Annotated in this window: 41 protein-coding genes, 2 tRNA genes and 1 pseudogene; 9 read left to right on the forward strand and 35 right to left on the reverse strand. The window is 72.5% G+C overall.

Going from position 1 to position 45,606, the window contains the following annotated elements; genetic code table 11:
• Positions 1–117: 117 nt before the first annotated feature.
• From ruvX to ABZW10_RS34825, 4 genes are read right to left on the reverse strand one after another with little or no spacing between them, the layout of a single operon-like run.
• Positions 118–597 (reverse strand): Holliday junction resolvase RuvX, encoded by a 480-nt coding sequence (ruvX, locus tag ABZW10_RS34810; protein WP_344325577.1) that lies wholly within the window; start codon positions 595–597, stop codon positions 118–120.
• A 16-nt stretch (positions 598–613) separates the two neighbouring features.
• The gene (alaS, locus tag ABZW10_RS34815; protein ID WP_355374391.1) at positions 614–3,283 is read right to left on the reverse strand and encodes an alanine--tRNA ligase; all 2,670 of its coding nucleotides are present in this window, start codon (positions 3,281–3,283) and stop codon (positions 614–616) included.
• Positions 3,283–3,726: a DUF6167 family protein gene (locus ABZW10_RS34820; protein ID WP_355374394.1), complete on the reverse strand. Its 444-nt coding sequence runs from the start codon at positions 3,724–3,726 to the stop codon at positions 3,283–3,285. Before ABZW10_RS34820 ends, alaS begins: the two co-directional genes overlap by 1 nt.
• A gap of 4 nt (positions 3,727–3,730) precedes the next feature.
• A complete protein-coding gene (locus ABZW10_RS34825) occupies positions 3,731–4,207 on the reverse strand; it encodes a DUF948 domain-containing protein (protein WP_355374397.1) in 477 nt (158 codons plus the stop codon).
• Positions 4,208–4,507: 300 nt separating this feature from the next.
• On the opposite strand from ABZW10_RS34825, the gene ABZW10_RS34830 reads away from it, so the two are divergent.
• Together ABZW10_RS34830 and ABZW10_RS34835 are read left to right on the forward strand one after the other, a co-directional pair.
• Complete coding sequence (locus tag ABZW10_RS34830; RefSeq protein ID WP_355374400.1) at positions 4,508–5,569, forward strand: hypothetical protein; 1,062 nt, start codon at positions 4,508–4,510, stop codon at positions 5,567–5,569.
• A gap of 78 nt (positions 5,570–5,647) precedes the next feature.
• A complete protein-coding gene (locus tag ABZW10_RS34835; RefSeq protein WP_355374482.1) occupies positions 5,648–5,941 on the forward strand; it encodes a tetratricopeptide repeat protein in 294 nt (97 codons plus the stop codon).
• 127 nt (positions 5,942–6,068) lie between these two features.
• Here the strand turns inward: ABZW10_RS34835 and rpsD are convergent, their stop codons facing one another.
• The 3 genes from rpsD to ppk2 form a co-directional block, all read right to left on the reverse strand.
• The gene (gene rpsD, locus ABZW10_RS34840; protein ID WP_350570297.1) at positions 6,069–6,683 is read right to left on the reverse strand and encodes a 30S ribosomal protein S4; all 615 of its coding nucleotides are present in this window, start codon (positions 6,681–6,683) and stop codon (positions 6,069–6,071) included.
• Positions 6,684–6,996: 313 nt separating this feature from the next.
• A complete protein-coding gene (locus ABZW10_RS34845; RefSeq protein ID WP_355374404.1) occupies positions 6,997–8,451 on the reverse strand; it encodes a replication-associated recombination protein A in 1,455 nt (484 codons plus the stop codon).
• Positions 8,452–8,526: 75 nt separating this feature from the next.
• Entirely contained in the window at positions 8,527–9,312 is a 786-nt protein-coding gene (gene ppk2 / locus ABZW10_RS34850; RefSeq protein WP_355374484.1) for a polyphosphate kinase 2, read from the reverse strand.
• 271 nt (positions 9,313–9,583) lie between these two features.
• On the opposite strand from ppk2, the gene ABZW10_RS34855 reads away from it, so the two are divergent.
• Complete coding sequence (locus tag ABZW10_RS34855) at positions 9,584–10,519, forward strand: LysR family transcriptional regulator (RefSeq protein WP_355374407.1); 936 nt, start codon at positions 9,584–9,586, stop codon at positions 10,517–10,519.
• A gap of 22 nt (positions 10,520–10,541) precedes the next feature.
• Here ABZW10_RS34855 and ABZW10_RS34860 read toward each other — a convergent pair whose 3' ends face one another.
• From ABZW10_RS34860 to ABZW10_RS34875, 4 genes are all read right to left on the reverse strand, one after another.
• On the reverse strand, positions 10,542–11,048 hold the full coding sequence (locus tag ABZW10_RS34860) for an N-acetyltransferase (protein WP_355374410.1): 507 nt from the start codon (positions 11,046–11,048) through the stop codon (positions 10,542–10,544).
• Between the two features lie 101 nt (positions 11,049–11,149).
• The gene (aspS, locus tag ABZW10_RS34865; protein ID WP_355374413.1) at positions 11,150–12,940 is read right to left on the reverse strand and encodes an aspartate--tRNA ligase; all 1,791 of its coding nucleotides are present in this window, start codon (positions 12,938–12,940) and stop codon (positions 11,150–11,152) included.
• Positions 12,937–14,199, reverse strand: coding sequence for a histidine--tRNA ligase (gene hisS, locus ABZW10_RS34870; RefSeq protein ID WP_355374416.1), 1,263 nt, complete (start codon positions 14,197–14,199; stop codon positions 12,937–12,939). The genes aspS and hisS overlap by 4 nt, the downstream gene beginning before the upstream one ends.
• Before the next feature lie 11 nt (positions 14,200–14,210).
• Complete coding sequence (locus tag ABZW10_RS34875; protein WP_355374419.1) at positions 14,211–14,918, reverse strand: MBL fold metallo-hydrolase; 708 nt, start codon at positions 14,916–14,918, stop codon at positions 14,211–14,213.
• A 281-nt stretch (positions 14,919–15,199) separates the two neighbouring features.
• Between ABZW10_RS34875 and ABZW10_RS34880 the strand changes: the two genes are divergently transcribed.
• Positions 15,200–16,033: a peptidylprolyl isomerase gene (locus ABZW10_RS34880; protein WP_355374422.1), complete on the forward strand. Its 834-nt coding sequence runs from the start codon at positions 15,200–15,202 to the stop codon at positions 16,031–16,033.
• A gap of 265 nt (positions 16,034–16,298) precedes the next feature.
• Positions 16,299–17,528, forward strand: coding sequence for a DUF349 domain-containing protein (locus ABZW10_RS34885; protein WP_355374425.1), 1,230 nt, complete (start codon positions 16,299–16,301; stop codon positions 17,526–17,528).
• A gap of 91 nt (positions 17,529–17,619) precedes the next feature.
• Here the strand turns inward: ABZW10_RS34885 and ABZW10_RS34890 are convergent.
• The 16 genes and pseudogenes from ABZW10_RS34890 to pgsA form a co-directional block, all read right to left on the reverse strand.
• Positions 17,620–19,932: pseudogene (locus ABZW10_RS34890) on the reverse strand (bifunctional (p)ppGpp synthetase/guanosine-3',5'-bis(diphosphate) 3'-pyrophosphohydrolase); the annotation flags it as partial.
• Between the two features lie 330 nt (positions 19,933–20,262).
• A complete protein-coding gene (locus ABZW10_RS34895) occupies positions 20,263–20,814 on the reverse strand; it encodes an adenine phosphoribosyltransferase (protein ID WP_355374428.1) in 552 nt (183 codons plus the stop codon).
• A 25-nt stretch (positions 20,815–20,839) separates the two neighbouring features.
• Entirely contained in the window at positions 20,840–21,949 is a 1,110-nt protein-coding gene (gene secF / locus ABZW10_RS34900; RefSeq protein ID WP_355374430.1) for a protein translocase subunit SecF, read from the reverse strand.
• A 4-nt stretch (positions 21,950–21,953) separates the two neighbouring features.
• Positions 21,954–23,669, reverse strand: coding sequence for a protein translocase subunit SecD (secD, locus tag ABZW10_RS34905; RefSeq protein WP_355374487.1), 1,716 nt, complete (start codon positions 23,667–23,669; stop codon positions 21,954–21,956).
• Positions 23,670–23,904: 235 nt separating this feature from the next.
• Positions 23,905–24,330 carry a preprotein translocase subunit YajC gene (gene yajC / locus ABZW10_RS34910; RefSeq protein ID WP_355374432.1) on the reverse strand — a complete coding sequence of 142 codons (426 nt, stop codon included), beginning with the start codon at positions 24,328–24,330 and terminating at the stop codon, positions 23,905–23,907.
• A gap of 273 nt (positions 24,331–24,603) precedes the next feature.
• Entirely contained in the window at positions 24,604–25,698 is a 1,095-nt protein-coding gene (ruvB, locus tag ABZW10_RS34915; protein ID WP_355374435.1) for a Holliday junction branch migration DNA helicase RuvB, read from the reverse strand.
• Positions 25,699–25,786: 88 nt separating this feature from the next.
• Complete coding sequence (gene ruvA, locus ABZW10_RS34920; RefSeq protein WP_355374438.1) at positions 25,787–26,398, reverse strand: Holliday junction branch migration protein RuvA; 612 nt, start codon at positions 26,396–26,398, stop codon at positions 25,787–25,789.
• Complete coding sequence (gene ruvC, locus ABZW10_RS34925) at positions 26,395–26,946, reverse strand: crossover junction endodeoxyribonuclease RuvC (RefSeq protein WP_355374441.1); 552 nt, start codon at positions 26,944–26,946, stop codon at positions 26,395–26,397. Before ruvC ends, ruvA begins: the two co-directional genes overlap by 4 nt.
• A 118-nt stretch (positions 26,947–27,064) precedes the next feature.
• A complete protein-coding gene (locus ABZW10_RS34930) occupies positions 27,065–27,823 on the reverse strand; it encodes a YebC/PmpR family DNA-binding transcriptional regulator (protein WP_355374443.1) in 759 nt (252 codons plus the stop codon).
• A 92-nt stretch (positions 27,824–27,915) separates the two neighbouring features.
• The gene (gene pdxT / locus ABZW10_RS34935; RefSeq protein ID WP_355374446.1) at positions 27,916–28,533 is read right to left on the reverse strand and encodes a pyridoxal 5'-phosphate synthase glutaminase subunit PdxT; all 618 of its coding nucleotides are present in this window, start codon (positions 28,531–28,533) and stop codon (positions 27,916–27,918) included.
• A gap of 89 nt (positions 28,534–28,622) precedes the next feature.
• Positions 28,623–29,534, reverse strand: a complete 912-nt coding sequence (pdxS, locus tag ABZW10_RS34940) for a pyridoxal 5'-phosphate synthase lyase subunit PdxS (RefSeq protein ID WP_350545123.1) — start codon at positions 29,532–29,534, stop codon at positions 28,623–28,625.
• A 178-nt stretch (positions 29,535–29,712) separates the two neighbouring features.
• Positions 29,713–30,213, reverse strand: coding sequence for a hypothetical protein (locus tag ABZW10_RS34945; RefSeq protein WP_355374490.1), 501 nt, complete (start codon positions 30,211–30,213; stop codon positions 29,713–29,715).
• A gap of 74 nt (positions 30,214–30,287) precedes the next feature.
• Positions 30,288–30,656, reverse strand: a complete 369-nt coding sequence (locus ABZW10_RS34950) for an isomerase (RefSeq protein WP_355374449.1) — start codon at positions 30,654–30,656, stop codon at positions 30,288–30,290.
• Between the two features lie 69 nt (positions 30,657–30,725).
• Positions 30,726–31,907 carry a glycosyltransferase family 4 protein gene (locus tag ABZW10_RS34955; RefSeq protein ID WP_355374451.1) on the reverse strand — a complete coding sequence of 394 codons (1,182 nt, stop codon included), beginning with the start codon at positions 31,905–31,907 and terminating at the stop codon, positions 30,726–30,728.
• A 67-nt stretch (positions 31,908–31,974) separates the two neighbouring features.
• Complete coding sequence (locus ABZW10_RS34960) at positions 31,975–32,982, reverse strand: phosphatidylinositol mannoside acyltransferase (protein ID WP_355374454.1); 1,008 nt, start codon at positions 32,980–32,982, stop codon at positions 31,975–31,977.
• Between the two features lie 46 nt (positions 32,983–33,028).
• Positions 33,029–33,676: a phosphatidylinositol phosphate synthase gene (gene pgsA, locus ABZW10_RS34965; RefSeq protein ID WP_355374457.1), complete on the reverse strand. Its 648-nt coding sequence runs from the start codon at positions 33,674–33,676 to the stop codon at positions 33,029–33,031.
• Positions 33,677–33,890: 214 nt separating this feature from the next.
• Between pgsA and ABZW10_RS34970 the strand changes: the two genes are divergently transcribed.
• Complete coding sequence (locus tag ABZW10_RS34970) at positions 33,891–35,948, forward strand: elongation factor G-like protein EF-G2 (RefSeq protein ID WP_355374460.1); 2,058 nt, start codon at positions 33,891–33,893, stop codon at positions 35,946–35,948.
• Positions 35,949–35,966: 18 nt separating this feature from the next.
• Here the strand turns inward: ABZW10_RS34970 and ABZW10_RS34975 are convergent, their stop codons facing one another.
• On the reverse strand, positions 35,967–36,392 hold the full coding sequence (locus ABZW10_RS34975; protein WP_355374462.1) for a DUF393 domain-containing protein: 426 nt from the start codon (positions 36,390–36,392) through the stop codon (positions 35,967–35,969).
• Between the two features lie 195 nt (positions 36,393–36,587).
• On the opposite strand from ABZW10_RS34975, the gene ABZW10_RS34980 reads away from it, so the two are divergent.
• Positions 36,588–38,234 (forward strand): hypothetical protein, encoded by a 1,647-nt coding sequence (locus tag ABZW10_RS34980; protein WP_355374465.1) that lies wholly within the window; start codon positions 36,588–36,590, stop codon positions 38,232–38,234.
• A gap of 76 nt (positions 38,235–38,310) precedes the next feature.
• Here the strand turns inward: ABZW10_RS34980 and ABZW10_RS34985 are convergent, their stop codons facing one another.
• The 4 genes from ABZW10_RS34985 to ABZW10_RS35000 all read right to left on the reverse strand — a co-directional run bounded on the left by ABZW10_RS34985 (position 38,311) and on the right by ABZW10_RS35000 (position 42,814).
• Positions 38,311–38,871 (reverse strand): HIT domain-containing protein, encoded by a 561-nt coding sequence (locus tag ABZW10_RS34985; RefSeq protein ID WP_355374467.1) that lies wholly within the window; start codon positions 38,869–38,871, stop codon positions 38,311–38,313.
• Positions 38,872–38,952: 81 nt separating this feature from the next.
• Positions 38,953–40,932 carry a threonine--tRNA ligase gene (thrS, locus tag ABZW10_RS34990; RefSeq protein WP_355374469.1) on the reverse strand — a complete coding sequence of 660 codons (1,980 nt, stop codon included), beginning with the start codon at positions 40,930–40,932 and terminating at the stop codon, positions 38,953–38,955.
• Positions 40,933–41,031: 99 nt separating this feature from the next.
• Positions 41,032–42,228: a hypothetical protein gene (locus ABZW10_RS34995; RefSeq protein WP_355374471.1), complete on the reverse strand. Its 1,197-nt coding sequence runs from the start codon at positions 42,226–42,228 to the stop codon at positions 41,032–41,034.
• 31 nt (positions 42,229–42,259) lie between these two features.
• Positions 42,260–42,814 carry a DUF4365 domain-containing protein gene (locus tag ABZW10_RS35000; RefSeq protein WP_355374474.1) on the reverse strand — a complete coding sequence of 185 codons (555 nt, stop codon included), beginning with the start codon at positions 42,812–42,814 and terminating at the stop codon, positions 42,260–42,262.
• A gap of 154 nt (positions 42,815–42,968) precedes the next feature.
• Here ABZW10_RS35000 and ABZW10_RS35005 point away from each other — a divergent pair, with 154 nt between their 5' ends.
• On the forward strand, positions 42,969–43,736 hold the full coding sequence (locus tag ABZW10_RS35005; RefSeq protein ID WP_355374476.1) for an exonuclease domain-containing protein: 768 nt from the start codon (positions 42,969–42,971) through the stop codon (positions 43,734–43,736).
• A 65-nt stretch (positions 43,737–43,801) separates the two neighbouring features.
• On the opposite strand, the gene ABZW10_RS35010 is transcribed toward ABZW10_RS35005, so the two are convergent.
• From ABZW10_RS35010 to ABZW10_RS35020, 3 genes are all read right to left on the reverse strand, one after another.
• A tRNA-Val gene (locus ABZW10_RS35010) sits at positions 43,802–43,873 on the reverse strand.
• A gap of 205 nt (positions 43,874–44,078) precedes the next feature.
• Positions 44,079–44,150, reverse strand: a tRNA-Val gene (locus ABZW10_RS35015).
• Between the two features lie 101 nt (positions 44,151–44,251).
• Positions 44,252–44,773 carry a TIGR02611 family protein gene (locus ABZW10_RS35020; RefSeq protein WP_355374479.1) on the reverse strand — a complete coding sequence of 174 codons (522 nt, stop codon included), beginning with the start codon at positions 44,771–44,773 and terminating at the stop codon, positions 44,252–44,254.
• Between the two features lie 194 nt (positions 44,774–44,967).
• Here ABZW10_RS35020 and ABZW10_RS35025 point away from each other — a divergent pair, with 194 nt between their 5' ends.
• Entirely contained in the window at positions 44,968–45,381 is a 414-nt protein-coding gene (locus tag ABZW10_RS35025) for an SsgA family sporulation/cell division regulator (protein ID WP_030056266.1), read from the forward strand.
• The last annotated feature ends 225 nt before the right edge of the window (positions 45,382–45,606 follow it).

Consider the following 45,606-nt stretch of genomic DNA (forward strand, 5'->3'; position numbering starts at 1 on the left):
GCCCCGCCCGCGCCCCCCCGGCGCGCCGCGGGCCCCGCTCAACGCCCCAACCGGATGTGGGCCCGGTGCGGACGCGCGTCCGCACGGACCCCTCTTCGGGACGTTAGAACAGGCCGGTCAGCCCGCCGCCTCGACGCTCTCACCGGGCGGGCGTCCGCTCACCCGTTCGGACTCAAGGGCGGTCTGCAGGATCACCACCGCGGCGGCCTGGTCGACCACCGAGCGGCCCTTCTTGGCCTTGACCCCCGAGGCGCGCAACCCGTGGGTCGCGGTGACCGTCGACATCCGCTCGTCGACCAGCCGGACCGGCACCGGCCAGAGCCGGTTGGCCAGCCGGGCCGCGTAGCCGCGCACCTTCTCGGCCGCCGGGCCCTCCTTGCCGCTGAGCGAGCGCGGCAGCCCGACGATCACCTCGATCGCGCCGTACTCCTCGACGATCGCGGCGATCCTGGCCTGCGACTTCACCCCGGCCGGGACGGTTTCCACCGGGGTGGCGAGCACCCCGTCGGGGTCGCAGGACGCGACCCCGATCCGGGCGTCCCCGACGTCGACGGCGATCCGCCGCCCGCGCCGGAAGGGCTTCTCCTCGAACTCCATCAGAACGCGGACCCCATCAGGAGGCACGCTCCGCGACCAGGCCGCGCACCGCGGCGACGGCCTCGTCGATCGCGGCCGGGTTGGTGCCGCCGCCCTGGGCGACGTCGTCCTTGCCGCCACCGCCGCCGCCGAGGGTCTTGGCGGCGGTGCGGACCAGCTCGCCGGCCTTGATGCCGCGGCCGCGGGCGTCCTCGTTGGTGGCGATCACGGTCAGCGGGCGGTCGTTGGCGACGGTGAAGGCGGCGACCACGGCCGGGCGCGCGCCGAGCCGGCCGCGCACGTCCAGGACCAGCTTGCGCAGCTCGTCCGCGCCGGTGCCGTCGGCGACCCGGGCGGCCACCACGGCGATGCCGTGCACGTCCTCGGCCGAGTCGGCCAGGCCCGCGGCGGCCGCGAGCACCTTCTCGGCGCGGAAGCGCTCGATCTCCTTCTCGGCGTCCTTGAGCTTGGCGAGCATGCCGGAGATCTTCTCCGGCAGCTCCTCCGGGCGGCCCTTGACCAGCTCGGTCAGCTGGGCGACCACGGTGTGCTCACGGGCCAGGAAGCGGTAGGCGTCGGCGCCGACCAGCGCCTCCACCCGGCGCACGCCGGAGCCGATCGAGGACTCGCCGAGCAGCTTCACCAGACCCAGCTGGGCGGTGTTGCCGACGTGCGTACCGCCGCACAGCTCCTTGGAGAAGTCGCCGATGGTGACGACGCGGACCTCGTCGCCGTACTTCTCGCCGAACATCGCGATGGCACCGGCCTTGCGGGCCTGGTCCATCGTCATGACCTCGGCGGTGACCTCCAGCTCGCGGGTCAGCACGTCGTTGATCTTCTGCTCGACGTCGGTCAGCACGCTGCCGGGCACGGCGGCGGGCGAGCCGAAGTCGAAGCGGAAGCGGCCCGGGGCGTTCTCCGAACCGGCCTGGGCGGCCGTCGGGCCGAGCGCGTCGCGCAGCGCCTGGTGGGTCAGGTGGGTGGCCGAGTGGGCACGGGCGATGGCCCGGCGGCGGTCCACGTCGATGGTGGCGTACGCCGCGGAGCCGAGCACGACCTCGCCGAACAGCACGCCGCCGGAGTGCACGATCACGCCCGGGACGGGCTGCTGCACGTCGCGGATCTCGACGACCGCGCCGGAGTCCAGCCGGATCCGGCCGTGGTCGGCGAGCTGGCCGCCGCCCTCGGCGTAGAACGGGGTGCGGTCGAGGATGAGCTCGACCTCGTCGCCCTCGGTGGCGGCCGGCGCCGGGACGCCGTTCACCAGCAGGCCGACCACGGTGGCCTCGCCCTCGGTGAGGGTGTAGCCGGTGAAGACGCTGGCGCCGGACTTGTCGGCGACCTCGCGGTACGCGGCGACGTCGGCGTGGCCCATCTTCTTGGCCTTGGCGTCCGCCTTGGCGCGGTCCCGCTGCTCCTGCATCAGGCGGCGGAAGCCGGCCTCGTCGACCTGCAGGCCCTGCTCCTCGGCCATCTCCAGGGTCAGGTCGATCGGGAAGCCGTAGGTGTCGTGCAGCTTGAACGCCTGGTCGCCGGAGAGCACCACGCCGCCGGCCTGCTTGGTCTCGGTGACCGCGGCGTCCAGCAGGTTGGTACCGGCCTTCAGGGTCTGCAGGAAGGCCGTCTCCTCGGCGGTGACGACCGTCTCGATGCGCTTGCGGTCGGTCTCCAGCTCCGGGTACTGCGGGGCCATCGCCTTGATCGCGATGTCCGTCAGCTCCTTGGCCACCGGCTCGGTGGCGCCCAGCAGGCGCATGTTGCGGATGGCGCGGCGCAGGATGCGGCGCAGCACGTAGCCGCGGCCCTCGTTGCCGGGGGTGACGCCGTCGCCGATCAGCATCAGCGCGGTGCGGATGTGGTCGGTGACCACGCGCAGCGAGACGTCCGCCTTGTGGTCCGCGCCGTAGGCGTGGCCGGTCAGCTCGGCGGCCCGGTCCAGGATCATCCGGCTGGTGTCGATCTCGAAGAGGTTGTCGACGCCCTGCAGGATGGCGGCCAGGCGCTCCAGGCCGAGGCCGGTGTCGATGTTCTTGCTCGGCAGGTCGCCGAGGATCTCGAAGCCGTCCTTGCCGTCGCCGTGGCCGCGCTCGTACTGCATGAAGACCAGGTTCCAGATCTCCAGGTAGCGCTCGCCGTTGACGGCCGGACCGCCCTCCTCGCCGTACGCGGGGCCGCGGTCGTAGTTGATCTCCGAGCACGGGCCGCACGGGCCGGGGACGCCCATCGACCAGAAGTTGTCCTTCATGCCCAGGCGCTGGATGCGCTCCGAGGGCACGCCGATGACCTCACGCCAGATCAGCTCGGCCTCGTCGTCGTCCTGGTAGACGGTGATCCAGAGCTTCTCCTTCTCCAGGCCGTAGCCACCCTCCGCGACGGGAGTGGTGAGCAGCTCCCAGGCGAACTTGATGGCTCCTTCCTTGAAGTAGTCACCGAAGGAGAAGTTGCCGCACATCTGGAAGAAGGAGCCGTGCCGGGTGGTCTTCCCGACCTCCTCGATGTCCAGGGTGCGCACGCACTTCTGCACGCTGGTGGCGCGCGAGAACTGCGGCTTGACCTCGCCCAGGAAGTAGGGCTTGAACGGGACCATGCCGGCGTTGACCAGCAGCAGGGTGGGGTCGTCGGCGACCAGGGACGCCGACGGAACGACGGTGTGGCCGCGCTCCTCGAAGAAGCGCAGCCAGCGGCGGCGGATCTCTGCCGACTCCATTAGTGGTCCTTCCGGTTGGTACCGCCCCGCGGCGCAATCGCGCGCCGGGGCGTTTTCTCGATGGCTTGGGGGGTGGTGCGGGGACCGTCCGAGGACGATGCGCGGGCACTGCTGGACGGAGGCAGGGCGGCGGCCGGGCTCCCGGGCGCCGCCGAGATAGCTCGGTACCGTGGCTCGCCGCGCACGCCGGCGCGGCGGCGCGGCTCGACGACGGCGGTGCCGTCCAGTCCGAGGTCCTCGCGCAGCTGCTCCTCGCGCTCGGTCATGCCGGTCCGCACGTCCTGGGCGAACTGCTTGGCCCGGTCGCCCAGCTGCAGCGCGCCGCGGGCGGCGGTGCCGGAGAGGCTGTCCGGGGTGAGCCGGTGCACGGCCTCGTTGGCCTTGTTCATGGCCCAGACGGTGGCGCCGGCGCCGACCGCCATCCAGAAGATGCGTCGCACCATGCCGTCAGCCCCTCACCGCGCGCCGGACCCGGGAGAGCAGACCGCTCCTGGGGGCGGTCGCGGCGCGCACCTCGGCCCGGATCAGCCGGGCCAGCTCCTCGCGCTCGGCCGGCTGGGTCGGCAGCGTGGCCGTGCCCTGCTGCTTGGCGACCGCCTTGCGCACGCCGTAGCTGAACGCCGCGACCTTGACCAGCGGACCGCCCAGGGTGGCCGCGACGGTGGAGGAGAGCGCGTTGGCGTTGGCCGCCGCGTCCTGCACGTTGGCGGTGATCTCGTCCACCCGCTCCAGCTGCTCGTTGGCGCTGCGCACCGCGGTGCCGGCGTCGGTCAGCAGCGGCACCGCCTGCTCGGTGACGGCGGAGACCAGGACGGCCGCCTCCTTGAGCACCCGCGACAGCCGGACCAGCACGACCGCGAGCAGGGTGACCAGGACCGCCCAGAACACGGCGACGAGCAGGCCGGCCAGCTCTCCCACGGACACCGTTGCGCGCTCCCTCGCTGTGCGTACCTCAGGGCACCCATGCCCTAGGGAACCCTATCGCGACCACGCGGAGTTTCCGGACCGGGTTTCCCTCGCGGGGCGCGCGGCGATCCGACCGGATGTGCGATCCGCGCGCGTAACCTACCCGTCGGTCACCTCGTTCTGCCGGTCGGGCCGCGGCCGCGCGGCCCGGACGGACGGACGCCCTGGCCGCCTCGGCCCGGGCCTCGACGCGGGGAGCAGGGTGTGGACGGGGAACCGACACCGCGACCGGAGGGGCCGTCGCCGGGGCAGGAACGTTTGCTCCGGGCCCGCCTGTCGGTCTTCGCGGGCGGCTTCGACGCCGACGCGGCCGAGTACGTCTGCGCCGGCGCGGGCATCGACCCGGACGAGCTGCCCGGGCTGCTCGGCGGACTCGTCGCCCGATCCGTCCTGCTGCGCGAGCGGAGCCCGCACGGCGCACGGTTCCGGCTGCCGGACGCCGACCGCGCGGACGGTCGGCGACGGCTGCGCGCCGCCGGCGAGGAGCGCCGGCTGCGGCGCCGCCACCGGGACTGGTACCTGGGCGTGGCCACCTGGGGCGAGGTCGAGTGGTTCGGCCCCCGGCAGGCGGAGACCGCCGAGCGCACCGCCCTGGTGCACGCCGACCTGCGGACCGCCCTGGAGTTCTGCCTGACCGAGCCCGGCGAGCAGCGCACCGCCCTGCTGCTGGCCGGCACCCTCTGGTTCTACTGGGCCGGCTGCGGCCACCCCGGCGAGGGGCGGCGCTGGCTGGAACGGGCGCTGGCGCTCGACCCGGAGCCCACCGAGGCCCGCGCCAAGGCCCTCTGGGCGGCCGGCTGGACGGCCACCCTGCAGGGCGACCTGACGGCCGCCGGGCCCGTCCTGGAGGAGTGCCGCCGCCAGGCGCTGGCCACCGGCGACGACCGCGCGCTGGCCCGCGCCGTGCACCGGCAGGGCGATGCCGCGCTGGCCGGCGACCGGCCGGCCCGCGCCGCCGAGCTGTTCGAGGAGGCGCTGCGGCACTACCGCGCCGTCGGCGAGCTGGACAGCAACGTGCTGAGGGCGATGGTCGGGCTCGGCACCGCCCAGCTGCGCCGGGGCGACCGGGAGGGCGGCGAGCTCCGGCTCGGCCGGGCCCGCGAGCTGTGCGAGCAGTACGGCGAGCAGTGGGCGTACGCGTACGGGCTCCACGCGCTGGCGTACGCGCGCTGGCTGGACGGTGCGGTCCGCCCGGCCCGGACGCTGGCCCGGGAGAGCGTCCGGCTGCACCGCCGCTTCAACGACCGGGCGGGCATCGTCCCGGCGCTCGACCTGCTGGCGCGGCTGGAGGGCGGGCCGCTCCCGCCCGGGAATAGTTGAAACTTGTCCGGTGCTGGAGCGGGCGGAACCACCGTACGGAAGGAGCACCCCGTGGCCAACATCGCCGACGAGTACCGCATGGCGAACTTCTACTTCGACTCCAAGGCGTACACCGACGCCGCCCGGATGCTCGAAGGAGTGCTCGCCGAGGAGCCGGCCAACCTGTCGGTCCGGCTGCTGCTGGCCCGCAGCTACTTCCACTCCGCCCAGCTGCGCAAGGCGGAGGCCGAGCTGCTCCGGGTCCTGGAGGCCGACCCGGCCGAGGACTACGCCCGGCTGATGCTGGGCCGCACCCTGGAGCGCCAGGGCCGCGCCGAGGAGGCCCGCCCGCACCTGCGGCTGGCCTCCGCGATGACCGGCGAGTCGTACTGACCCACCCGGACACCACCCGGGGCACCACCCGGGACCGTCCGGACACCACCCGGACAAGGGGCGAGCCCCCGCCGCCACAAGGGCGACGGGGGCTCGCTGGGGTACCGCAGGTGATACCGCTCGCGGGTCAGCGCGAGTAGTACTCGACGACGAGCTGCTCGTCGCAGATCACCGGGACCTCCTTGCGCTGCGGCGCACGGTCCAGACGGAAGGCCAGGGCCTTCAGGTTGACCTCGAGGTACTTCGGGGTCTGGCCCTCACCCGCGTTGCCACCCTCACGGGCGACCTGGAACGGGACCTTCTCCTTGCTGCGCTCGCGGACGGTGACCACGAAGCCCGGCTTCATCTGGTACGACGGCTTGTTGACCTTGCCGCCGTTGACCTCGATGTGGCCGTGGACGACCATCTGACGGGCCTGGTAGATGGTGCGGGCGATGCCCGAACGCAGCACCAGGGCGTCGAGGCGGGTCTCCAGCTCGGCGACGAGCGCCTCACCGGTCTTGCCCTCGGCCTTCTTCGCGCGGTCGAACGCACGCGCCATCTGCTTCTCGCTCAGGTCGTACTGAGCGCGCAGCCGCTGCTTCTCGACCAGACGGACCTTGTAGTCCGAGTTCTGCTTGCGGCCACGGCCGTGCTGGCCGGGCGGGTACGGGCGGGCCTCGAAGTACTTGACGGACTTCGGGGTCAGCGGCACGCCGAGCGCACGCGCGATCTTGACCTTGGGGCGCTTCTGGTTCGCCATGAACCAAACCTTCCTTGCTTACGAATACGGCTTCACCAGGTGTTGACGGAGGTCGCCTGTCGCGACCCGGAGAAAACCCCACCGCCCGGGGGCAGTGCGATCAGCCGCTCTCCGGAGCCGGGCACGAGATGTGCTTGTCACACGGGTCGAACCGGAAGCCGGTTCGCCCGCGACACCGAAACGGTGCGCGACGCTCCTGGTGCGGACCTCCCGGAGGAGGCCGACGGCCGGTGTCCCGCTGGTGCGGCCGGTCGGCTGGGTCTCCCCCGCCGCCGTCCCGGGACATGGCACTCCGCCCGAGTATACCGGCAGATCACCCGTCCTTTGACCCGGGCTCCTCCTGGCCCTTCGCCTCCCCCGCGGACACCGCCTTCGGCTCCTTCGGCTCCGCCTTGGAAGCACCCTTCGACGCCGCCCTGGGCTCCCCGCGCAGCCGCGCCCTGGTCCACTCCACCACGTCCGCGTAGCGCGCCTCCCCGCCGTGCCGGGTCGGCTGGTAGTACGCCTTGCCGTGCACCGCGTCCGGCGCGTACTGCTGGGCCGCGATGCCCTCCGGCAGGTCGTGCGGGTAGCGGTACCCCTTGCCGTGCCCCAGCTTGCCCGCGCCGCCGTAGTGCGCGTCCCGCAGGTGCGGCGGCACCGGCCCGGCCAGCCCCTGCCGGACGTCCGCGAGCGCCGCGTCGATCGCCAGGTAGGCGGCGTTCGACTTGGGCGCCAGGGCGAGCGCGATGGCCGCCTGGGAGAGGATGATCCGCGCCTCCGGGAAACCGATCAGCGCCACCGCCTGGGCCGCCGACACCGCGGTCTGCAGCGCCGTCGGATCGGCCAGGCCGACGTCCTCACTGGCCGAGATCATCAGCCGCCGGGCGATGAACCGCGGGTCCTCCCCCGCCTCGATCATCCGGGCCAGGTAGTGCAGCGTGGCGTCCACGTCGCTGCCCCGGATCGACTTGATCAGCGCGCTGGCCACGTCGTAGTGCTGGTCGCCGTCCCGGTCGTAACGAACGGCCGCGTGGTTGACGGCGGTCTCGGTGGTGGCCAGCGTGATGCTCGCCTCGCCCTTCTCCAGCGCCGCGCCGGCCGCCGCCTCCAGCGTGGTGAGCGCCTTGCGGGCGTCCCCGCCGGCCAGCCGCACCAGGTGGTCCTCGGCCTCCTGGCTCAGCTCCACCGCGCCCTCCAGGCCGCGCTCGTCGGCGACCGCGCGGCGCAGCAGCGCCCGCACGTCGTCGTCGGTCAGCGACTCCAGGGTCAGCAGCAGCGAGCGGGAGAGCAGCGGGGAGATCACCGAGAAGTACGGGTTCTCGGTGGTCGCGGCGATCAGGGTGACCCAGCGGTTCTCCACGGCGGGCAGCAGGGAGTCCTGCTGGGCCTTGGAGAAGCGGTGGATCTCGTCGAGGAACAGCACCGTCTCCCGGCCGGTCATGCCGACCGCGCGGCGGGCGCCGTCGATGACCGCGCGGACCTCCTTGACCCCGGCGGTGATCGCGGACAGCTCGACGAAGCGCCCCTCCACCGCCTGGCTGATGACGTGCGCCAGCGTGGTCTTGCCGGTGCCGGGCGGGCCCCACAGGATCACCGAGCTGGTCGCCGCCGGACCGCGCGAGCCCGCGACCAGCCGGCGCAGCGGGGAGCCGTCCTTGAGCAGCTGCCGCTGGCCGGCCACCTCGTCGAGGGTGCGCGGGCGCATCCGTACGGCGAGCGGCGCGCGGCCGGGCTCCTTGCTCTGGCGTTCCTCGGCGGCGGCGGTGAAGAGGTCCGGTTCGTCCACACCGGAAGCCTATGCGAGCCCGCCGACAGCACGGCCCGGCCGGCGCCCGGCCCGACGCCCCCGCTGCTCGCCGCGCTACTCCCCGAGGCCCGCCGCGTGGTCCGGGACGTAGCGCTGGAGGTCGCGCGGGGGCCGCTGGTAGCCGCGCGAGGCCGGGCGCTGCGGCAGCTCGATCCGCGGCGGCTTCACCTCGCGGTAGGGCAGGGTGGAGAGCAGGTGGGCGATCATGTTGATCCGGGCCCGCCGCTTGTCGTCGCTCTCCACCACGTTCCACGGCGAGTCCGGGGTGTCGGTGTGCAGGAACATCTCGTCCTTGGCCCGCGAGTAGTCCTCCCAGCGGGTGATCGACTCGACGTCCATCGGCGAGAGCTTCCACCGCTTCATCGGGTCGTCGAGACGGTCCCGGAAGCGCCGCTGCTGCTCGGTGTCGCTGACCGAGAACCAGTACTTGCGCAGCAGCAGGCCGGACTCGGTGAGCATCCGCTCGAAGGTCGGGCACTGCTGCAGGAACTGCCAGTACTCCTCCTCGGTGCAGAAGCCCATCACCTTCTCCACCCCGGCCCGGTTGTACCAGCTGCGGTCGAACAGCACGATCTCGCCGGCGGCCGGCAGGTGCTCGACGTAGCGCTGGAAGTACCACTGGGTGCGCTGGCGCTCGGTGGGCGCGGGCAGCGCGGCGACCCGGGCGATGCGCGGGTTCAGAAACTCCGTCACCCGCTTGATCGCGCCGCCCTTGCCGGCCGCGTCGCGCCCCTCGAACACCACCACCAGCCGGGCGCCCTCGGCGCGCACCCACTCCTGGAGCTTCACCAGCTCGTGCTGGAGCCGCAGCAGTTCCTGCTCGTAGGGCTTCCTCGCCAGGCGCTCGCCAGGGCCGGTCCGTCCGTCCGGGGCGCTCTGTTCGCGCTGGGCCTTCGCTGCCACCCGGGTGCCTCCGTTCGGTGGGGTGCTGATGACCCTTCACCGTACGTCCTGGAACGTCTTCCCGCAGGTCGGGGGGACCGGCCGGGCAGCGGCCGCCCCCTGAACCGCCGCTGCCCGGCTCCCCCGCGGGCCGGTCCGAGGACCGAGCGACCAACCATGACCCAGACCTGCCGGACGGGTCCAATTTCCGGTTCCATAACCTGGGGGCATGGATGTCGACACCCGCCTGCTGCGCAGTTTCGCCGCGGTCTGCGAGGAGGGTCAGCTGACCGCGGCGGCGGCCCGGCTATTCGTCTCCCAGCCGACGCTGACCAAACAGATCCGCCAGCTGGAGAGCCTGCTCGGGGTGGAGCTGTTCGAACGGTCGCGGCGCGGCATGGCCCCGACGCGGGCCGGCTGGGCGCTGGCCGCGCACGCCGGGTCGCTGCTGACGGGCTGGGAGGAGGCGCTGCGCGCCACCCGGTCGGCCGCGGCGGACCAGGGCTCGACGCTGCGGGTGGGATTCGAGGGCGGCATCATCAACCTGATGTCCCGGCGCACGGTGACGGACTTCGCCCGCAGGATGCCGGGCTGGCAGGTGGAGCTGCGGCAGAACAACTGGTTCGACCCGACCTCGGGCCTGGCCTCCGGCGAGATCGACCTGACGCTCTGGCACGCCCCGCCGTCGCTCTCCGAACGGTACGGGGTGGCCGTGCTGGGCGAGGAGGCGCGCTGCGCGGCGCTGCCGGCCGGGCACCGGCTGGCCACCCGTGCGGTGATCGACTTCGAGGAGCTGCTCGACGAGCCCTTCGTGGCGATCCCGCACGAGGCCGGGCACTGGCGCGACTACTGGCTGGCGGTCCGGGAGCGGGGCGGGCGACCTGTGCGGATCGGCGCGGTGGCGCACAACACCGACGAGTGGCTGGCCGCGGTGGTGTGCGGTCAGGGCGTCGGTTTCGCCCCGGAGACGATGAGTCGGCTGGCAGCGCGTGAGGATGTCGCGTACCGGCCGGTGCGGGGGTTGAGCCCGAGCCAGGTCGGGCTGTACTGGCCGAAGGACCGGAAGCCGACGCCCGCCATGACCGCGTTCGTGCGCAGTTGCCGCGCCACGATAGGTCTCGGAGGTAAGCCGGCTCGCTCGGCCTGGACGGCCCCGTCGGGCTAGGGGCCGGCCGTCGGGCTGGGGGCTAGACGGCCTCGAAGGGCTCGGGGTAGTGGCACAGGCCCCGCGGGGAGCCGTCGTACGCGGGCAGCGCGAGCGCCTGGAAGTACTCCCCGGGCACCTCGAACGGACCGCTCACCTCGTGCCGTTGGGCCGGGATGAAGCCGAATCGGCCGTAGTAGTCGGGATCGCCGAGCACGACGACGAGCTTCTCGCCGGCCTCCTCGGCGGCCGTCAGCGCGGCCCTGACCACCAGCTCGCCGACGCCTTTGCGCTGCCACTCGGGAGCCACGGCGACCGGCGCGAGCGCCAGCCCCCGGCCCTCGCCGACCCGCAGCCGGGTGAGCAGCGCGTGGCCGACCACCAGCCCGGAGTCGTCGACCGCGACCACCGACAGGTCGGGCAGCCAGGCCGGGTCGCGGCGCAGTGCGTCGACCAGGTCTGCCTCGTCGGGGCCGGGGAAGGCGGCCATGTGAACACGTCTGGTGGCGGGCGCGTCCTCGGGACACTCGATCCTGGTACTGACCTTCACAGGGGAACCCTCTCTTTGTCGCACACCGTTGTGGACCGGCCCCGGACAGCGGAAAACCGTCCGGGGCCGTGAAAGGTTAGCCGATGTCGGCCGACGGGGTGTCAGGCCTTGGGCTGGCCCTCCGACTTGCCGTCCTCGCGGGCCTTCGGCTGGGCGTCGACGCCGGCCTCGCGCCGCTGCGCCGGGGTGATCGGGGTGGGGGCACCGGTCAGCGGGTCGCCGCCGGTGGACGTCTTCGGGAACGCGATGACGTCCCGGATGGTGTCGTACCCACCGAGCAGGGTGACGATCCGGTCCAGGCCGAAGGCGACGCCACCGTGCGGCGGCGGGCCGTAGTTGAAGGCGTCCAGCAGGAAGCCGAACTGCGAGGCCGCCTCCTCCTCGGAGAGGCCGATCGCGTCGAACGCCCGCTTCTGCACGTCCCGCTGGTGGATACGGATCGAACCGCCGCCCAGCTCCGAGCCGTTGAGCACCAGGTCGTAGGCGTTGGACAGGGCGTTGCCCGGGTCGGTGTCGAAGGTGGCCAGCGACTCCGCGGTGGGGGCGGTGAAGGGGTGGTGCACGGCGTGCCAGCCCTGGAAGGCGCCCTTGTCGTCCTCGATCGGCTCGAACATCGGGAAGTCGACGACCCAGAGGAAGGCCCACTGGGACTCGTCGATCAGCTCGCAGCGGCGGCCGATCTCCAGACGGGCGGCGCCGAGCAGCTCCTGGGAGGGGCGCTCCTTGCCGGCCGCGAAGAAGATCGCGTCGCCGTTCTTGGCGCCGGCGGCGGCGGCCAGGCCGGCCAGGTGCTCCTCGGAGAGGTTCTTGGCGACCGGGCCGCGCAGCTCGCCGGTCTCGGCGTCGATCAGCACGTAGGCGAGGCCGCGGGCGCCGCGCGCCTTGGCCCAGTCCTGCCAGGCGTCGAGCTGCTTGCGCGGCTGCGAGGCACCGCCGGGCATGACCACGGCGCCGACGTACGGGGCCTGGAAGACCCGGAAGTCGGTGCCCTGGAAGTACCCGGTGAGGTCGGTGAGCTCCTGGCCGAAGCGGACGTCCGGCTTGTCCGAGCCGTAGCGGCCCATGGCGTCGGCGTAGGTCATCCGCGGCAGCGGGTTCGGGATCTCGTAGCCGTGGACCTCGCGCCAGACGGCGCCGATGATCTTCTCGCCGAGGGCCAGGATGTCCTCCTGGTCGACGAAGGAGGCCTCGATGTCCAGCTGGGTGAACTCCGGCTGGCGGTCGGCGCGGAAGTCCTCGTCGCGGAAGCAGCGGGCGATCTGGTAGTAGCGCTCCATGCCGGCCACCATCAGCAGCTGCTTGAACAGCTGGGGCGACTGCGGCAGGGCGTACCAGTGGCCGGGCTGCAGGCGGACCGGGACGAGGAAGTCGCGGGCGCCCTCGGGGGTGGAGCGGGTGAGGTACGGCGTCTCGATGTCGAGGTAGTCGTTCTCCTCCATCACCCGGCGGATGATGTTGTTGACCTTGGAGCGCAGGCGCAGGCCCTTGGCCGGGCCCTCGCGGCGCAGGTCGAGGTAGCGGTAGCGGAGGCGCACCTCCTCGTTGACCGTGCCGGGCTCGTACTCGGCGACCGGGAACGGCAGCGGCGCGGCCTCGGAGAGGACCTCGATCCCGCTGACGACGACCTCGACGGCGCCGGTCGGGATGTCCGGGTTCTCGTTGCCCTCGGGCCGCACCCGGACGTCGCCGACCACCTTGACGCAGTACTCGGCCCGCAGGCCGTGCACCGAGTCGAGGTCGCGGACCACGATCTGCACGGTGCCGGAGGCGTCGCGCAGGTCGATGAAGGCCACGCCGCCGTGGTCGCGGCGGCGGGCGACCCAGCCGGCCAGGGTGACGGTGGTGCCTGCGTGCTCCGGGCGGAGCGTGCCCGCGTCGTGCGTGCGGATCACAGCTGCTTCTCCTTCAGGGTGGTGACGAGTGCGTCGAGGGCGACGGGGTTCTGCTCGCCGGTGGTGAGGTCCTTGAGCTGGACGACGCCCTCGGCGAGGTCGCGCTCCCCCGCGACGAGGGCGAAGCGGGCGCCGGAACGGTCGGCGGACTTCATGGCGTTCTTGATGCTCTTGACGCCGAAGGCGAGGTCGGTGGCGACGCCGGCCCGGCGCAGCTCGATCACCTTGGCGAACAGGACGTTCTTGGCCTCCTCGCCGAGCGCGACGGCGTACACGGAGGTGGCGGCCGGCAGGTCGAGGGTGACGCCCTCGGCCTCCAGGGCCAGGAAGGTGCGGTCCACGCCGAGCGCCCAGCCGACCGAGGGCAGCGCCGGGCCGCCGATCATCTCGGACAGGCCGTCGTAGCGGCCGCCTCCGCCGATCGCGGACTGGGCGCCGAGGCCGTTGTGCACGAACTCGAAGGTGGTCCGGGTGTAGTAGTCCAGGCCGCGGACCAGCTTGGGGTCGTCGACGAAGGCGACGCCGTTCGCGGTCAGCAGCTCGCGGACCTTCTCGTCGTAGGCCTTGCAGTCCTCGCAGAGGTAGTCGCGCAGCATCGGGGCGCCGCCGAGCTGGGCCTGCACGTCCGCGCGCTTGTCATCCAGCACCCGCAGCGGGTTGATCTCGGCGCGGCGGCGGGTGTCCTCGTCGAGGTCCAGGCCGGCCAGGAACTCGACCAGGGCGGCGCGGTAGACCGGGCGGCACTGCTTGTCGCCGAGGCTGTTGAGCAGCAGGCGGTAGTCGCTCAGGCCGAGCGTGCGGAAGGCGTCGTCGGCCAGGATGATCAGCTCGGCGTCCAGCGCCGGGTCCTCGGCGCCGATCGCCTCCGCGCCGACCTGCGAGAACTGGCGGTAGCGGCCCTTCTGCGCCCGCTCGTAGCGGTAGTAGGAGCCGGAGTACCAGAGCTTGACCGGCAGGTTGCCCTGCTTGTGCAGGTTGGCCTGGAGCGCGGCGCGCAGCACGGAGGCGGTGCCCTCGGGGCGCAGCGCGAGCTCGTCGCCGCCCTTGGTGGTGAGGGTGTACATCTCCTTGCTGACGATGTCCGTCGACTCGCCGACGCCGCGGGAGAACAGCTTGACGTCCTCGAAGACCGGGGTCTCGATGTACCCGTAACCGGCCCGGCGGGCCGGGGCGGCGATCGCCTCGCGGACCGCCAGGAAGGTCGCCGAGCTGGGCGGCAGCAGGTCGTAGGTGCCCTTGGGGGCGGTGAAGGTGCTCAACTTCTCTTCCGTCACATTCCTCGTCGCGGGAAAGCCGGGGCGCCGGCCGCCCCCGCTGCCTGCCGGAGGTAGGGGTTGGTGGCGCGCTCGCGGCCGATGGTGGTCTGTCCGCCGTGGCCGGAGAGGACCACGGTGGCGTCGTCGAGGGGCAGGCACACCCGGGCCAGCGAGCGCAGGATCGCCTCGCCGTCCCCGCCCGGGAGGTCGGTTCGCCCTATGGAGCCGGCGAAGAGCAGGTCGCCCGAGAAGAGCACCGGGGGAAGGTCCTCGGCGCCGGGCGTCCGGAACGTCACCGACCCCTTGGTATGGCCGGGGGCGTGGTCGACGGTGAGGGACAGGCCGGCCAGTTCCAGCACGCTGCCGTCGGTGAGCTCGCGCACGTCGTCGGGCTCGCCGACGGTCAGCTCGCCCATCAGCTGGGTGCCCAGGGAGCGGCCGAGCGCCTTCTCCGGGTCGCTCATCATGTAGCGGTCCTCGGGGTGGATCCAGGCCGGCACGCCCTTGGCGCCGCAGACCGGGACCACGGAGGCGACGTGGTCGATGTGGCCGTGGGTGAGCAGCACCGCGACCGGCTTGAGCCGGTGCTCGCGGACCAGTTCGTCGACGCCGGCGGCGGCCTGGTGGCCCGGATCGACGATGACGCACTCCTCGCCCGGCCCCGGCGCGACCAGGTAGCAGTTGGTGCCCCAGGCTCCAGCGGGGAATCCGGCGATGAACACGCGCGTCCTTCGGTGTCGGTCTTCGGGGTCTTCGGCGTTCCTCGCCGTGGCGGCTACGGCTGCGGCTACGAACTGTGATGTAGGGGCAGCCTACCGGCGGTGCGGGCCCGGTTGCGAACCAGATCGGCGTGACAGGTTCACTTCGAGCTGAACGGTTCACCCCGTTCTTACGGTCGCGGTCCCTACACTTGGCCGCCGATGAGTGCGATGATCCGCATCGGCGTCGCACACAGACGAAGCCCCCACATCCGCGATCAGCACATCCGTAGGAGACAGAGCCGGTGGTCAGCAGCGAACAGCGGCGGCGGCAGCTCGCCCGGGACAAGTACGAGCGCCAGCAGGAGCGCCGGCTCGCCGCGGCGGCCGCGCGCAAGCGGCGCAACACGATCCTCGGCGCGTCACTCGCCGTGGTCGTGCTGGCGGGTGGTGGCACCCTCTTCGCGACCGGCGCGTTCGACTCGGACGACAAGAAGAAGGACGGCGCCACCGCGCAGGCCGCGCCGACCCCGACCGAGCCCAGCGTGCCGACCCGCAAGCCGGTCGAGGGCTGCGGGGAGCCGGCGCCGGGCACCCCGAACGGCAAGCAGTGGCAGGCCGAGCCGGCCATGACCGTCGACACCAAGGCCACGTACAACGTGACCCTGGACACCAACTGCGGCAAGGTGACGCTGGCGCTGGACGCCGCCAAGGCGCCGCACACGGTGAACTCCTTCGCCTTCCTGGCCGGCGAGCAGTACTTCGACCACACCAAGTGCCACCGGCTCACCACCGGCGGCATCTTCGTGCTGCAGTGCGGCGACCCAACCGCCAGTGCCACCGTTCCGGGCGGCGCCGGAGGCCCCGGCTACAAGTTCGCCGACGAGAACCTCACCGGCGCCAAGTACCCGGCCGGCACCGTGGCGATGGCCAACGCCGGCCCGGGCACCAACGGCAGCCAGTTCTTCCTGGTCTACAAGGACACCGAGCTGTCGCCGAACTACACCCCGTTCGGCACGATCACCGGCGGTCTGGACGTGCTCCAGAAGATCGCCGCCGCGGGCACCCTGGAGGGTGGCGGGGACGGCCACCCGATGGCCGACGTCACCCTCAACTCGGTGACCGCCGCCAAGGGTTGACCCGCTCCGGGGCAGTCCGGGGGCGCCGTCGCGGCACCCCCGGGCCGCCCCGGACCGAAATCGCCCGGCCCGGATGCGGACAGCACCGGGCCTGGTCGCCTATGTTGGCGTTGTATAGGGTGCCCAGACCCGCCGGCCGTCACCCTCGGCAGCAGAAGAACACGGCGGACGGGGACGGCGGACTCATCGGTCCGCCGCACATCAACTGTGGACGACGGACGCGTACCGCCCCGGCGCGGGCGCGACGTCATGTGGAGGACGCGCTATGAGCAGCGACCCGTGGGGCCGTGTCGACGAGCAGGGCACGGTCTACGTCAGGACCGCGGACGGCGAACGCGTCGTCGGCTCCTGGCAGGCCGGCTCGCCCGAGGAGGCGCTCGCCTACTTCGAGCGCAAGTACCAGGGCATCGAGGTGGAGATCGGCCTGCTGGAGAAGCGGGTGCGCACCACCGACCTGGCCGCCAAGGACGCCCAGGCCGCCCTGGAGCACCTGCGCGAGCAGGTCACCGAGGCGCACGCGGTGGGCGACCTGGCGGCACTGGCCCAGCGGCTGGACACGCTCGCCGGCGAGATCGAGAGCCGTCGCGAGCAGCGCAAGGTCGCCCGGGCCAAGGCCCAGGACGAGACCCGCACCGCCAAGGAGGCGCTGGTCGCGGAGGCCGAGCAGCTCGCCGAGTCCACCCAGTGGCGGGAGGCCGGCGACCGGCTGCGCGCCCTGGTGGACACCTGGAAGGGCCTGCCCCGGCTGGACCGCAAGAGCGACGACGAGCTGTGGCACCGCTTCTCGCACGCCCGCTCGGTCTTCTCCAAGCACCGCAAGTCGCACTTCGCGGCGCTGGACGCCGAGCGCGAGCAGGCCCGGCTCACCAAGGAGCAGCTGGTCGCCGAGGCCGAGGCGCTCTCCTCGTCGACCGAGTGGGGCGACACCGCGGCCGGCTACCGCGACCTGATGGCGCGCTGGAAGGCCGCCGGCCGCGCCCAGCGCGACGTCGAGGACGAGCTGTGGGCGCGGTTCCGCGGCGCCCAGGACGTCTTCTTCCAGGCGCGCAGCGCGGTGTTCAGCGAGCGTGACGCCGAGCAGGTCGCCAACCAGAAGCTCAAGGAGGCGCTGGCGGCCGAGGCCGAGACGATCCTGCCGATCACCGACCTCAAGGCGGCCAAGGCGGCGCTGCGCGAGGTCAACGAGCGCTGGGAGGCGATCGGCCACGTGCCGCGCGACGTCCGCCCGAAGCTGGACGGCCGGCTGAACGCGGTCGAGCGCGCCATCCGCGAGGCCGAGGACGCCGAGTGGAAGCGCTCCAACCCGGAGGCCAAGGCCCGCGCGGCCGGCATGGCCGGCCTGTTCCAGGCCAAGGCGGACAAGCTGCGCACCGACCTGGACAAGGCCCGCGCGGCCGGCAACGCCGCCAAGGCGGCCAAGCTGGAGTCGGAGCTGGCCGGCGTCCAGGAGCTGCTGGAGCAGGTGCACCGAGGCCAGGAGGAGTTCAGCGGCTGATCCGGCCGCGGACACCACGCGAAGGGCCCCCGGGGAGCGCTCCCCGGGGGCCCTTCGCGTCGCACGGCCGTGTGCGGCTCGTGCGGCTCGGCTACTTGCGGGCCGAGGTGACGCGGTAGACGTCGTAGACGCCCTCGACGCCGCGGACCGCCTTGAGGACGTGGCCCAGGTGCTTGGGGTCGCCCATCTCGAAGGTGAAGCGGCTCATCGCCACCCGGTCGCGGGAGGTCTGCACCGCCGCCGACAGGATGTTGACGTGCTGGTCGGACAGCACCCGGGTGACGTCCGAGAGCAGCCGGGAGCGGTCCAGCGCCTCGACCTGGATGGCCACCAGGAAGACCGACGACTGGGTGGCCGCCCAGTCGACCTCGATCATCCGCTCGGGCTGCTGGCTGAGCGCGTCGACGTTGACGCAGTCGGCGCGGTGCACCGAGACGCCGTTGCCGCGGGTGACGAAGCCGACGATGGCATCGCCCGGCACCGGGGTGCAGCAGCGCGACAGCTTGACCCAGACGTCCTCGACGCCCTTGACGATCACACCCGGGTCGCCCTTGGCCCGGCGGCGCACCGCGCGCCGGTTGTCGTGGGTCGGGGTGGCCGTCTCGGCGAGGTCCTCGGTGGCGCCCTCCTCGCCGCCGAGCGCCTGCACCAGCTTCTGGACGATGCTCTGCGCGGTGACGTGGCCCTCGCCGATCGCCGCGTACAGCGAGGAGATGTCCGGGTAGCGCATCTCGTGGGCGAGGGTGACCAGCGAGTCGCCGGTGAGGATCCGCTGGATCGGCAGGCCCTGCTTGCGCATCGCGCGGGCGATGGCCTCCTTGCCCTGCTCGATCGCCTCCTCGCGGCGCTCCTTGGAGAACCAGGCGCGGATCTTGTTGCGGGCGCGCGGGGACTTGACGAAGCCCAGCCAGTCCCGGGACGGCCCGGCGTTCTCCGCCTTGGAGGTGAACACCTCGACGGTGTCGCCGTTCTCCAGGGTCGACTCCAGCGGCACCAGCCGCCCGTTCACCCGGGCCCCGATGGTGCGGTAGCCGACCTCGGTGTGCACCGCGAACGCGAAGTCCACCGGGGTGGCCCCGGCCGGCAGGGCTATGACGTCGCCCTTGGGGGTGAAGACGAAGACCTCGTTGCTGGCCAGGTCGAAGCGGAGCGACTCCAGGAACTCGCTGGGGTCGGCGGTCTCCTTCTGCCAGTCCAGCAGCTGCCGCAGCCAGGCCATCTCGTTGACGGCGCCGGCCTTGTCGTCCTTGCGGGTCTGGGTCGGGGTGTCGGTGCGCACCTTGGACGCGCCGGCCACCGCGCGCTGCTTGTACTTCCAGTGCGCGGCGATGCCGTACTCGGCGCGGCGGTGCATGTCGAAGGTGCGGATCTGCAGCTCGACGGGCTTGCCCCCGGGACCGATCACCGTGGTGTGCAGCGACTGGTACATGTTGAACTTGGGCATCGCGATGTAGTCCTTGAACCGCCCCGGCACCGGGTTCCACCGCGCGTGGATGGTGCCCAGCGCCGCGTAGCAGTCGCGGACGGTGTCGACCAGGACCCGGATGCCCACCAGGTCGTAGATCTCGGCGAAGTCCCGGCCCCGGACGATCATCTTCTGGTAGACCGAGTAGTAGTGCTTCGGCCGGCCGGTGACGGAGGCGGTGATCCGGGCGCCCCGCAGGTCCCCCTGGACCTGGTCGATGACGGTCGCCAGGTACTCGTCCCGCTTGGGGGCGCGCTCGGCGACCAGCCGGACGATCTCGTCGTACATCTTGGGGTAGAGGATCGCGAAGGCGAGGTCCTCCAGCTCCCACTTGATGGTGTTCATGCCCAGCCGGTGCGCCAGCGGGGCGTAGATCTCCAGGGTCTCGCGGGCCTTCTTCTCCTGCTTCTCCCGCTTGAGGTAGCGCATGGTGCGCATGTTGTGCAGGCGGTCGGCCAGCTTGATCACCAGGACCCGGGGGTCCTTGGCCATCGCGACGACCATCTTGCGCACCGTCTCGGCCTGGGCGGCCTCGCCGAACTTGACCCGGTCCAGCTTGGTGACGCCGTCCACCAGCAGGGCCACCGAGTCGCCGAAGTCCTTGCGCAGGGTCTCCAGGCCGTAGTCGGTGTCCTCGACGGTGTCGTGCAGCAGCCCGGCCATCAGGGTCGGGGCGTCCATGCCGAGCTCGGCCAGGATGGTCGCGACCGCCAGCGGGTGGGTGATGTACGGGTCGCCGCTCTTGCGCTTCTGCCCGCGGTGCCACTTCTCGGCGACCGCGTACGCCTTCTCGATGTCGCGCAGCAGCGCCGGGTCGGCCTTGGGGTCGTTGGCCCGGATGGAGCGGAAGAGCGGCTCCAGCACGGGGTTGAGCACGCTGGAGCGCTGGCCGCCGAGGCGGGCGAGGCGGGCCCGCATGCCGCCGGCGGAGGCGGCCCGGCCGACCGGGGCGGACGGGCGGGACGGGGTCGGCGCCGGGCGTGCCGGGGTGGCCCCCGAGGCCGTGGGCCGGTTCTCGGGGGCGGCCGCAGCCGCCGTGGGCACAACCTCGTCGGGCAAGGACACTCCTCAGGGCGCTCGGCCTGCCCCCCGCGGGCGCCGCACGGCTCGCGCAACCGGGAGGGGATGAATCTTCATGGTACCGAGCCCGGCGTCAGGACGTTCGGTCGGCCGGGCCCGCACACGCGGCGGACACACGCCTGACACAACGGCGGGCGGCGGCCGGAGCATTCCGACCGCCGCCCGCCGTTCGATGGGCCCTGCGGGACTTCAGACCGTGACCAGCGTCTCCAGCGGAGCACTGCCCAGGTGCGGCGCCAGCCGCTCGCGGCCGTCGAGGAAGCCCAGCTCCATCAGCACGACCACACCGGCCAGCTCGGCCCCGGCCTCCTTGACCAGGTCCAGCGAGGCACCGATGGTCCCGCCGGTGGCGAGCACGTCGTCCACCACCAGCACCCGCTCACCGGGCGCGAAGGCGTCGCACTGGACCTCCAGCGTCGCCGAGCCGTACTCCAGCTCGTAGGAGCGGCGGAACACCTCGCCGGGCAGCTTGCCCTGCTTGCGGATCGGCACGAAGCCGAGCCCGGCCGCGAAGGCCGCCGGCGCGGCCAGGACGAAACCGCGCGCCTCCAGGCCGACCACCTTGGTGGCCCCGAGCTCCGCGGCCCGGCCGGCGAGCGCCCGGGTGAGCGCGCCGAAGGCCTCGGCGTCGGCGAGCAGCGGCGCGATGTCCTTGAACAGCACGCCCGGCTTCGGGTAGTCCTGGACGTCCCGGATCCGGCTGGTGAGCAGCTCGGCCAGGGGGGTGTCGGCGGTGGTCACGAAGGGTCCTTACGGTCGGCGGCGGTCAGCGCTTGGTGGACGGACGGCCCTTGGCACGCGTGGTGCCGGCCGGGCGCCCGCGCTGACCGACCATACCCGCCGGCAGGTCCTCGTCGGCGATCTCCTCGGCCTCGCCCGCCTCGCCGGCCTCCTTGGCCACGGCGGCCTTGGCGTCGGCGGCGCGGCGCTGGGCGACCCGCTTGGCCAGGGCCTTCATCTCCGGCGCCTCCTCCTTGAGCTGCGCGAGCAGCGGGGTGGCGACGCAGATCGACGAGTAGGCACCGGCGGCCAGACCGATGAACAGCGCCAGCGAGATGTCGTTCAGGGTGCCGGCGCCCAGCAGACCGCCGCCGATGAACAGCAGCGCCGCCACCGGGAGCAGCGCGACCACGGTGGTGTTGAGCGAGCGGACCAGGGTCTGGTTGAGGCCCGCGTTGGCCGCGTCGCTGTAGGTGAGCTTGTTCTGCTTGGTGATCCCCTTGGTGTTCTCCTTCACGGTGTCGAAGACGACGACCGTGTCGTAGAGGGAGTAACCGAGGATGGTCAGGAAGCCGATCACGGTGCCCGGGGTGACCTCGAAGCCCACCAGGGCGTAGACGCCGATGGTGATCAGGAGGTCGTGGATGAGGGCGACCAGGGCGGCCACCGCCATCCGCCACTCGAAGGCGATCGCCAGGTAGATCGTCACCAGGATCATGAAGATGACCAGGCCGGTGAGCGCCTTGTTGGAGATCTGCTCACCCCAGCTGGGGCCGATCACCTGGGCCTCGATCTCGCCGACCGGGACGCCGAGCTCCTGCGAGAGCTTGCCGGTGACCTCGGCGGAGGTGGTCTTGTCCTCCGAGGAGACCTGGATGCGGATCTTGCCGTTGTCGGTCGACTGCACCAGCGGGTGCGAGGAGACGATCTTGTCGACCGCCTCCTGGGTCTGCGACACCGTCAGGCCCGGCTTGGTCACGGTGTAGACCGAGCCGCCCTTGAACTCGATGCCCAGGTGCAGGCCCATCGCCAGGCCGATCCCGGCGACCAGGACGATCACCGCGGAGATGCTGTACCAGAGCTTGCGCCGGCCGACGAAGTCGAAGCTGATTTCGCCCTGGTAGAGCTTGTGGCCCAGATTGGAGAAGCGCGACACGGTGTCAGGCCCCCTTCACGGCGGCGGAGGACGAGGGGGAACGACGGCGGGTGCTGCGCAGCGGCGGGCGGGCGCCCAGCCGCTTCGGGTCCAGGCCGGACCACGGGTGACCCTCGGAGAAGAACTTCCGGCGGGCCAGCAGCGTGATCAGCGGCTTGGTGAACAGGAAGATGACGACGACGTCGAGCGCCGTGGTCAGGCCCAGCGTGAACGCGAAGCCCTGCACCTTGCCGACCGAGACCAGGTAGAGCACGGCGGCACAGAGGAAGGAGACGAAGTCCGACACCAGGATGGTGCGCCGGGCGCGCGGCCAGGCCCGCTGGACCGCCGGGCGCAGCGAGGCGCCCTCGCGGACCTCGTCGCGGATGCGCTCGAAGTACACGATGAAGGAGTCGGCGGTGATACCGATCGCGACGATGGCGCCGCAGACCGCCGGCAGGTTCAGCGCGAAGCCGATCCCCGCGCCGAGCAGGCTCATGATCGAGTAGGTCAGCGCCGCCGAGACGAGCAGACCGGCGATCGAGATCAGGCCCAGGCCCCGGTAGTAGAGCAGCGAGTAGGCGACCACCAGGATCATGCCGATCAGACCGGCGATCAGACCGGCCTTCAGCTGGTCACCGCCGAGCTGCGGGGAGACGGTGGTGACGTCGCTGGTGGTGAACTCCAGCGGCAGGGCGCCGAAGCTCAGCACGTTGGCCAGGCTCTGCGCCTCGGTCTGGCTGAAGTTGCCGGAGATCACGGCCGAGCCGCCGGGGATGGCGCTGCGCACGTACGGGTGGGAGACGACCTGGCCGTCCAGCACGATGGCGAACTGGTTGGTGGGGTCGGGCTGGGTGGCGAGCTGACCGGTGACGGCGGTGAACGCGTCGGTGCCCTTGCCGTTGAACTGCAGCTGGACCTGCCAGCCGCCGCCCTGCTGGGTGTCGATGGTGGCCTGCGCCTTGGAGACGTCCGCCCCCATGACCGCGACCGGGCCCAGCGCCAGCTTGTAGTAGGCGCCGTTCTCGTCCTTCTGCGTGCAGGCGACGGTCGGCGCGCCCTCGGCGCTCTGGTAGTTCTTGTTCCGCTGCTCCGGCTTGGTGCAGTCCAGCGAGCCGAACTGGGCGGCCAGCTCCGGCGGGACGGTGCCCGAGGTCATCGCCGCGGAGAGGTCCGGCGTGGCCGCCGGGTCGGTCGCGGCGGCGCTCGGGGCGGCGGGGGTGCCGGCGGTGGTGGCCGCGGGGGTGGTCGGGTTGTCGGCCGCGAGGGCCTCACCGGCCGGGCGGCCCTGCTTGGTGGCGCTCGCACTCGGCGTACCGGTCGCGGCGGCGCTCGGGGTGCCGGTGGCGGCCGCGGTCCCGCTCGGGGTGGCGGCGGCGCTCGGGGTGCCGCTCGCGCCCGCGGACGGGGTCGCGGTCGGCGCCGGGGCCTGGATTCCACTGGGGGCCAGGGCCAGGACCGGGCGGAAGTAGAGCTTCGCGGTGGTGCCGACCTGGTCGGCGGCGCTCTGCTTGTCACCGCCCTTGGGGATGTTCACGATGATGTTGCGGTCGCCCTGGGTCTGGACCTCCGCCTCGGAGACGCCCATACCGTTGACGCGCTGCTCGATGATCCCGGTGGCGATGTCCATGTTGGACTTGTTGATCGCCTTGGGGTCGGTCGACTTCGCGCTCAGCGTGATGCTGGTACCGCCGGCGAGGTCGATACCGAGCCGGGGCTTGGTGTTGCCCGTCCCGAACATGAGGGCGACCAGTCCGACGGTGACGACCAGGATGAGGGCCAGCGCCCGCCCTGGGTAACCGTCGCGCGGGCGCGACTTGGGTGTTGCCACCTTGCTCGTTTCTCCCTGTCCATGCCACTTCCCCCCACCGACCCCCGCCCAGCACGCGGCCGGGCGGGGTAATGGCGGAACTGCGGCCCTGAGTCCTGTGGGCTCGCGGCACAACGCCGCGCAGCCGGGCGGGTGCCCGACCGTACTACTTGCTCGCGGGAGCCCCGCCCTCGGCCTCGGCCTTCGCGTCGCCCTTGTCGGCGTCGTCCTTGCTGAACGACAGCGGCTTCGCGTCGGCCGACCCGGCCTCGACCTCGACGTCCTCGTCCGAGGCGTCGACCCCCTCGTCCTCGGCCGGGCGACCGTTGATGATCGCGTCGTACTCGGCGGGGTCCAGAACCGCCGCGATCGCGTTCTTGGTGAAGTGGGTGACCACGCCCGGCGCGATCTCCAGCTCGACGGTCTCCTCGTTGACCGCCTTCACCTGCGCGTACAGGCCGCCGATGGTCCGCACGCCCGCCCCCGGCTCGAGCGCCGTCTGCATCTGGGTCATCTGCGCCTGGCGCTTCTTCTGCGCCCGGAACATGAGCACGATGGCGAGGATCGGGAGGAGGAGGATGATGAGGTTCACTGCAGCCAGGGTCCTTTACGGGCCGCCGGCCGGCGGCCTGTGTGGTAATGGTCGTCCCGTCGGGTGAGAGGGGCGGTCCGGCGGAGTCTAGGCGACCCCGAACTGATCGGACAACGCCAAGCATCGCATCATGCCGCCGAAAGTGGCGACCCTCCGCCTGCACAGTTTCCCCGGACTTCTTCCCCGACTTCCGCAGGCGCCCCGGGCAGCGGACGCACATGGTCCGCACACGCTCCGACATCACCCGTTCGGCCCTGACCGGGCGGCGCGTCGTCAGCCCTGGCCGGATCCGCCCTCCCCGTCCGGGGCGAACAGCTCCGGCTGGGGGGCCGCCGCGGCGCGTCCGGGCTGCGCCGGCGGGGTGAGCCCCAGGTGCCGCCAGGCCGCGGCGGTGGCGATCCGCCCGCGCGGGGTGCGGGCCAGCAGACCCTCGCGGACCAGGAACGGTTCGGCGACCTCCTCGACCGTCTCGGCCTCCTCCCCCACCGCGACCGCCAGGGTCGACAGCCCGACCGGGCCGCCGCCGAACAGCCGCAGCAGCGCGTCCAGCACCGCCCGGTCCAGCCGGTCCAGACCACGGGCGTCCACCTCGTAGACGTCCAGCGCCTGGCCCGCGATCGCGGGGGTGATCACGCCGTCGTGCCGCACCTGCGCGTAGTCGCGCACCCGGCGCAGCAGCCGGTTGGCGATGCGCGGCGTGCCACGGGAGCGGCCGGCGATCTCGGCGGCGCCGGCCGGGTCGATCTCCACGTCCAGCAGCGCGGCCGAGCGGTGCACCACCCGCTGCAGCTCGGCGGGCGCGTAGAACTCCATGTGCCCGGTGAAGCCGAAGCGGTCACGCAGCGGCGGCGGCAGCAGACCGGCCCGGGTGGTCGCGCCGACCAGGGTGAACGGCGGCAGCTCCAGCGGGATGGCGGTCGCGCCGGGCCCCTTGCCGACGATCACGTCGACCCGGAAGTCCTCCATCGCCATGTAGAGCATCTCCTCGGCGGGCCGGGACATCCGGTGGATCTCGTCGAGGAACAGCACCTCCCCCTCGGCGAGCGAGGAGAGGATCGCCGCGAGGTCGCCCGCGTGCTGGATCGCCGGCCCCGAGGTGATCCGGATCGGGGCGCCCAGCTCGGCCGCGATGATCATCGACAGGGTGGTCTTGCCGAGCCCGGGCGGGCCGCTGAGCAGCACGTGGTCGGGGGCCGCGCCGCGCTTGCGGGCCGCCTGCAGCACCAGCGACAGCTGCTCGCGCACCCGCTCCTGGCCGATGAACTCGTCCAGCAGCCGGGGGCGCAGCGCCGCCTCGACGGCCTGGTCCTCACCGTCGGCGGCGGCGGTCACCAGCCGGTCGGCGGGCTCGGAGTCGTACGGGCTCATCGGAGGCGGCTCCCACATCGGTGTCGTCGGCGTTGTCGGCGTCCTCGGTGTCGGCGGTGTCGACAAAAGGACAGGTCGTCAGATGGCTTCAGCGAGAACGGTTGAGTCCGCGCAGCGCCAGCCGCAGCAGCGCGCCGACGTCCGGCACCGGCTGCGCCTCGGCCTGCGGGGTGACGGCGGCGACCGCCTCGTCCGCCTCGCGCGGCGCGTAGCCGAGGCCGACCAGCGCGGAGTGCAGCTGCTCGCTCCACGGCGCCGGCCCGGTGGCGACCGGCTTCTGCGCGGGGACCGCGCCGTGCGGGGCGCCCAGCTTGTCCTTGTACTCCAGCAGCAGCTTGGCCGCCTTGGCCTTGCCGATGCCGGGCACCGCCACCAGCGCCTTCTCGTCGCCGTTCGCGACCGCGAGGCGCAGCGCGTCGGGGCTGTGCACACCGAGGATCGCCTGGGCGAGCTTGGGGCCGACGCCCGGCGCCGCCTGCAGGATCTCGAAGATCGCCCGCTCGTCGTCGTCCGCGAAGCCGAACAGGGTCAGCGAGTCCTCCCGGACCACCAACGAGGTCGCCAGCCGGGCCGGCTCCCCCAGCCGCAGACCGGCCATGGTGTTCGGGGTGCACTGCACGGCCATGCCGACCCCGCCGACCTCGACCACCGCGACGCCGCCGGACAGCGCCGCCACGGGTCCTTGCACGAAGGCGATCATCGGATGGTTCCTCTCGGGCCGTGCGGGGAGCTGGTACGGGCCGCCAGGATCGCGGCCTCCAGGCGGTTGGCGGCGCCGCCGCGCCAGATGTGGCAGATGGCCAGCGCCAGCGCGTCGGCGGCGTCGGCCGGTTTGGGGGGCGCGTCCAGCCGCAGCAGCCGCTGCACCATGGCCGTGACCTGCGCCTTGTCGGCCCGGCCCGAGCCGGTGACGGCGGCCTTGACCTCGCTGGGGGTGTGCAGGGTGACCGGTATGCCGCGCCGGGTCGCGCAGAGCATCGCCACCGCGCTGGCCTGCGCCGTGCCCATCACGGTGCGGACGTTGTGCTGGGCGAAGACCCGCTCGACGGCCACCAGGTCGGGCCGGTGCTCGTCCAGCCAGGCCTCGATACCCTGCTCGACCAACAGCAGCCGGTGCCCGATCTCCGCCTCGGCGGGGGTGCGCACCACACCGACGCCGGCCATCCGCAGCGGCCGGCCCGGCGCGCCCTCGACCACGCCGACGCCGCACCTGGTCAGCCCAGGGTCGACACCCAGCACCCGTACCAAGGCTCCCCCTCCCTCACGATCTCCTCCGACCTGCGAAGGCTACCCGCCACCACCGACAGCGCCCCGAACGACACCGGCCCGGCGGTCCTGGGGACCGCCGGGCCGGGAGGGGGCACGATCACTCGGCGTCGAGCTGCGCACCGACCTCGTCGCTGATGTCGAAGTTGGCGAAGACGTTCTGCACGTCGTCGCTGTCCTCGAGGGCGTCGATCAGCTTCAGGATCTTGCGGGCGCCGTCGACGTCCAGCTCGACCTGCATGCTCGGCAGGAAGTTGGCCTCGGCCGAGTCGTAGTCGACGCCGGCGTCCACCAGGGCGGTGCGGACGGCGACCATCCGGGAGGCCTCGGAGACGATCTCGAAGGAGTCGCCGAGGTCGTTGATCTCCTCGGGCTCCTGGTCCAGGACGACCTCGAAGAGCTTGTCCTCGTCCACGCCGTCCGCCTTGGGGACGATCACGACGCCCTTGCGGGTGAACAGGTAGGAGACCGAGCCCGGGTCGGCCATCGAGCCGCCGTTGCGGGTCATCGCCACGCGCACGTCGGAGGCGGCACGGTTGCGGTTGTCGGTGAGGCACTCGATGAGCACCGCGACACCGTTCGGGCCGTAGCCCTCGTACATGATGGTCTGGTAGTCGGCTCCGCCGGCCTCCAGGCCGCCACCGCGCTTGACGGCGCGGTTGATGTTGTCGATCGGGACCGAGCTCTTCTTCGCCTTCTGGATGGCGTCGTAGAGCGTCGGGTTGCCGGCCGGGTCGGGGCCGCCGGTGCGCGCCGCCACCTCGATGTTCTTGATCATCTTGGCGAAGAGCTTGCCGCGCTTGGCGTCGATCACGGCCTTCTTGTGCTTGGTGGTAGCCCACTTAGAGTGGCCGGACATCGCCAGCTCCTTTACGTCGCCAAAGGGAAATGAACAGATGAGATCTTACCGGTGCGGCCGCCGCCGGACCGCACACGGTCACGCACGCGCGGTCACGCGGCGGCGAGGCGCTCCTCGACCATGCGCACGAAGTAGGCGTGCACCCGGTGGTCGCCGGTGAGCTCCGGGTGGAACGAGGTGGCCAGCAGGTTGCCCTGGCGCACGGCCACGATCCGGCTCTCCGGGCCGTCGGCGGCCGGCAGCTCGGCCAGCACCTCGACGGCCGCGCCGACCGACTCCACCCAGGGGGCGCGGATGAACACGCCGTGCACCGGGGCGTCGTCCAGGCCGCGGAAGGCGATGCCGGACTCGAAGGACTCGTTCTGGCGGCCGAAGGCGTTGCGGCGCACCGTCATGTCGATGCCGCCAACCGTCTCCTGGTCCTCGCGCCCGTCCAGGATCTTGTCGGCCAGCATGATCATGCCGGCGCAGGTCCCGTACACCGGCATGCCGGCGGCGACCCGCTCGCGCAGCGGGTCCATCACGCCGAACAGCAGCGCCAGCTTGGACATCGTGGTGGACTCCCCGCCGGGGATCACCAGCGCGTCGACCTCGGCCAGCTCCTCCGCGCGACGGACCGGACGCGCCAGCGCGTCGGCCTCGGCCAGGGCGACCAGGTGCTCGCGGACATCACCCTGGAGGGCGAGGACGCCGATGACTGGAGTGGACACTTCTCGTACCTCTTGACTCTCGAACTCGACGACGCACGGCGGCCCGCCGCGCCGATGATCTCACCGCGCGGCGGGCCGTCCACAGCGCATTACCAGCCGCGGTTGGCGTACCGCTCGCTCTCCGGCAGGGTGTCGCAGTTGATGCCGACCATGGCCTCGCCCAGGTTGCGGGAGGCGTCGGCGATGATCTTCGGGTCGTCGAAGAAGGTGGTGGCCTTGACGATCGCGGCGGCGCGCTTGGCCGGGTCGCCCGACTTGAAGATGCCCGAGCCGACGAAGACGCCCTCGGCACCCAGCTGGCGCATCAGCGCGGCGTCGGCCGGGGTGGCCACACCACCGGCGGAGAACAGCACGACCGGCAGCTTGCCGAGCTCGGCGACCTCCTTGACCAGCTCGTACGGGGCGCGCAGCTCCTTGGCGGCGGCGAACAGCTCGTTGTGGTCCAGGGCGCGCAGGTGGCCGATCTCGTTCTTGATCTGGCGCAGGTGGCGGACCGCCTCGACGACGTTGCCGGTGCCGGCCTCGCCCTTGGAGCGGATCATGGCCGCGCCCTCGGCGATGCGGCGCAGCGCCTCGCCCAGGTTGGTGGCACCGCAGACGAAGGGGGTGGTGAAGGCCCACTTGTCGGAGTGGTTGACCTCGTCGGCCGGGGTCAGCACCTCGGACTCGTCGATGTAGTCGACACCCAGCGACTGCAGGACCTGGGCCTCGACGAAGTGGCCGATCCGGGACTTCGCCATGACCGGGATCGAGACCGCGCCGATGATCTCCTCGATCATGTTCGGGTCCGACATGCGCGCCACGCCGCCGTCCTTGCGGATGTCGGCCGGCACCCGCTCCAGGGCCATGACGGCCACAGCGCCGGCGTCCTCGGCGATCTTGGCCTGCTCGGCGTTGACCACGTCCATGATCACACCGCCCTTGAGCTGCTCGGCCATGCCGCGCTTCACCCGGGCGGTACCGATCTGCGGCTGGTCTGCGGTGGTGGGGGTGGTGGACACGTGAGACCTCACTCGAAGATGAACCAGTGCTATCGCCCTATGGTAGGCGGAAGAAACCGGCCCTCCATGCGCCACCAAGTCCAGCCGGTCCGGTGGGATACGACAAAGAGGCCGTATCCGGGGCAAGCCGCCACCGCAGGTGGAGCGGGTGCCACGGACAGGTGCCGCCAGGCACGGCCTAGGCCGGAGCACCCTCGGGAGTGAGCGCCACCGGCGGCGCGTCGTCCATCTCGAAGGCCATCGGGAACGGCGCCTTGCCCGCCAGCCGGAAGTACCGCACCAGCCGGTGCTCGCGCACCGCCCGCGCCGCCCGCACCGCGTCGTTGTGGAACCGCCGCGCCATCGGCACCCGCCGCACCGCCGCCGTCAGATCCCGCACCGCGTCCTCGCCGCCCGGCTCCGCCACCAGCGCCGCCACCTGCTCCGACTCCGCGAACACCGCCCGCAGCGCCAGGCTCAGCTGACTCTCCGCCACCTCGCGCTGCTCGTCCTCCGCCTGCCGCGCCGCGTGCGCCGCGTCCAGCAGCAGCAGCGACGCCGCCGGATCCAGCAGCGACGACGTCGCCAGCTCCATCGCCACCGACGCCCGGCGGACCAGCTGCGCGTCCAGCGCCGCACGGGCGGCGTCGATCCGGGCGTGCAGCCGGTCCAGCCTTCCGGCCGTCCAACTCAGGTACATGCCGAACAGCACCACGGCCACGCCGGCCCAGATCCAGGTAGTCACGGGGCGCTACGCTACCGGGTGCCCCCGGTTCACCCCTCGATCGCGGTGTTCCGGTACGCCTCGCGGTCGATGTCACGCACGTCCACCGCCAGGTGCAGCCGCTCCCCCGGCGCCGGCTTCACCCGCTCCGCCAGCAGCGCCAGCACCCCCTCGGTGAGCGCCGACTTCGCCTCCGGGCTGCGCCCCGGGAAGATCTGGAACTGGACGAACACCTGCGCCTCGGGGCGCTCGCCGAAGCCGACCACGACCTCCGGGTCGGTCGGCCGGAAGATCGTCTTGCAGCCCTCCGGCTGGGCGGCGATGGTCTCCACCGCCAGCCGGTTGATCGCCAGGCCCAGCTCACGGCGGTCGAAGGAAGCGGCCAGGCTCGGGGAGTAGTCGACGGAGATCTGCGGCATCGGGCCCTCCAGGGACACGGGGACTGCGGACGGTGGAACCGTCCGACCTTAACCGCGCCCGCCGCCCGTTCAGTCCCGGGCCAGCCCGAACCGGCCGCGCCGCCCGCTGCGCTCGTCCTCCACCACCGCGGCCTCCCCCGCCGTCACCGTCTCGTACACGGCCAGGATGTCCGCGCCCACCGTCGACCAGTCGAACCGCCGCACGTGCCGCGACGCCGCCTTGCGCAGCTCCTCCAGCCGCGCCGGATCCCCGAGCAGCCGCACCGCGGTGCGCGCCAGCGCGTCCGCGTCCTCCACCGGGAACAGCTCGCCCGCGTCCCCGCCGTCCAGCACCTGCTTGAACGCGTCCAGGTCGCTCGCCAGCACCGGCGCCCCCGCCGACATCGCCTCGACCAGGATGATCCCGAAGCTCTCGCCACCGGTGTTCGGCGCCACGTACAGGTCCACGCTGCGCAGCAGCCGGGCCTTGTCCCGGTCGCTCACCATGCCCAGGAACTCCACCTGCGCCCGGACCTCCGGCGCCAGCCCGGCGACCGCCTCCTCCTCGTCGCCCTTGCCCGCCACCAGCAGCCGCACCCCCGGCCGCTCCGCGAGGATCCGCGGCAGCGCCGCCAGCAGCGTCGGCAGCCCCTTGCGCGGCTCGTTGATCCGGCCGATGAAGCCGATCGTCCCCGGCCGCCCCTCGGCCGCGCCGCCGCTCCACCGCTCGTCCGGCTCCGCGCCGGCGAAGAAGCCCACGTCCACGCCGTTGGGGATCACCACCGCGTCCCCGCCCAGGTGCTCCACCAGGGTGCGCCGCGCGTACTCGCTCACCGCGATCCGCGCCCGCATCTTCTCCAGCCCCGGCTGCAGGATCGGCGAGGCCGCGATCATCGCCCGCGAGCGCGGGTTCGAGGTGTGGAAGGTGCCCACCATCGGCCCCGACGCCGACCACGCCGCCAGCATCGACAGGCTCGGCGAGGCCGGCTCGTGCACGTGCAGGATGTCGAACCGCCCCTCGTGCAGCCACCGCCGCACCCGGGCCGCCGACAGGATCCCGAAGCTCAGCCGCGCCACCGAGCCGTTGTACGGCACCGCCACCGCCCGCCCCGCCGACACCACGTACGGCGGCAGCGCCTCGTCGTCCTCGGCCGGCGCCAGCACCGACACCTCGTGGCCCAGGCCGATCAGGTGCTCGGCGAGGTCCCGGATGTGGAACTGCACGCCACCGGGGACGTCCCAGTCGTACGGGCAGACGATGCCGATCTTCACGGGTCTCCTCGAATCCTGCGGGCGGTGCGGGTACGGGTACGGACTGCGGTCGGGCGGACGGGCGCGCTCAGGCCCCCGACGCCTCGGCCGCCGGCTCCCCGGCCGACTCCGCCGCCGGACGGACGGCAGGCTCCCGAACGGCCGGACGGGCGCCGCCCGCGGCCCGGGACGCCCCCGCCTCCACCGTCTCACGGACCGGGAGGTCGGCCAGCCAGAAGCGCTGCAGCATGTGCCAGTCCTCCGGGTGCTCCCGGATCGCCGCCTCCCACACCCCGGCCATCGCCTGCGTCATCACCTGGGTCTTCTCCGCCCGGTCGCCCTGCGCCGGCACCACGACCTCCGGGTGCACCTGCGCCCGCATGGTCCGGCCCTCGTACCAGACCGACACCGGCAGCAGCGCCGCCCCGGTCCGCTGGCACAGCGCCGCCGGACCGGCCGGCATCCGCGTCGCCTCACCGAAGAACGACACCTCGATGCCCGCCTCCGAGAGGTCGCGGTCCCCCACCAGGCAGACCAGCTTCCCCGCCCGCAGCCGCCGCGCCAGCGTGCCCACCACGCTCACCGAGCCGCCGGTCAGCGCCAGCACCTCCATGCCCAGGCTCTCCCGGAACGCCACGAACCGGTCGAACAGCCGCTCCGGCTTCAACCGCTCCGCCACCGTCGTGAACGGGTACCCGCGGCTCGCCACCCAGGCGCCCGCCAGGTCCCAGTTGCCCATGTGCGGCAGCGCCGCCACCACGCCCCGGCCGGCGTCCAGCGCCTGCTGCACGTGCTCGAAGCCGTCCACCCGCACGTCGCGCAGCACCCGCCCGCGGCCCCACACCGGCAGCCGGAACGACTCCTGCCAGTACCGCATGTACGAGCGCATCCCGGCGCGCGACAGCTCCCGCAGCCGGGCCTCGTCCGCCTCCGGGCACACCCGCAGCAGATTCGCCTCCAGCTGCAGCACCCGCTTGCCGCGCCGCCGCCACGCGTAGTCCGCCAGCCGGTCGAACAGCGCCCGCGCCGCCGGCTCGGGCAGGTGCTTGAGCGCCCCCCAACCCGCCGCGTACGCCGTGTACACCAGTCGGTCCACCGCTCGGTCCTTCACCGCGACTCGGTCCTCCACCGCGGGCCCCCTCTCAGCTTCCGGCCGCCACGCGGTCCGCCTCGAACGCCTCACGGCGCACCTGCAGCATCCGCTGGAACACCGTCACCAGGCTGCCGACCGCCACCAGCCACAGCGCCACCGGCAGCAGCCACTCCACGTACGGCACCCCGAACGTGTGCAGACCCGCCACACCGGCCGCCACCAGACTGATCACCAGCCGCTCGGCCCGCTCCACCAGCCCCGACACGTCGCACGGCAGCCCCTGGCTCTCCGCCCGCGCCTTGGTGTACGACACCACCAGCCCGCTCGCCAGGCAGAACACCGCCACCGCGCACAGCAGGTCGTTGTCGCCCTTGCCCGCGTACCACATGGCCAGACCACCGAAGATCGCCGCGTCGGCGACCCGGTCCAGCGTCGAGTCCAGGAACGCCCCCCACTTCGTGGACCGCCCCAGCTGCCGCGCCATGTTCCCGTCCACCAGGTCCGAGAAGATGAACAGCGTGATCGTGATGGTGCCCCAGAAGAACTCCCCGCGCGGGAAGAACGCCAGCGCACCCGCCACCGAACCGGCCGTACCGACCAGCGTCACGGTGTCCGGGCTCACACCCAAACGGATGAGGAACGCGGCGAACGGGGTCAGGACACGTGTGAAGAAGGCACGCGCGTATTTGTTGAGCATGGCCTTCCCGACCGCTCCGATCTCCCTGGTACCCGCCTGCGGCCAGATGCGCGGCAGACGACCCGATGGATCAGCCCATCCGGCGCACCCATCGTAGCCACGCCCACCGACCTCCCCCGCGCACACACCGCCCCCGGATGCCGCTCGCGCGCCCCTCGGTGCCCCCGCCCCTAGACTTTCACCGACAGCCTCGGCGCGACGGGAGGAGACCCCGATGCCCGACCGCAGCAACGCCAGAGCCGGCCAGGCCCCCGCCGTCACCGGCCCGAGCGACCTGCGCAACGTCGTCCTCATCGGCTGCGCCGGCGTGGGCAAGACCACCCTCGCCGAATCCCTCGCCCACGCCGCCGGCGCCATCGGCCGCCCCGGACGGGTGACCGACGGCACCACCGTCTCCGACCACGAATCCATCGAGCACCAGCAGCAGCGCTCCGTGCAGCTCTCCGTGCTCCCCCTGGAGTGGCGCGGCACCAAGATCAACCTGATCGACCCGCCCGGCCACCCCGACTTCGCCGCCGACCTGCGCGCCGCCCTGCACGCCGCCGACGCCGCCGTCTTCGTCGTCTCCGCCACCGACCCCGTCACCGCCGCCACTCGCGCCCTCTGGCGCGAGTGCGCCGCCGAGAACATCCCGCGCGCCATCGCCGTCGCCAAACTCGACATCGCCCGCGGCAGCCTCGACGACATCCTCACGGCCTGCCACGACGCCTTCGGCCTCGGCCCCGACACCCTCCGGCCGCTCTTCCTGCCCGTCCACCACGACGGCCACCCCGACGGCAGCGTCGACCTCCTCACCGGCCACACCTACGGCCAGGCCGACCCCCTGCCCGACACCGCCCCCGCCCGCGAGAGCCTCGTCGAGGCCATCTCCGGCCAGGACGACACCCTCATGGAGCAGTACCTCACCGGCGGAACCCCCGACACCGACTCCCTCGAAGCCGGCATGCGCCGCGAAGTCCTCGCCTGCACCCTCCACCCCGCCGTCCCCACCAGCGAACACGGCCTCGGCGCCACCGAACTCCTCGACCTCATCACCACCACCTTCCCCACCCCCGCCGAACGCACCCGCCCCGCCCCCGACTGCGACCCCGAAGCACCCCTCGCCGCCCAGGTCGTCCGCGTCACCGGCGACGCCTACGTCGGCCGCATCAGCCTGCTGCGCCTCTACGCCGGCACCCTGCGCCCCGACACCCGCATCCGCCTCACCGGCCCCGACCACCCCGCCGAGCAGGACGGCGAGGAGCGCGTCACCGGCCTCACCAGCCCCTTCGGCAAACTCCAGCGACCCGTCCCGCACGCCGTCGCCGGCGACCTCGTCTGCGCCGCCAAACTCACCACCGCCCGCGCCGGCGACACCGTCCAGGAACCCGGCGGGCAACTCGAACTCGACACCTGGACCCTGCCCGAACCCCTCCTGCCCATCGCCGTCGAGGCCCACAGCAAGGCCGACGACGACAAGCTCTCCCAGGCCCTGTCCCGGCTCGCCGCCGAGGACCCCGCGCTACGCCTCGAACAGAACCCCGACACCCACCAGCTCGTCCTCTGGTGCACCGGGGAGGCCCATGCCGACGCCGTGCTCGACCGGCTGCGCAACCGTCACGGTGTCCACGTCGACACCGTCGAGCACAGGGTCGCCCTGCGCGAGACCTTCGGCACCGCCGCCGCCGGCCACGGGCGCCTCGTCAAACAGTCCGGCGGCCACGGCCAGTACGCCATCTGCGACCTGGAGGTCGAACCCCTCCCCGCCGGATCCGGCTTCGAGTTCCAGGAACACGTCGTCGGCGGCTCCGTCCCCAAGCACTTCATCCCCTCCGTCGAGAAGGGCGTCCGCGCCCAGCTCGCCAAGGGCGTCGCCACCGGCCACCCGCTCGTCGACATCCGGGTCACCCTCACCGACGGCAAGGCGCACTCCGTCGACTCCTCCGACGCCGCCTTCCAGAACGCCGCCGCCCTCGCCCTGCGCGACGCCGCCGAACACGCCGTCATCCGGCTCCTCGAACCCGTCGCCGCCGTCAGCGTCCTGCTGCCCGACGACTACCTCGGCGCCGTCCTCGGCGACCTCTCCGCCCGCCGCGGCCGCGTCCTGGGCACCGAGACCGGCGGCCCCGGCCTCACCCTGCTGCGCGCCGAGGTCCCCGAACTCGAACTCGCCCGCTACCCCGTCGACCTGCGCTCACTGACCCACGGCACCGCCGAGTTCACCCGCGCCCACCTGCGCCACGAACCCATGCCGGCCGCCCTCGCCGCCCGCTTCAACGGCCGGGAGGACTAGTCTCCGAGTCGCTGCGGCTCAGCGCCGCGGCAGCGCGCAGGCCGGCGTCCCGCCCGGCATCCGGTGCCGGTTCTTCGCCACCCAGCGGTACACCAGCGCCGCCACCGGCCGCACCGGCGCCAGCGCCAGCACCCCGCCCAGGTACGCCCACACCCCGCCCGAACGCATCAGCAGCCGCGCCACGGCCTGCGCCCCGCCGTACACCCGGCCCGCCGGCGTCACCCAGAGCACCTCGCGCTCCGCGCGCTCCCAGGACACCTCCGCGCGCCCCCCGGCCACCGCGTCCAGCCCCGCCAGGTCCGCGAACTGGAACGGCACCGCCTCCCAGCCCCCCGACGCCAGCGCCTGCCGCAGAAAGCGCTCCGCCCAGGTCACGCACGTCGTGCAGAACCCGCAGTCCCCGTCGAACACCAGCACCGGATCCGTCAGCCCACCACTCTCCATGCCGCCATCGTGCACCATCCCGTCCGACCGCCCGCGACCGGGCACCGGCCGGTGCGTCGAACGGTCGAAACGTGGGCATCATGCCCCACAGGTCCATCGTGGCCCGTTCGTGACGGCACTTCAGACGATCATGCCCGCGCCGGCACCCCGGCACGGTAACCTGCCGCAGGACAAAGGGGAGGAGGGGACGCCACCGTGACCACACTCGACATGACCCCGGGTGCGCAGATACCCCGGACCGACGCCGGCCCGCAGACCGCCGGCACCCAGGCGCTCTCCTCGGCCGCCTACCGCGACAGCAACCTGGAGGAGGGCGCCGGCAAACTCGACGGCGTCAGCGCGAAGAAGGGCCGCTTCGCCCTGTTCGCGCCCAACTTCGGCGAGGCCTTCAGCAAGGCGCTCATCTCGCGCGCCCTCGGCGGCGACCGCAAGCCCCTGGTGCCCTCCTTCGGGGTGGAAACCCGCCAGATCGTCGAGCACGCCCTCGCCGCCGAGGAGATCCGCCGCAACCGCGACCGGCAGCTGTCCACCGTCTCCGTCGTCACCGGCCTGCTCTGCCTGCCCGGCGCCCTGGTCTGGCTCGGCGCCTTCCAGCTGCGCGCCTGGCTCAAGCGCGACAACCCCAAGAACGCCGGCGCCTACGGGGCCGCCGTCCTGCTGCTGGCCGCCGCGCTCGCCGTGCTGCTCGCGATCAAGCCACCGGCCGGCGGCATCCTCGGCCTCTACCTGCGCGTCGTCATGCTCGCCCCGGTGATCGGCTGGTACCTCGCCCGGCGCATCGTCGAACGCACCGCCGTCGAGCTGCGCGCCCGCTGGCTCTCCCTGGCCGACGGCAACGCCGTCGCCGCGACCGTCCCGATGGCCGTCCCCCGCGACGACCTCGACAAGAAGGCCGCCGACCTGCGGGCCAAACTCGGCCGCCTGGAGGCCGAGCAGGAGACCAATGTCCAGCACTACGCCGGCCCCAAGGGCATCCTCGGCGCCGGCCGCCGCTGGGGCGAGTGGAAGCTCATCGACACCCTGCGCCCCGCCGAGGGCCAGATCGACTTCCGCCAGTTCCACCCCTGGGACCTCGTCCGCAAGATCTCCGGCCACCTCAAGGCCCTGGGCATCAGCGAGGTCGCCAACAGCGGCATGCCCAACGTCCAGGTCAAGCAGTGGGTCGTCTTCGAGGTCGGCGAGAGCGCCGACGAGATCAGCCGCCCCGGCAGCGCCGACATGGACGGCGACCACATGCGCGACTTCGCCGTCCAGGCCATCGCCGACAAGCAGACCTTCGGCGGCGGCCCCCGGCACTACCTCGCCACCCAGTTCATCACCCACGACGGCAAGCTCGTCCTGACCTTCACCGTCACCGTCGTCCTGCTCGCCAACACCCTCAACATCACCGTCGCCGGCTACGCCCTCGGCCCGATCAACGGCTTCTTCTTCGACAAGCCCAAGGACAAGGAGAAGTCGGTCTCCAAGACCTTCCGGTTCTGGGAGGACCGCACGGTCAAGCTCCCGCTGATCGACAACGACGAGGTCGTCCGGCAGGCCGTCCGCGCCCCCTTCTACCGGACGCCCAGCCTGCTCTCCTGGCTCGGCGGCGGCCTCGGCCTGCCCGAGCCCTTCGGCCTGCGGCACAGCTGGGCCGGTCAGCCCTGGGGCACCCGCACCATGGCCGACAACGCGCTCAACGCCTCCCACCCGGTGCTCGCCGCGGTCCACACCGCCACCCTGGAGTTCCTCGCCGAGCACGACCTCGACACCGAGCGCGCCTTCAAGGGCCGCGCGGCCGGGCTCAAGGCCGAGGCCCAGGGCAGCCGCCCGTTCAGGGTCGACCAGTACGACGCCGGCTGAACCGGCCACCTGGCCACCGACGCCACAGGGCCCCCGCCGACCGTCGAGTCGGCGGGGGCCCTGCGCGTCGCGGGTCTCAGCCCTTCGGCCAGGCCTCGGCCAGCATCTTCCGGGTGTCCGCCAGCAGTTGCGGCAGCACCTTGGTGTGGCCGACCACCGGCATGAAGTTGGTGTCCCCGCCCCAGCGCGGCACCACGTGCTGGTGCAGGTGGGCCGCGATGCCGGCGCCGGCCGCCGCGCCCTGGTTCATGCCGATGTTGAAGCCGTGCGCGCCCGAGGCCGCGCGCAGCGCCGTCATCGCCTTCTTGGTGAACACCGCCAGCTCGGCTGTCTCCGCCTCGTCCAGCTCGGTGTAGTCCGCCGCGTGCCGGAACGGGACCACCATGAGGTGCCCGCCGTTGTACGGGTACAGGTTGAGCACCGCGTACACGGATTCGCCGCGCGCGACGACCAGCCCGTCCTCGTCGCTCAGCGACGGGATCGAGCAGAACGGGCAGCCGTCGTCCGGAGCCGGGCCGGTGGGCTTGTTCTCGCCCTGGATGTAGGCCATCCGATGGGGGGTCCACAGGCGGCGGAAGCCGTCCGGCTCCCCGACGCCCTGCTGCAGTTCCGGCTCAGTCGTCATGCTGATCAGCATATTCGCCCAACCGTGCTTGCAAAGCCGCGCGGGGCGGACTCCCGAAGGAGCCCGCCCCGCGCTCACGCCCGACGCTCGGCGTCAGACCTGGATCCGGCGCTCGACCGCGTCCACGATCTCGGTGACCGCGTCGGCCAGCGGCACGCCGTTCTTCTGCTCGCCGTTGCGGTAGCGGAAGGAGACCGCGCCCGCCTCGACGTCGTCGTTGCCGGCGATCAGCATGAACGGGACCTTGCTGCGCTGGGCGTTGCGGATCTTCTTCTGCATCCGGTCGTCCGAGGTGTCCACCTCGACCCGGATCCCGCGCTTCTTCAGCTCGGCCGCGACCTCCAGCAGGTACGGCACGTGCTCGTCGGTGATCGGGATGCCGGTCACGGTGACCGGGGCCAGCCACGGCGGCATGGCACCGGCGTAGTGCTCCAGCAGCACCGCGAAGAAGCGCTCGATCGAGCCGAACAGCGCCCGGTGGATCATGACCGGCCGCTGGCGCGAGCCGTCCGCCGCCGTGTACTCCAGGTCGAAACGCTCGGGCAGGTTGAAGTCCAGCTGGATGGTCGACATCTGCCAGGTGCGCCCGATGGCGTCCCGCGCCTGCACCGAGATCTTCGGGCCGTAGAAGGCCGCGCCGCCCGGGTCCGGGACCAGCGGCAGGCCCTGCTTCTCGGCCACCGCGGCGAGGACGGCGGTGGCCTCCTCCCACGTCGCGTCGTCGCCGACGAACTTCTCCGGGTCCTTGGTGGACAGCTCCAGGTAGAAGTCGGTCAGACCGTAGTCGCGCAGCAGGTTGAGCACGAAGGTGAGGGTCGAGTCGAGCTCGTCCGCCATCTGCTCGCGGGTGCAGTAGATGTGCGCGTCGTCCTGGGTGAAGCCGCGGGCACGGGTCAGGCCGTGCACCACGCCGGACTTCTCGTACCGGTACACCGTGCCGAACTCGAACAGGCGCAGCGGCAGTTCACGGTACGAGCGGCCGCGCGCGTCGAAGATCAGGTTGTGCATCGGGCAGTTCATCGGCTTGAGGTAGTAGTCCACGCCCTCGTCGAGCTGCATGGGCGGGTACATGCCGTCCGCGTACCAGTCCAGGTGGCCGCTCTTCTCGAAGAGCTTCCCCTTGGTGGCGTGCGGGGTGTAGACGAACTCGTAGCCCTCCTCCTCGTGCCGGCGGCGCGAGTAGTCCTCCATGGCGCGGCGGATGATGCCGCCCTTGGGGTGGAAGACGGCGAGGCCGGAGCCGATCTCCTCGGGGATGGAGAAGAGGTCGAGCTCGTTGCCGAGCTTGCGGTGGTCGCGCTTGGCGGCCTCCTCCAGGAACTCCAGGTGCGCCTTGAGCTCGTCCTTGCTCGGCCAGGCGGTCCCGTAGAGGCGCTGGAGCATGGGGTTCTTCTCGCTGCCGCGCCAGTAGGCGGCGGCGGAGCGCATGATCTTGAACGCCGGGATCATCCGGGTGCTGGGCAGGTGCGGGCCGCGGCACAGGTCGCCCCAGCACTGCTCGCCGCTCTTGGCGTCCAGGTTGTCGTAGATGGTGAGCTCGCCGGCGCCGACCTCGACGTCGGCACCCTCGCCGGCGGTGGCGGCGGAGCCCTTGAGGCCGATCAGCTCCAGCTTGTACGGCTCGTGGGCCAGCTCCTCGCGGGCGGCCTCGTCGGTGACCACCCGGCGGGAGAACTTCTGCCCGCGCTTGATGATCTCCTGCATCTTCTTCTCGATGGCCTTGAGGTCATCGGGGTGGAACGGCGTCGCGACGTCGAAGTCGTAGTAGAAGCCGTCCTTGACCGGCGGGCCGATGCCGAGCTTGGCCTCCGGGAAGAGCTGCTGCACGGCCTGGGCCATGACGTGCGCGGTGGAGTGGCGCAGGATGTCGAGGCCGTCCTGGCTGCTGATCCCGACCGGCTCGACCTCGTCGCCGTCCTGGAGGGCGTAGGCCAGGTCCCTGAGCTGGCCGCCGACGCGGGCGGCGATGATCGAGCGGTCGTCGGCGAAGAGCTCGGCGGCCGTAGTGCCCGTGGTCACCACGCGCTCTTCCCGATCGGGTTCGCGGTTGATGATTACCCGGACGTCCGTCACCGGTCTCTCCTGACGTGCTGGATTCAGAGGACGCAGCACAGCGCTGCGCCTGACGATGGTACCGAGAGCGGTGGCCCCACCGTCACCTCCGTACCCTTCCTACGCGTCCTTCCCGCTCCGTCCCTCCCCCAGGGTCTTGAGCAGGCGCTCCCGCTCGGCCTCCTCCAGCCCGCAGGGTTCCGGGCCGGTGGGCCGGACGAGCCGGCGGAAGCCGCCGCGCCGCTCCAGGCGGCCGCTGATCCGCACGGGGGTGCCGGCCAGGTGGGCCTCGGCGGCGATCCGGTAGGCCGGGTCGGGCAGCCGGACCTTGACCTCATCGACCTCGGCGCCGCCGAGCACCCGCAGGCGCACGCTGCCCGGCCCGGCGGGGTCGGCGCGCTTGAGGCGGACGACGAGGCCGACCAGGGTGACGGCGACCGCGGGCTCGATGCGTTCGAGCAGGTCGGCGGCCTCCGCGAGGGCGGGCAGGTCGCCGGGCGAGAACTCGACGGCGATCCGGCGGTCACCGAAGCCGCCCGGGGTGCCGGCGGCGGCCGACCAGGCGACGGTGAACCGGCCGGCGGTGGCGCCGCGCACCAGGTCCTGGACGGATTCGACCAGTTCGCGGCTGACCCCGGACTGGACGGCGTTCTCGAAAGCCTCACCGCCGCCGCTGACCCGCCGGTAGTCGACGGCGTCGCGCAGCGCCTCCAGGGCGCGGACCAGGGTGGTGACCGCCGCCCGGCCCTCGGGGGCGGGTGTGTAGGCGGTCAGGCCGGGGCCGGCGGCGACGACCAGGACCCGGTCGAGGAAGTCGCCGGCCCAGGCGTCGAGGCGGGCGCCGAAGTAGGCGGCGCGGGTGCGGCCGGCCTTGGCGCCGGCGGCGAGCATGGCGCGGGCGGCGTGCCGGAGCCGTTCGGTGTCGTCCCAGGGCGCGGCGCCGGGGGCGGGGGCACCGGCGGGTGCGGCGAGGTCGCGGTGCCACTGGAGTTCGTCGCCGGGGACGGCCAGCGCGAGCAGGATGGCGCGGGCGGAGGGGCTGGCGGAGCGGGCGAGGGCGGTGACGGCGTCGGTGAGCAGCTCGACCGCGTCGTCGAAGCCGTCGCCGGCGGGGACGAGCAGGCTGACGCCGGGGTCGGTGCCCTCGGGGGGCGTCCAGCGGCCGTAGCGGGCGGAGGGTCCGCCGCGCCGGACCCAGCCGTGCCGGGCGAGCAGGGTGGCGAGCACCGCGGGGTCGACGGCGCCCGGATCGGGCAGCGGCCCGGTCTGCGGCGGTTCGCCGAGCGTGGGACGCATCGGCCCGTGGGGCAGTGTCATGGGGCGGCTCCTCCCGGCCGGGGCCGGGCCGTCACGGGCTGCCGCCCGCGCCGACCCTGGCCATGATGTCGCACAGGGCGCGGTCGTCGAAGACCTTCGCGGTGGGGACGCGGACGTTGGTCCGGCGCTGCCCGGTGATCGGGTGGCCGGCCAGGTTGACCCAGTAGCAGCAGTGCCGCAGTTCGAGGGCGTCGGGGCGGGCGGCCAGCCAGCGGTCGACGCGGCGGGGCAGCAGCATGACGACGAGGATCCGGGGCACGGCGACCCGGGGGCGGGCGAGCTTGCGCAGGTGGTCGTTGTCCAGGGTGAAGGAGAAGAAGGGGCCGCGCGGGTCGGCGGCGATCTGCTGGGTGGCCTTCAGCTGGATCTTGACGGTGACCTCGTCGTCGACCTCGTGGCTGCGCGAGCCGTGGCTGACCTGCCAGTCGATGCCGTTGTCGGGGAACGGCTGGGAGAGCGAGCAACCGGCCGCGGCGGCGACCGCGTGCAGGTAGCCGACCTGCAGGGTCTCCATGCAGGCGGTCACCGCCAGGTCGCCCCGCAGGACGGCCGCCGCCTCCTCGGGCTGCGGCTGCGTCAGCGCCATGACCGTCCGGCCTCCCCCGTCCCTCAGGGGCCCGTCCGGATTCGAACAGGGCGCCCGTGGGCAGGGTGCCCGGCCGGTGCGGCGCCAAACGGTTGAGGAGGCGTCAGGGGCGGGTATCACCGGGGCGGGACCGCGCAGTTTTCGAGGGGCAGTCATGCAGCAGCACTGGTTCACCGGCCCGCTCGCCTCCTTCGACACCGAGACCACCGGCGTGGACGTCGAGACCGATCGCATCGTCTCGGCCGCCCTGGTCGTCCAATCCGCCCCGGGTGCCGTCCCGGTGGCCACCGACTGGCTCGCCGATCCCGGCGTGCCGATACCCGACGGCGCCCGTGCGGTGCACGGGATCAGCGACGAGCGGGTGCGGGCGCACGGGCGGCCGGCCGCGGTGGTGGTGGCGGAGCTGGCCGCCGCGCTCGCCGAGCAGGCCCGGGCCGCGCGGCCGGTGGTGGTGATGAACGCGCCGTACGACCTGACGCTGCTGGACCGGGAGTTGCGCCGGCACCGCGGGCTCTCGCTGGCCGGGGCGATCGGCCCGGGCGAGCTGCTGGTACTGGATCCGCGGGTCCTGGACAAGTACGTGGACCGTTACCGCCGCGGCCGGCGGACGCTGACCGACCTGTGCGCGCACTACGGGGTGGAGCTGGCCGGGGCGCACGACGCGGGGGCGGACGCGACGGCGGCGCTGGAGCTGGTGCGGGCCATCGGCACACGGTTCCCGAGGGCACTGGGCGGGCTGACGGCGATGGAGCTGCACCAACGGCAGACGGTCTGGCACGCGGCGCAGGCGCGCGGGCTGCAGGCGTGGTTCGACCGGTCGGGGGCGGACGAGCGGGTGGACCTGTCGTGGCCGCTGCGGCCGGCCCGGTGCGGTTGCGGCCGCCGGCTGTCGCCGGAGCACGCGTGCGAGGCGGCGGCGTAGCCGCCGGGCCCGGGAACGCCGCAGGCCCTGACCGGTCTCCCGATCAGGGCCTGCGTGCTGTCCGGTGGGCGATACTGGGATCGAACCAGTGACCCCTTCGGTGTGAACGAAGTGCTCTCCCGCTGAGCTAATCGCCCGGGCAACGAGAAGAACTGTAGCACCATTCGGGCGGTGTCGTACAACTCGTTCGGGGAGTGCCGCCGACGCATCCGCAGAACTCCCGCGCGAAGCGGAAGATGACTGCCCCTCAGCACATTCCCGGCACCGTTCGGCGGATTGCGGAAATACATGTGAGGCCCAGCCGAAAATCGGCTGGGCCTCACATATCACAATGCATTCCGGTGGGCGATACTGGGATCGAACCAGTGACCCCTTCGGTGTGAACGAAGTGCTCTCCCGCTGAGCTAATCGCCCGGGTGCAGAGAAAACATTACCGCATCCCGGAGGATGCTCCGAACACTCCGCCATCCCCGGACGGCCCCGCCCGGGGGCGGCGGCGGACGGGCCCGGGCGGCTCAGTCCTCGTGGATCTTCCAGGGCATGACCAGCCCGTACTTCCACAGGTACCAGCCGCAGAGCGCGGCGATCACGGCCAGGCCGATCGCGGTGAGCGTCAGGTTGCGGCGCCGCACCCGCGGGTCCAGGGCCTTCTGCGCGGCCTCGGCCACCTTGCGGCGGGTCCAGCGCAGCACCAGCTGGGCCCAGACGAACTCGGTCGCCCAGATGCCCATGCCGAGGAAGATGACCACCCAGCCGGGGCCGGGCAGCGGAAGCATGATCACACCGAGCACCACCACGGCGAGACCGACCAGGAAGACGGCCACCTGCCAGCTCAGGTGCAGCGGACGGGAACGGCGGATGAACCCCGGGGCGCGCGAGCCCAGCGGCTTGTCACCCTCCGTACCGCCCTCGGCGCCGTTGCCGCCGGCCCCGTCGCCCGCCTCCGTCGGCACCCCCGTGTCGTCCGGCACGATCGCATCCCCCGTTCCGGTGTTCCCGCCCGCGTCCCCGCGTGCCTCGTCGCTTCGCACAGTCATGCCAGGAAACTAACCGAGAAGCGGACCGGTAATCGCCCGGCGGGCACTCTGTGGCGATTCCGCAATGCGCCGTAAGGGGTACGACTCGCGCCCGAATCGGGACAGAGGGGTTTACATCGGTCGCGGAGGTGGGATGGTCCGTTCGCCGACGTGCGATTCCCCGAGCGCACACTGAGCGAAAGGCCATGGCGCTTATGAACACCACGGTCAGCTGCGAGCTGCACCTGCGCCTCATCGTGTCCAGCGAGTCCTCACTGCCCGTCCCCGCGGGCCTGCGCTACGACACCGCCGACCCCTATGCCGTGCACGCCACCTTCCACACCGGCGCCGACGAGACCGTGGAGTGGGTGTTCGCCCGAGATCTCCTTGCGGAGGGGCTGCACCGACCCACCGGTACGGGCGACGTCCGGGTGTGGCCCTCGCGCAGCCACGGACAAGGGGTGGTCTGCATCGCCCTGAGCTCTCCGGAAGGAGAAGCCCTGCTGGAGGCCCCGGCCCGGGCGCTTGAGTCGTTCCTCAAGCGGACGGACGCCGCCGTTCCCCCCGGCACCGAACACCGTCACTTCGACCTCGACCGGGAGCTGTCCCACATCCTCGCCGAAAGCTGACCCCGACCGGAGGCGGTCGCACCCCGCTGCACGCGGGGTCGTAACCCCTGCCGTCAACCGCAGCCGTCCTACTCGGGGGCACGGCAGCAGACTCAGCCGCGCACGACGCGGTCTCGGGGCCGGTGACGAAACGGTTCTCTCCCCACCGGAGCGGGCCGGAAGCACCGAAGGCGCCCGGCATCGGAGCCGGCCATCCCGCGGGATGGCCGGCTCCGATGCCGGGCG

This window comes from Kitasatospora sp. NPDC004723 (assembly GCF_040609255.1).
In the GTDB taxonomy this organism is placed as follows: Bacteria; Actinomycetota; Actinomycetes; order Streptomycetales; family Streptomycetaceae; genus Kitasatospora.

Bases quoted from the DNA above. Each gene is read 5' to 3' on its own strand.
- ABZW10_RS34995 (WP_355374471.1), bottom strand. From the start codon at position 42,228: ATGACACTGCCCCACGGGCCGATGCGTCCCACGCTCGGCGAACCGCCG.
- ABZW10_RS35000 (WP_355374474.1), bottom strand. From the start codon at position 42,814: ATGGCGCTGACGCAGCCGCAGCCCGAGGAGGCGGCGGCCGTCCTGCGG.
- ABZW10_RS35020 (WP_355374479.1), bottom strand. From the start codon at position 44,773: ATGACTGTGCGAAGCGACGAGGCACGCGGGGACGCGGGCGGGAACACC.
- ABZW10_RS34970 (WP_355374460.1), top strand. From the start codon at position 33,891: ATGCCCGACCGCAGCAACGCCAGAGCCGGCCAGGCCCCCGCCGTCACC.
- ABZW10_RS34930 (WP_355374443.1), bottom strand. From the start codon at position 27,823: ATGTCCGGCCACTCTAAGTGGGCTACCACCAAGCACAAGAAGGCCGTG.
- ABZW10_RS34950 (WP_355374449.1), bottom strand. From the start codon at position 30,656: ATGCCGCAGATCTCCGTCGACTACTCCCCGAGCCTGGCCGCTTCCTTC.
- alaS (WP_355374391.1), bottom strand. From the start codon at position 3,283: ATGGAGTCGGCAGAGATCCGCCGCCGCTGGCTGCGCTTCTTCGAGGAG.
- rpsD (WP_350570297.1), bottom strand. From the start codon at position 6,683: ATGGCGAACCAGAAGCGCCCCAAGGTCAAGATCGCGCGTGCGCTCGGC.
- ABZW10_RS35005 (WP_355374476.1), top strand. From the start codon at position 42,969: ATGCAGCAGCACTGGTTCACCGGCCCGCTCGCCTCCTTCGACACCGAG.
- ABZW10_RS34820 (WP_355374394.1), bottom strand. From the start codon at position 3,726: ATGGTGCGACGCATCTTCTGGATGGCGGTCGGCGCCGGCGCCACCGTC.
- ABZW10_RS34855 (WP_355374407.1), top strand. From the start codon at position 9,584: ATGGATGTCGACACCCGCCTGCTGCGCAGTTTCGCCGCGGTCTGCGAG.
- ABZW10_RS34975 (WP_355374462.1), bottom strand. From the start codon at position 36,392: ATGGAGAGTGGTGGGCTGACGGATCCGGTGCTGGTGTTCGACGGGGAC.
- ABZW10_RS34835 (WP_355374482.1), top strand. From the start codon at position 5,648: ATGGCGAACTTCTACTTCGACTCCAAGGCGTACACCGACGCCGCCCGG.
- ABZW10_RS34885 (WP_355374425.1), top strand. From the start codon at position 16,299: ATGAGCAGCGACCCGTGGGGCCGTGTCGACGAGCAGGGCACGGTCTAC.
- ABZW10_RS35025 (WP_030056266.1), top strand. From the start codon at position 44,968: ATGAACACCACGGTCAGCTGCGAGCTGCACCTGCGCCTCATCGTGTCC.
- ABZW10_RS34945 (WP_355374490.1), bottom strand. From the start codon at position 30,213: ATGTACCTGAGTTGGACGGCCGGAAGGCTGGACCGGCTGCACGCCCGG.
- ruvX (WP_344325577.1), bottom strand. From the start codon at position 597: ATGGAGTTCGAGGAGAAGCCCTTCCGGCGCGGGCGGCGGATCGCCGTC.
- ABZW10_RS34985 (WP_355374467.1), bottom strand. From the start codon at position 38,871: ATGCTGATCAGCATGACGACTGAGCCGGAACTGCAGCAGGGCGTCGGG.
- ruvA (WP_355374438.1), bottom strand. From the start codon at position 26,398: ATGATCGCCTTCGTGCAAGGACCCGTGGCGGCGCTGTCCGGCGGCGTC.
- pgsA (WP_355374457.1), bottom strand. From the start codon at position 33,676: ATGCTCAACAAATACGCGCGTGCCTTCTTCACACGTGTCCTGACCCCG.
- secD (WP_355374487.1), bottom strand. From the start codon at position 23,669: ATGTTCGGGACGGGCAACACCAAGCCCCGGCTCGGTATCGACCTCGCC.
- ruvB (WP_355374435.1), bottom strand. From the start codon at position 25,698: ATGAGCCCGTACGACTCCGAGCCCGCCGACCGGCTGGTGACCGCCGCC.